Source organism: Cellulophaga sp. BC115SP (genome assembly GCF_009905545.1).
Classification (GTDB): Bacteria; Bacteroidota; Bacteroidia; order Cytophagales; family Spirosomataceae; genus Flectobacillus; species Flectobacillus rivi.
The window spans coordinates 173015-230685 of sequence record NZ_JAAALB010000005.1 but is presented as its reverse complement, the minus strand read 5'-3'; the positions used below and the strand labels follow the sequence as shown (position 1 = coordinate 230685).

Genomic DNA, 57671 nt, shown 5'->3' with positions numbered 1-57671 from the left:
TATTTTTGGAAACAGGAAACTTTCTTATAGGACAATCCTGCACTTTACAATAGTAACAGCAATCGTCTAAACATGGGTCGGCATGAATGAATATTTCTACATTACCTTGAAATTCAGCGCCTAAAATATCCTCAAATTCATGCACATTGGCATGTACAACTTCAAGATTATAGTAACGTGGCAAAGTGATATGGCAGTCAATATGAAGGTCGGCACCGTAGTGTTGGATTCTCAAATTATGAATATCTATCCATTCAGATTTTTTATTATTTTTCAAAATTTGGACTACTTTCTCCAATGTTTCTTGGTCGGTCTCGTCCATTAAGCCACCTATTGATTTTCGCATGATTTTTATCCCACTCCAACCCATATAAAGTGCAAATATTACAGAAGCTACACCATCCACCCAAGCAGATTTGGTGAATACGACTAACGCAACGGCTGTAATCAATATGACACCACTTTGGGCATCTAATTTGAGGTGCTTTCCGTCGGCTATTAAAGTTGGAGACTGATATTTAATACCTTCTTTTTCAATGTAATATCCTAAAAACCAATTGACAATAACGCCAGAAATAATAATGCCTAAGCCCAAGGGAAGGTCAGAAAGAGGCTGTGGGTTAAAGAAGTTTTGTACCGCATGAAATATGATAAAGATACTCGCCAAGACAATCAAAACACCTTCTAGTCCTGCCGAAAAAAATTCAATTTTTCCATGCCCATACGGGTGGTTAAGGTCTTTGGGCTGTGAAGCTAGGTAGATGGCATAAAAAGCAAATCCGCTAGCTACTACATTAATGATTGATTCAAGGGCATCTGTCAGAATAGCACTTGAATAGGTCATATAATAGGCCACAAATTTGACTATCATTAAAAAAGTACTAACTACAAACGAAGCTAGGATAATCCGATATTTAGGGGTCATGGTATTGTAAGAATTTCCACAAAGGTACTGAAAGGGAGTTGATTACTGGTTGAGGAAGCTTTATTTATCCTTTACCATTTTGAAAAAAACACGACTCCAATTTTCTTTTAAGCCTTCAGTTTGTCAAACGAAAAATATAGGGAATGATTTAGAAAACCGAATCGATTTCGGAATAGTTCAAATAAAACGTAATATTTCCTGTTTTGTATCTCAGCTTCTTACTCTACCTTTGTGATATGACAAAAGAAAAAAATCCTTGGACCAAAACCTCTTCTACCCAAGTATACGACAATCCATGGGTAAGTATTCGACACGAGGAAGTGATTAAACCTAACGGCGAACCCGGTATTTATGGGGTAGCGCATTTTAAAAACAAAGCCATTGCAATTGTTCCTGTCGACAGCGAACTAAATACTTGGCTGGTAGGACAATACCGTTATCCTTTAGAGGAATATTCATGGGAAATTCCAATGGGCGGTGGAGCGTTGAACGTAGAAAGTCTGGAGTCGGCTAAGCGTGAATTGAAAGAAGAAACAGGAATTTCTGCCGAAAGTTGGACTGAGTTGGGACGTATCCATACTTCAAATTCTGTAACTGACGAAGTGGGTTATATGTATTTAGCCGAAAATCTCACTTTTGGAGAATCAGAGCCAGATGACACTGAAATTTTGAAGATTCAAAAAGTAAGTTTGTCAAAAGCCATCGAAATGGTGATGAATTCAGAAATCACAGACTCGTTGAGTATTGCTGCCTTGTTAAAAGTAGCTAGGTTGAAAGGAATTTAATTAGGAAGAACATTTTGTTTGGGACAAAGGGCTACCTTTTAAACCCAACCAAATTTTAAGATATTTTGTATGATAACAGCAGCGTTTTTTGGCTTTTTGTATGGCTTTATTCTATGTTTTACATTTGGACCAGCCTTTTTTAGATTGATACAAACGAGTATTGATAATGGCTACAAAAGTGGTATGTTGATAGCCTTAGGAGTAACAGCCGCAGATGCTATATTAATGTTTTTGGCAGTTTTTGGAACCGCTTTTTTGCCTCAAATCGACAATTTTGATATGTATTTATCTGTTGGTGGAGCGGTGTTATTAATAGGTTTGGGATTAATCAGTATTTTCAAACAACAACCACAATTAGTGTATCCCAAAACAAAATTTGGTACCGTTTTGTATTATTTTACCTCAGGGCTATTTCTTAATCTGCTCAATCCTTCTAATTATATTGCAGTATTTGGTACATCTACCTACTTAAAAGGAGCACAACATTTCGACTTAGGACAAATTATTATTTTCTTTTGCTTGAGTCTGGTAGCCACTATGTTTGCAGAATCACTTATTTCTTATTATGCCAATAAAATGAAAAAAGTGCTTACGCCTAAAATCATTACGCGCATTAACCAAGTCGCTGGCTTGGTATTCATTGGTTCGGCTATGGCTATTTTGTACAAACAGTTTATGATTTAACCATGAAAATCTTCATCGCTTGTGATTCTTTCAAAGATGCTCTTTCTGCTACAGAGGTTTGTAAGGCGATTTCCGACGGCATCCTTTGTACTTTCCCTGAATCTCAAATACAACAGAAACCATTAGCAGATGGGGGAGAAGGTACGCTGGAGGCTCTGAAATTGGCGTTGAATGGAACTTATCAGTTTGTACAGACCTTTGATCCGCTACATCGTCCGATTGAGACTAGTTATTTGTGGATCGCTGAACAAAAAACAGCTGTTATCGAAATGGCAAAAGCTTCTGGGTTAGAGTTACTTTTACCAGAGGAGAGAAATGTCATGCAGACATCTACTTTTGGTACAGGTATACTGATTATAGATGCACTTACTCAAGGAGCTAAAAAGATATTTTTGACAGTAGGAGGAAGCGCTACAAACGATGTGGGAATGGGTATGGCGAAAGCGCTAGGGTATGATTTTTTAGATGAAAAAGAAAATAAATTAGAGGCATCAGGAGAAAATGTAGGGAAAATCGCCATCATTAATACTGAGCATATCGATAAAAGAATTTCTCAAACTGAATTTTATGTGGCAACGGATGTGACAAATCCTCTATTTGGGAAAAATGGTGCTGCTTACGTGTATGCTCCACAAAAAGGAGCAAGTCCCGAGCAGGTTGTTGCATTGAACCATGGTCTAGAACATATTCATCGGTTGTTGAAAGATACTTTTTCGATTGATACCCAAGAGATCGCTGGTGCGGGTGCAGGTGGGGGAATGGGTGCAGGTGGTGTGTGTTTTTTAGGGGGAAAAATTATTTCCGCTGCCCAATGGGTTTTCGAAACAATTGCTTTATCCTCTGCTATCGAACAAGCTGATATAGTCATTACTGGTGAAGGTCGTATTGATAGCCAATCTTTTCAAGGAAAGGTACTTTCGGAAGTTTTGAAATACGCTAAAATGTATCAAAAGCCTATTTTTGGAATAGCTGGACAGATTCAAGAGCTTGATAAGCTTTTGGAGATTCCTGAAATGGTATATGTGAGTGCCATACAAACGGGTCCAGAAACCTTGGAAAATTCTCTTAAAAACTGTAGCGAACTCCTTTTTCAAAAAGGAAAAGTTATCGGAAAAATGCTCAAAATGATTCAACATGGATAATCTTGATGAGTCATATTGCTTGTTCAAACGAACGGTTAATGCTTTTGAGATTCTTAATCAAGAAGAATTACAGAAATTCTATGCACTATTCAAGCCGGTTACCTTCAGTCGAAAATCGGTACTTACAGAGTCAGGTTCTACTGAAAAATATTTGTATTTTGTGGTAAAAGGTGTTCAAAGAATCGTTTTTCAAGACGATTTGGGTCATGAAGCTACCATTTTGTTTACCTATCAAGGGAATTTTGGTGGCGTTTTGGATTCAATGTTAACTGGTAGAGCTACCCAATATACCTATGAAACTCTCACCAAATCTATACTACTTCGTGCCAACATTAATGAGGTACGAGCCTTGGAGAAAATATATCCAGCTATTCATAACCTATTATTTGAAGGTTTGCTGTATGCCTTCAGTGGTCTGCTGGAAAGACTAGTGGAAATACAATGCTATTCGGCGGAAGAAAAATTTCGGATTTTATTGAAACGCAGTCCACATATCCTCCAGATTGTTCCGCATAAGTATTTAGCAAATTATATTGGTATCGATGCTACCAATTTCAGTAAGCTTATCAATACTGTTAAATTGTAAATCTTAGAAAATACCAAGATTTATCATTTGCTGAGAATATACCTTTGTCCAGAAATAAACTATTTTACTTTATGGCATTAACTTATTTTGATACAAAGGAAGAATTGCTCAATTTTTTGACTCAACTAGCAGAAAAACAATTAGATAAAACCGTTGAATGGCGACACTCTATCGATGTTACAATCCTACTACAGCCTAGCAATACAGGCGGTTGGAGTATGGCTCAATGCTTGGCGCATCTAAATGCCTATAGCGACTATTATTTGGCGAGTTTCCGACATGGAATTTCAAGTCATGAGAAATACTTACAGAATCATTCCATCAAATCGACATGGTTAGGAAGATTGGCGATTAAAAGCATGCATCCCGAAACAGGAAAAAGTAAGTTTAAAGCTATGAAAGGCTATATTCCAGACACCGAGCTTCCTGCTCTCGAGGTATTAGATACTTTTATATCACATCAGAAGAATTTACTGGAAATCCTTAAGAATGCCAGAAATTATCAGCTCAATCAGATTACCATTCCTATCTCAATTGCGAAATTTTTGACATTAAGATTAGCTGATGCACTTTATTTTTTAATAATCCATCAAGAGAGACATATCCTTCAAGCAGAGCGGAATTTAGAGGGAAAATAGCAATTCATCAAAAAAGGCGACCTAAAACCTAGGTTCGATCGCCTTTTTTGATGCTTAAAGAGTAATGAAAGAATTCATTCAATTTTTATATTTATTTCGATAAGAAATTTTCCCAATCTTCAATTTGCTCTTTTTTCTTAATTACCCTTGGAAATTTATTTTGACCACCCGTTTTTCCTTTCGATGCCATGAAATCATAGAAAGTTTTAGCAGGAAGTACTCGTACTTTCATTTCACGAAGTGCGTGCTTTCTTTCTACTGGATAATCATCGTTTATTTCACAAAGTGTTTTGTCAATAAATTGTTCTAAGGCTTCTGCTTCTATTTTATCATCAGTTCCGACGTACCAGTGATGCGCGAAGGTGGTTTCTACCTTTTTCCCAACAACCGTAAACTCTCTAATATCGATATTGAAATGTTTAGAAGCCAATTCTATCGCTTTGTTCATGTTATCGACAGAGAGGTGTTCGCCACAAAGACTTAAAAAGTGCTTGGTACGACCTGTAATGACGATTTCTGCGTTTTTCTTATTGGTAAATTTAATGGTGTCGCCAATCAAATATCGCCATGTTCCTGATACTGTAGAAATAAGCAAAGCATACTCTTTACCTTCTTCTACTTCGTCAATCATCAAAGTTTCAGGACGTTCGACCATTGCCCCATCCGAATCAAAGTTGTTTTCGTTGAAAGGCACAAATTCGAAGAAAATACCATTGTTGAGCACCAAGCGCATATCGCTATTTGGGTGCGTTTGATATGCCAGAAATCCTTCTGATGCCAAATAGGTTTCGATATAAGTAATCGGACGACCGAGGAGTTTTTCAAAACCTTGTTTGTAAGGTTCAAAACTTACGCCACCATGACAGAATATCTCCAAATTTGGCCAAATATCGTGGATATTATTGACACCATATTCCTTGATGATTTTTTCCATCAATAACTGAATCCATGCTGGAACGCCCACAATAAAGCCAATATCCCAATTTTTAGCTTGTTTGGTGATTTTATCTAATTTCTCGCTCCAATCACGAGTAGCAGCTATTTTTTTACCAGGCTTATAAAATCGTTCAAACCAAAAAGGAATCTTTCCTGCGGTAATACCACTTAAATCACCTTCATAGTGTGTACCCATTTGTTGTAATTCAGTGCTACCTCCAAGCATCAAATAACCCTTTTCGTAGAGCTGAGGAGGTAAGTTTTTATAGGCACCCAAGGACAGAATCTGACGAATAGACGTTCTATGAATAGCCTTTACCATATCCTTTGTCACAGGAATATGTTTGGAGGCGGCCTCTGAGGTACCCGAACTTAAAGCAAAATATTTTACACGCCCCGGCCACGCAACATTTTTCTCTCCTTCGTGCGCTTTATACCACCATTCACTATACATTTTATTGTAATCATAAACAGGTACTTGATTTTTAAATTTGGTATAATACTCTTTGTCATCCGAAAACAAAGCTGCATTCATGATGTCTTCAAAATTGTATTTATCACCAAATTGCGTAAATCGGGCTTTATTCAATAACTTAATAAGTGTCTTTTTCTGTAGTTTGGCATGATTCGTTTTTTTACGTTGAATCACAGTTGTCAAACCAATTCCTTTCTTAAGCAGATTACCGACTATTGCCATATTATGATTAATATTTTGATAGAGAAAAAGAACATAATGATCTTGGTACTGAATTACAAAGCAACATTGCTACTTAATCTCTGTATGATGAAAAATGATTTTCAAAGTTATTGTTAAATTTTGAGGTTAAAATAATGTAAATGTTAAATTCTTAACTGAGATTTAGCATTTACTCACCCAATTGAAGGGATTTTAATACATCAATCGCTTTATAATCAGTCAAATCGAATTTTACAGGTACAATGGCAATATAATTTTCTTTTAATGCGTCTTCATCGGTATTTCCGCCTTTATCATCATTCTGCAAATAACCATCCATCCAATAATAGGCTCTTCCGTAAGGGTCTTTTCTTTCTTCGAAGGATTCTCTGAAAAGCGCATCTGTTTGGCGGCATATCTTGATTCCTTTGATTGCCTCTTCAGACTTAGCTGGAATATTTACGTTCAAGGCTACGCCGTGTGGCAAACCATTTGCTAGAATAGTCTGAGCAATTTGCTTGATATATGGTTCGCCATGACCAAACTCAATATCAGCCCCAAATTCACATAATGAAAATCCAATGGCAGGAATACCCTCAATCGCTGCTTCGATAGCAGCCGACATAGTTCCGCTGTAAATGACAGCAATCGAAGAGTTAGAACCATGATTAATCCCACTCACAACCAAATCAATCTTACGACCTTTTAGAATAAAATGTTTTCCAAATTTAACACAATCCGCTGGGGTACCGCTACACTTATAGGCTTTGACATCTGGTAAAAAATTGGGCACTTCACTCACGCGCAAAGGGCGATCAAGCGTAATAGCGTGACCCATACCTGATTGATGAGAGTCGGGCGCAACCACCACAACTTCACCTAATTGTGACATAATGGCAGCGAGTGTTTTGATACCTTTAGAAGCGATTGAGTCGTCGTTTGAAATAAGAATTAATGGCTTTTGCATTGCAAAGTTGATTTTAGGGATTGTTTTAGTTTGTAGTTAATTTTATCAGCAATAGGCTCTATGCTTTATGCAGTAGGCTAAAAGTTAAAAGTATTTATTATGAAATAATAGAAGCTTTTTTGCTTACAGCCTAAAGCTGATTAACGCAATTTTATTTTGCACTAATACTTGAGTGAGAAGCCCTTATTCATAAAAAGTATAATTGTTATTTGTGGATGTCAACAAGCAAAAGGTTACAATCAAAGCGTGCCACGGATTTAATCTTTCCTACTTTTTAAAATAACAGAAAAGGTAAATAAATTCAACAGATGTGTTAAACTTTGACAGAATCTAAAATATTATGAGTGAAATCAAAAAACTGATATACGATTAACTCATAACTTATTTTTACTTACCGAAAGGCTAATCACAAATAACGTTTTCTCTCAAAGGAAAAATGATTACATTTGAAATACAATAAACAAAAACAACCTCAAATTTTGTCGTTATCTTGAAGCTTGTTCTCAATGTGTCTATTGATTTTGACCCAAAGATAATAGGCTTTTAGAGATTAAATTTAGTTTTGACCTCAATTATGCCATGTTGAAAATTATTGGTAAACTGATTTTACAGCTAAGTGGCTGGAAGATTGTAGATAAGACTCCCTTAGGAATTAAGAAATATCCCAAAGCTGTGATTATTGCCGTGCCACACACGTCCAATTGGGATTATCCGTATGCTATGGCAACCCTTTATGCCATGGGTTGTAAGATTCGCTATCTGGCAAAGGATTCACTTTTTAAATTTCCGTTGGGTATTTTGATTCGTGGCTTAGGAGGAATTCCAGTTAATCGTTCTCAGAAGAACAATTTGGTGCAGATGATGACAGATTTACTCATAAATGCTCCTGAAATGCAATTGCTTGTTCCAGCTGAAGGCACCCGATCTTACACAAGCGAATGGAAATCTGGTTTTTATCACATCGCCAAAAATGCTGGTGTCCCAATTGTGCTTGGCTTTTTAGATTTTGGAAAAAAAGAAGCTGGATTTTTAGGAGTATTTCAGCCTTCAGGGAATTATGAGGAGGATTTACCCAAGATTCAATCGTTTTATAAAAATATTACCCCAAAACACCCAGAATACTTTTCATTAAAGGATGCAAAACTCGATTAACTTAAAAAATGCTACCGTTGAGGATATTCCTCTAATTCAATCTATTGCCGAACAAACTTGGCGACCAACTTATGGACATATCTTGACTGAAGAGCAGACGCTGTTTATGTTAGACATGATGTATTCTTCAGAATCCTTAACCCGACAGTTTGAGACCAATACCTTTATTTTTGCTTATGAAGATGAAACTCCGCTCGGATTTGCTGGTTTCGAGCCCAAAGATGATGCGGTGATGAAACTTCATAAACTCTATATGCTCCCAGCTGCCCAAGGTAAAGGCATTGGAAAATTATTGATTCAGGAAGTGGCAAAATATGCTAAGCAACAAGGATTAAAATTTGTTCATTTAAACGTAAATCGCAATAATAAAGCGATTGGTTTTTATGAGAAACAGGGTTTTAAAATCATTAGAGAGGAGGACATTAATATCGGTAATGATTATTGGATGAATGATTATGTGATGCAGTTGGATGTTTAGGATTGATAACAAGAAATAAAGATTAAACTTTGGTAGGGTTAATATGGTCAAAAGGAAAATTTTCAAATCTTTAATTCTCAGTTAATCATGAAAAAAATCCTTGTTTTAAGTATATCACTATTAGTTACTGTGATTTCAGCAAAAGCACAAACCAGCCAAGAAACTCCAAAAGAAAGAAAACGAGAAAGAGTGGAGGCAAGACTTGCCAATTTGACACCTGAACAGAAAGCCAAGTTAGAAGAAAAAGCTGCAGCCCGTAAAGCAAAGATAGATTCTTTATCCCCAGAAGAAAAAGCGGCTTTAAAAGGTAAAAGAAAAGAACTGATAGAAAAATGGAGAAGCTTAAGTCCAGAAGAGCGAAAAGCACTCAAAGAGGAATGGAAGGCTAAAAAAGCAGGAAATTAACAAATATGATTCCTTCCGAATTTTTAGGATTGGAATTATTCTCCGATTTTTTGATGCTACTATGCTAGATATGACTAGGCTTAAGACGCAATCATTGCGTCTTAAGCTTAGAATACAAATTTTCACATAATCACTCACTCGCTAAATCACTAAATTCGGGATGACTCATGTTTTTGACGCTAAAACTCCTTTACTCAAATAGTATTCACTCAATTTATTTTATAGCATTGTAATTTTTTCAAGCACTTGCTGAATCAAACTTTCGGTATGTTTTTCTGGATTTTTTGAAAATTGATGCGTCATTCTTGACGCTACGATAGCGCTCATCGAAAGTACTTCATGACCCAATAACTCTCCAAATAAATAATACCCCGCCGTTTCCATCTCCAAATTCGTTAACACATTCCCTTGAAAGGAAAATTGATTAAATTTTTGAAGTAAATGTTCTTGTTTAGGACTATACCTTAAGACTCTTCCTTGCGGTGCATAAAACCCTGGACAAGTCACGGTATTTCCTTCAAAATACAAGGGATTCTTATTGTCAAAAAGTAGATCATAAAGTTTTTGAGAGCCAAATGATGTGTAAGATAGAAAATCCAAGTTCATTTGAGCTTGAACCGCTTTGGAAAAGGAAGAAGTTGTAGTTGGATAAAAATGCCCCAAAGCATCAAACCCAATGCCTCTTTTTGACACAACGTAGCTATCCACTGGAATACTTTCTTGTAGGCTTCCTGATGTGCCTATCCTTACGATATCGAGGCTAGTATGCTCTTGTTTAACAGTTCGAGTAGATAAATCGACATTCACGAGGGCATCCAGTTCATTCATCAAAATTTCGACATTATCGGTACCAATACCACTAGAAATCACAGATAGTCGAGTGTTGCCGATATATCCTGTGTGCGTCACAAACTCACGTTTCGATACCTTTTTTTCTATTTTGTCAAAATATTTAGAAACTACCTCCACACGGTCAGGGTCGCCTACCGTAATGATGGTATTAGCAATATCTTCAGGGCGTAAGTTCAAATGATATATGCTTCCATCAGGATTTATAATTAAGTCGGTTTCAGAAATTGATTTCATAGGTTGTTTTTTTAAGATTGTTGATTTACGTATTTCCTAAGTTAAAAATAAAAAACCTCTCATCGAAATGAGAGGTTTGTATTTTGTATCAAATTTTAATTATTCTGCGCTAAGCTGAAAGCTAGAATAATCTACATTTGTTTTCTGGCGACTTTTGAATCCAAATTCTGGCGAGTAATTGTCAGACTGTTTGCTATAATAGCCAGAAGGATTGTACGGGCGCTTGCGAGGGTGATTTTTACATTCTTCAGAACAAGCTCCTTCCATTTTTTCTAAACAACTAGGACAAATAGGTACGTGCTCATTACATTCAGGATTGGCACAATTGACCATGTGGTCGCTAATCGTTTCGCAAATATGACATTTTGAAATAACCTCTGGATTCACCGTATTTACAGAAGTTGTCACACGATTATCAAATACATAACATTTGCCTTCAAAATCCTCTCCACCTTCTTCTAAGCCGTATTTGATAATGCCTCCATGTAGTTGATATACATTTTCAAAACCTTGGTCAATCAAATAAGCAGAAGCTTTTTCGCATTTGATACCACCTGTGCAATAGGTAATGATTTTCTTGTCTTTTAAGTGTTCAATTTCATGAACATGGTCAGGCAGTTCGCGCAAGGTTTCCATATCAAACGTTACAGCACCTTTAAATTTTCCAACCGAATGTTCATAGTTTGAGCGCATATCTACCAAAACGACATCAGGATCATTTTTCAATAATTCCTTAAAATCTGCTGGTTCAAGGTGTTTACCTGTACGAACGCGCGGATTAACTGGTAAATCTGAATTAACGATTTCTTCTTTGACACGAACGTGCAATTTGGCAAAAGCATGTGTGTCATGCTCTTCAACTTTGAAGTCAAAGTCACTTCCTGCAAAAATAGGGTCGTTTTCCAACCAATTCATGTATTTCTCACAATCTTCAGCTAAGCCAGATACAGTTCCGTTTAAGCCTTCTGATGCTACGATAATACGACCTAAGAGGTTGTTCTCGATACAATATAAGTGGTGAATTTCTCTATATTCCTCAGGATTGGGAATAGGAGTATAGTTGTAATATAAAAGCACTCTGTATGGCTTCATCTTCAACATGAGTTACAGATTAAAAAAATGATTTAAGTTGCAAAGATAATTAAGTTATAGCAATGTCACAAAATGATTGAATCTTCCTTGATGAGTTGAGTTTGGATTTTGAGGTAAAAAAATAGACCTTTGCACCGTTTTAAAAAAGAAAAGCGTTATTTCTCGAGTGCGAAATAGATCTCGCACAAGAATTCATATCTCATCATCATTTTCATTTTATGCACATAGCAGTTACAGGAAATATCGGCGCAGGAAAAACTACATTAGCCAGCAAATTGGCAGAGCATTTTGGTTGGGAAGTGCTTTTTGAAGCGGTTGAAGGCAATCCTTATTTAGCCGAGTTTTATTCGGATATGCCTCGTTGGGCCTTTCATCTACAAATGTATTTTTTGAAAAGTCGTTACGAACAAGTAATGCAAATACAACGTTCTAACCGTCGTATTATTCAAGATCGAACTATTTACGAAGATGCTTTTATTTTTGCCATGAACCTTTACAAAACAGGTATTATGAGTGAAAATGACTACGGTACTTACCGTGGTATCTTCGATTTGATGATGCAAACCGTAAAAGCGCCAGATTTGACTATCTATTTGAAAGCTGATTTACCTAAATTAGTTCGTCAAATCGAGAAACGTGGACGTGATTTCGAAGCAAATATATCTCACCAATACTTGGCAGACTTAAACGACCATTATGAAGAGTTTGTCAATGGATACACCGAAGGAAAGCTATTGGTAATAGATGTCAATGATTTAGATTATGTCAACAATGCAGCGCATTTTGAGCATGTGATAAAAGAAGTTGATAAGGCGCTTTTGTATCAAAAATAAATTAACCAAGTTCCCGATAAATACTAAAATATAAACAAAGAGAAAAGAATATTACTCATTGTTTATGTTTTAAAAATATACTATATTTCAACAATATGCTATGAGAATGATGGTTGTTGATTCATTTATGCAATATATTGCCTAACTGATGATCAAATCAAGTGGTTGTGATTACAGACAAAAAGCTAAATTTTCAAATTATAGAATACCTTTAAAAACTAGGACAATAATCGTTAAGCCTAAACCCAATGTCAAGAGAAAACTTTTACGAACCCGAAGAAAACGAAAATGAGTCAAGCTCAGCGTATGAACAGTACAATTTTCCTGAATTGGCAGAAAAGCTTCGTAGCTCAACCTCTTATATGAATGTCTTAAAACAACAAGTTGCGGAGGAGCCACAAGACAACGAGGAACAAACAAAGGCAAAATTTAAACGCCTGAAAGCGATGTATTACAAAGCAATGTCTGAAGGTGAATTTAAAAATTAACAAACATGAGTTATCCCGAATTTTAAGATTGGGATTATCCTCCAAGTTTTCATCAAAAAAGCGGTCGGAAAATGTTTTCCGACCGCTTTTTTGATGCTACCATGCTAGATTTTTACTCAGCAAGAGACGCAATTATTTCATCTGAAGCTTATATTCTGTCTGAATCGTCATATAAAAATCTTTTGGGTTATGAGTTATGATAAGGCAACCAAAGATATTTGTTTGTCAAATATAACCCACTAAATTAAGATGAGAATGAAGTACTCAAGCGAGTTGATTTTTGAAATACTCAACGAAATGATTTCAGGCAAAAGTATGAATGCTATCTCACGTGAAAAAGGTATTCCGATTTCTACCATTTTTAGTTGGAAACAACAGCATATCGACTACTACACGAAGATAGAGGACCAAAAAGAAAAGTTTAGAAGACTAAAAGAAAATTATCAGAGAGCGGATGTGAAAAAGAGTAAAGTAAAATGATAGAATGGTGGTTGTCTAGCCTCTCAATTTTGAGAGGTTTTTTTGTACTTTAGACATAAAAAAAGCGTCCTGATTTCTCAGGACGCTTGTGACGATGGGGAGACTCGAACTCCCATACGGTTACCCGCACTACCACCTCAAAGTAGCGTGTCTACCAATTCCACCACATCGCCTTGTACTTTGATGATGCAAAAGTAGAGAGATAAATTGACAAAGCAAAATAGTACTAATCACTTTTTTTAAATAAAAAATGTAGGATTTTTTTAAGTATTTGAAAATCAGAAATTAAATTAGCATATTATTTTTAAACTTTTTTTTTGATGGCATTAGAATTAGAAGGTACTTTGATTAAAGTACAACCTGAACAGACAGGAAGCGGTAAAAATGGTCAGTGGGTAAAACAAGAATTTGTGGTTGAAACACAAGAGCAATATCCTAAGAAAGCTTGCTTCTCAGCTTGGGGTGACCGTACAGCTGATTTGAAACAATTTGCTTTGGGAGACAAACTTAAAGTGACTTTCAGTGTAGAATCAAGAGAATACAACGACCGTTGGTACACAGACTTGAGAGCTTATCGCATCGATCTAGCATCAGAATCGTCAGCGGCTGCTCCAGCATCAAATTCTTACCAAGCGCCAGCGCAACGTCCTGCTACGCCACAAGCGTCATCAGTGGATTTGCCTTCATTTAGCGAAGACGAAGATTTACCGTTCTAATTAAGGACAAAAAAATAGCGTTGAGAAATCAACGCTATTTTTTTTTATACAAATGCTCCTTTAAGTTTTTGAGATTTGAGCCAATCAGGCTTCGTAATGCTTACTTCTGCTCGTAGTTCATTCAAAAGAGAATATAAGCCAAAATACGTTCGGTTGATATACAGCCCGTGTTGTGAACCTCTGGCGACTTTGGAATTTCGTAACTCGTCCAGTTTTTGAAGCTTTTCTGCATACAAATACACCTGCTCGAAATAACTATCATCTGCAAAATCGAATGTCTCTTCTCCAAAAGGACGACCCAATAAGTAAATCATTTCTTTAAATAACTTAGAAAAGAATGCTGATTCTTCTGGAGAGTCTGAGGAAACTATAAACTCTAAAGTTTTGAAGATTTCATTCATCTTTGACTCATCCTCCAACGTATCGAAATTGATTAGGGCAAAATAATTGTCGTAAAACAAATCTGGAATTACCTTAATACAACCAAAATCAATAATACCCATGGTGCCATCTCCACGCATCAAGAAATTACCTGGATGAGGATCTGCGTGGACTTGGCGTAAGTTATGAATTTGATAATCATAAAAATCCCATAACGCTTGTCCAATTTGATTCCTGATTTCTTGCGAAGGATTTGTTGCCAAAAACTCCTTCATGTGTAAGCCCTCAAGCCAATCCATCGTCAAAATTTTATCACATGAAAGTTCTGGATAATACTTTGGAAAAAAGACATTCGGGATATGTGCACACGCTTTTGAAATTTCTACAGAGCGTTGTAACTCTAAGACATAATTAGTTTCTTCAAGCAATCGGTCATGAACCTCACCCATGTATCTATCTACATCCTTTTCATTGAGTCCAAACATCGCCACTGCAATGGGTTTGACCATTTTTAAGTCTGCCCCAATACTTTCGGATACCCCTGGATACTGGATTTTAACGGCTAACTGTTTTCCATGAAGTTCGGCTTTATGAACCTGACCTATAGAGGCGGCATTGGATGCACTTAATTCAAAGTTATCATAAAGCTCACTTGGGGACTTTTTGAAGTGTTTTTTAAAAGTTTTTACCACCAATGGTCCAGACAGCGGAGGTGCCGAGTATTGTGACATGGCAAATTTCTCACGATAGGCTCTTGGTAACATCCCTTTATCCATACTCAACATTTGCGTTACCTTAAGCGCAGACCCTTTCAGTTCGCTCAATGATTCATAAATGTCTTCAGCATTATCTTGGTGTAACTCTTCTCTTGAGGTAGCAGGGTCAATGATTTTTTTGACATTATGCTTGAGATAATTTCCCCCAATTTTTACTCCCGTTTTTACAAATTGTGTTGCGCGGGCTACTTTGGAGGTAGGTATCGAATTTTGTTCTTTCATAAATAAAGCACTAATTCTAAGGGCGAACTAGCATTAACGATTTTGATACAAAAATTTGGCAAAGTCTAACACCGAATCCAATGCAGAGCTAGCCATCAAGTCAAAGGAAGTATTAACAGCTTTTTCGATCATGGCATCGGTTTGCTCAAAACCCTTTGAGCGGTCTTTAACCCAAAAATCCAAAATCATCAATAGCTGAAGCCACAAAGCATCTGGATAGCGTTCATCCAAGTATTTTCTAGGTTGAACCTCCTTACTTTCTTTTCCTTCCAAAATCAAATCTCGTGTGTAATCTTTAAAAGCGATTTTGAGATCTGTTAAAAAAGTAGGCGTTTTTAACTTACGCTTGTCAATTAACCTCCAAGTTTGAGAGGCATAACTTCTATTTTCTTTCAAAACCTCAATCCAAGTGTAGTAGAAGGCCAATAGTTTTTCTCTGACAGAATAGCCTGCATAGATAGAATCGCTTTCGATTCGTGTAACAGTATCCTTGAAAAAGTCCAACCAAATGCTGCTTTCTAATAACTCAAATGAATTGTAGTATTCATAAAATTCTACTTCTTTCATTTTAAGCTTTTTGGTAAAAGCATAAACTGAAGCTGGATGTGCGCCATTTTCCAAAAAATACTCAATAAAGGCCTGTTTGATTTTTTCTGATTTTTCCATACTCTTTCCGTTTGTGTAGATAACATGATGTAAAAAAACTTTGTTTAATTAAATTAAGAAAATTTTCAATAAAAGTATAAAAGCCCTCTATGAAAGCTTTATCATAGAGGGCTTTTATTATTTCAATATAAACATTCTCAAAACTTTGGTTTCCTTAGAAGTATTTACTCTTAGAAAATACATGCCATTTGCATAGCTGGAGGTATTAATTAAGAAATAGTTGGAGGTCACATTTTGATAGCTGTACTCGTTTAAGGTATTGCCGTTTTCAGAAATGAGTTGGATCGTGATATTTTCCGTTCCGCTAAATTGAATCTTGATATTTGCACTACTTTTGACAGGATTCGGGTCAACGCTTACTTGTAAAGCGTTACTTTCAGAAACAATGGTCGAATTATTCACTAAAGATTTTCTGCGATAACTTAATTCTAGTGCTGCTCTGGTCCGTATCTTTTGATCATTCGTAAAAAGATTCATACAAGCATCAGGAGAATAATCCATATAATTCTCAATCTGATTGGTTACTGTAATACCATCACAAGTAGAGGTCATTTTGTTGCAAGTAAAGCCAGCGTTTAGGCTCTCAATCGTTGGGGTATCATCACAATAGTCTGTACCACAACGAACATCTCCTGTAGGATGTAATAAGCCTAACCAGTGACCGACTTCATGGGTGGTTGTTCTGCCCATGTTATAGGTTGTGCTAATAGTCCCACAACATTTACCAAAATATCTGTAGTCTATTACAACACCATCAAATAGTTTTTGCTCTGCTGTTTCGTCAGAATTAGGAATAAGCCCAGGCAAATAGGCATCGAAAGGAAATCCAGAATATCCGATAGTGACTGGTGTGGAAGTGATTCCACTTTTTACCACATAGATATTCAGATATTTGTATGGATTCCATTTTGAAAAAGCAGTAATCGCGCTTAACTCCTTGATAATATCAAAGCCAGTTTTGGAAGTATAATGTCTTGTAATTCCTTTGGTTGTTTCGCCTGTGGCCGTTGAGTCTGCCAAAAAGAATTCAATTTGCATATCTGCACCAACTGGATTAGTGTTATAGCCTGTTGTTCCTTCTTTCTTTCTGTAGTCTTCGTTGAGGGTTTGAATTTGAGACAAAATTTGCTCATCACTGATATTGATGTTGTTGGTTCCACCGATGATTTTGCTAGCTGTATTATGAATCACGTGAACCACTACAGGGATACGTATGGTCTGATATGCCGTAGTTCTTGAGGCTTTCAGTGCACTGGTATACTGCTGAACCTGATACTCAAAACTACTTTTTTGCTGTAACCATCTTTGGTTGATGGTTTGATTCAGGGAGTCCTGAAATACAACACCACATTTGCTTTGAGCAAATGTGGTGTATGAAAAGATAACAGCTAGTGCGCTTAAAATACTTTTTTTCATTTCTGGAAAGATGAATAAGATTTTTGTGCTTCTTTTTCCGCATCCGCTTTATCGTAAGCCATAATAATGTCTCTTACTAATCGGTGACGTACAACATCTTTACCATCTAGTTCAATAAAAGAAATTCCTTTGATACCCTGTAGAATCTTAGTTGCTTCCACTAAGCCTGACTTTACTTTAGTGGGTAGGTCTATCTGTGATTTATCTCCTGTGATAATCACTTTGGAATTAACCCCCATACGAGTCAAGAACATTTTCATTTGCATTGGAGTAGTGTTTTGGGCTTCATCCAATAAAACAAAAGCATTGTTCAGGGTACGACCACGCATATATGCCAATGGTGCGATTTCTATGACACGGTTTTCGATAAAGAACTTCAACTTTTCTGGCTGGATCATATCGTCTAAGGCATCATAGATAGGACGCAAATACGGGTCAATTTTTTCTTTTAAATCACCTGGTAAAAAACCTAAGTTTTCACCTGCTTCAACCGCTGGACGCGTAATGATAATTTTTTTGACTTCCTTATTTTTAAGCGCTTTTACCGCAAGGGCAACCGCTGTATAGGTTTTTCCTGTACCAGCAGGACCAATTGCGAATACGATATCATTTTCTGCGGCGGCATCTATGAGCTTTTTTTGGTTAGGCGATTTCACGCGAATAACCACCCCTTTGGTGCCGTACAATAAGACATCATCGTCCTCTTTTATGATAACAGGTGTCTCTTCTTCATTATTCTTATCCCTAGAAAGATACGTTTTTACTTGTTCTGTTGTAATTTTGCCGTACTTCTGAAAATGCACAACCATCGACTCAATAATTTCGGTAATCTTGACAATGTCAGAAATAGATCCTCTGATGGTGATTTCGTTACCTCTGGAGATAAGTTTACTTTGTGGAAAAGCTTCAGCTACTACTTTGATATTGCTGTTTTCAACGCCAAGGAAACCAACTAACTCAACGTCTTCGAGTGTAATTATTTTTTCTGTCAAATCTAAAAATGAATAAATGTTAATCGATGATTTAGTCTTATAAGTTACTAAACTAACAAAAATAACGCTTGTTTGTGTTCGCTTCTTGTAAGATTAATTCGAAGTTTTTTTTTGACTCTGTAAATCAAACCCTTAGGTTTTTTTTGCAAAATGGGATTGTGGTAATATGAGAAAATATTTGTAAAATTGTATTAATGGAACAGTCAAACAGAAATAATACCTTTAAAAAGCCCTCCAATTTTGCTGGAGGTCGAATATCTGCGACCAATCGTTGGCTGGATACAGGTTTGGGTAAAATCCCACCTCAAGCTGTCGATTTGGAAGAAGCTGTGCTTGGGGCTTTGATGATAGAGAAGGATGCTCTTACCGCAGTGGTAGACATTTTAAAACCTGACTCATTTTATAAAGAAGCACACCAAAGAATATATGGAGCCATTACTCAGCTTTTTGCTGCGTCTGAGCCAATAGATTTGCTTACAGTAACCAATCAATTACGTACCAATGGTGAACTCGAAATGGCTGGTGGGGTATCGTACCTTGCTGAATTAACGCAAAGAGTTAACTCAGCGGCTAATATCGAATTTCACGCACGTATTGTTGTAGAACATTCTTTAAAGAGACAATTGATTACGGTATCTTCTGAAATCCAAAAAATGGCTTATGAAGATACAACCGATGTATTTCAATTGTTGGATAGGGTAGAACAAGAACTTTTTAGAATTTCAGAGGCCAATATTCGTAAAAATTATTCGGATATGTCGCAAATTATGCGAGCAGCCTTGTTGGAGTTAGAAATGAAGAAAAATCAGAAGGATGGTCTTACGGGAGTTCCTTCAGGATTTAGTGCATTGGATAGAATTACTTCTGGATTCCAAAAAACAGAATTAATTATTATCGCTGCTCGCCCTGGTATGGGTAAAACAGCCTTGATTCTTTCTGCTTGTCGTAATGCGGCTGTGGATTTTGGTCAAGCGGTAGCGGTATTCTCTTTGGAGATGTCCTCTGTTCAGCTTGTCAATCGTTTGATTTCATCAGAAGCTGAATTAGAATCTGAAAAATTAAGAAAAGGTAATTTGGCTCCACATGAATGGGCTCAATTACACGCAAAAATTGGTCGTTTAACCAATGCTCCAATTTTCATTGATGATACGCCAGCTTTGTCACTTCTCGAACTCCGTGCTAAGGCGCGTCGTTTGAAAGCACAGCACGATATTCAGATGATTGTGATTGACTACTTACAACTTATGTCGGGTGATACAGGCGGAAAAGGAGGAGGAAACCGAGAGCAAGAAATTGCCACAATTTCTCGTTCCTTGAAACAACTGGCCAAAGAGTTGGATGTACCTGTTATTGCGCTTTCGCAGTTGAGCCGTGCGGTAGAAACTCGTGGAGGCGACAAAAAACCTCAATTATCCGATTTACGTGAGTCTGGGTCAATCGAGCAAGATGCCGATATGGTAATGTTTATTTATCGTCCAGAATACTATGGTATTACTCAGGATGAGAATGGTCAGTCCATTGCAGGAATGGGTGAGTTGATTATCGCTAAAAACCGTGCTGGTTCTCTGGATACTGTACAGTTGAGATTTATTGGTAAGTACACCAAATATTGCGATTTGGATGCTACGGACTATTCAAGCTTCACTGGTGGTGATTCACTACAATCTTTTGCCGCTGTTCCAGATACGATGGCAACCTTTGAAGGCGGAGCAAGAACGGTAGGAAGTAAAATGAATAATTTCCAATCTGGAGGAGGCGAAATGCCATCTTTTGGTACTACTCCACCAAATCAAGATGTTCCTTTTTAAAATTCGTGGGTTTGGATTGAGTGAATGAGTGATTTTTTTTTATCTGACAATACTTGAGATTGAACATATTCATTTGCTATTAAATACATAAAAAAGGGGTCGAAAATTGTTTTCGACCCCTTTTTTATGTATTTCAGAATGACATCTCCTCAAATAATCACTCATTCACTAAATCACTCAATTAAACCTCTATCTCTTCACCAATTTCACAACGTTCTCTACATGGTGAGTCTGTGGGAACATATCTACAGGTTGTACTGCTTCAACACGATATTTTAAATCTAGTAAAGCCAAATCACGTGCTTGTGTCGCTGGATTACAACTTACATATACAATCGTGTGTGGTTCGGCATTTAAGAGTGTCTGAACCACTGGCTCATCCATACCTGCACGTGGAGGGTCAGTAATTACAACGTCTGGTCGTCCCTTAGCATCAATAAATGAATCATCTAAAAGCTTACGCATATCACCTGCATAAAACTCCGTATTGTTGATGCCATTGATTTGTGAGTTTACCTTCGCATCTTCAACAGCCATTTCTACATATTCCAATCCAATTACTTTCTTGGCTTGTCTAGCGACAAAGTTGGCAATTGTTCCTGTACCTGTATACAGGTCATATACAAACTCAGAACCCGTTAGACCTGCATAGTCACGTGTAATTTTGTATAATTCATAAGCTTGTTTTGAGTTGGTTTGGTAAAAAGATTTTGGCCCAACTCTGTATTTCAAGCCTTCCATTTCTTCTACAATGTACGGCAATCCTTTGTAGTTAACTACCTCTAAATCAAAGAACGTATCATTTCCTTTGGTATTGATAATGTAGTTTAACGATGTAATTTGAGGGAAGTTGGCATCCAAAAACTCCATTACCAAACTAATCTGCTCCTCGGTTGCGTAAGCAAACTGAACGATTACCATCAAGTCACCCGTCGTTGCTGTACGAATGATCAAGTTACGCAAAGCGCCTTTTTCCTGCTTGATTTGCTCGTAATAATCAATTTGATGTTTTTGAGCTAATTCATGCAATGCATTACGTATTTGATTCGAAGGATCTGGCTGTAGATAACAGTGGTCTACATGTAAAATTTTGTCGTAGCGTTTTGGTACGTGAAAGCCCAAGGCATTACGAGAAAACTCTTCACCAGATTGGATTTGCTCAATGGTCAACCAACGGTTTTGAGAGAAAGTATATTCTAATTTATTTCTATAATAGAATGTTTCTCCAGAACCTAAGATAGGATTGATGTTAGGAAGATCTACTTTGGCGATTCTTTCCAAAGCGTCTGTCACTTGTTTGGTTTTAAATGACAATTGCGTTGTATAATCAATATGTTGCCATTTACAGCCTCCACAAGTCCCAAAATGACCACAGACTGTTTGAGTTCTATAAGGCGAACTTGGCTTTATATTTTGAGCAGTAGCTTCATAATAGCTTTTTTTCGATTTCGTAATGCGTAAATCAGCATAATCGCCAGGAGCCACAGGACCGTCGATAAAAATAACTTTATCCTCGACACGACTGATACATTTTGCCTCAGCTGCAAAATCTTCTACCAAGACATTTTCAAAAATGATATTTTCTTTGTGCTTTTTTCTCATAAGGATGCAAAATTACAAAAAAGAGCCACATAAATCGAAATCTTTGGACTACATCTAAACTAAAAAATGTATTTTGCTAATTAATACCTAATTTTGAAAATCTTAAACACAAGTATAGATATAGTATTATGAAAGATAAAGTAGTCATTATTACTGGGGCATCGTCGGGTATTGGTAAAGCAATGGCTTTTGCTTTTGGCAATGAAGGTGCAAAAGTTGTAATCACTGGACGTAAGCAAGCTCCTTTGGATGAAACTAGCAAAGAGCTCAGTCAAGCAGGGATAGATAACCTTGCTATTGTTTCTGATGTAAGCCTTGAGGAGGATAATATAAAGGTGGTGGAACAAACTGTCGCCAAATATGGCAGAATAGATGTGCTCATCAATAACGCAGGTATTTCGATGCGTGCCATGTTTGAGGATTGCGAGGTAGACGTTATCAAAAAAGTTATGGATATTAATTTCTATGGAACCGTTTACGCAACTAAATATGCTTTACCGTATATCAAAAAAGCAAAAGGTTCTATTGTAGGAATTTCGTCGATAGCTGGATACCGTGGCTTACCTGTCAGAATTGGTTATTCGGCCTCAAAATTTGCGATGAATGGCTTTTTGGAGGCACTTCGTACAGAGTTACTTCACGAAGGTGTTCATGTATTGACAGCTTGTCCTGGTTTTACGGCTTCTAACATCCGATTTGCTTCTCTAGGAGCTGATGGTCAAACAAAAGGAGAAAGTATGCGAGATGAAGGAAATATGATGTCTGCGGAGGAGGTTGCTGGTCTTATCCTCAAAGCCGTTAAAAATCGTAAGAGAGAACTCATTTTAACCACTCAGGGTAAACTTACGGTATTCCTTAACAAGTTTTTACCTTCCCTGACAGATAAGCTTGTATTTAATACACTTGCGAAAGAGAAAGATTCTCCTTTGAAGAAAAAAAATTAGCATTGAGTGAGTTGGTGAATGATTTATTTATTCTACATTTTAAGGTAATCACTCGTTCACTAACTCACTATTAATTACTTATTCGACCTGCCAAAGGTCAGTTTGCTTCACATACAAAAGTTGATCTTCCCAAAAGACTCTTTTCCAAATATCACTTCCTCCAATAATATTTAGGCGATGCCCTTTGTTAATGACATATTCGACTGGTGCGCCTGCCGATGGGCTTTTTCTTAAGATGACATGGTCTGCATTGATGATGCCTTGATGATATTTGTCGGGAAGGTTTAATAAAGTCCAAACTCCTATTAAGTAAACTCCCAAAATAATTTTTTGCGAAGTGGGAATATATTCATTTCTATATTTTTTGCCAATCAATACGACAAAAACATATAATCCTATTACAAGCATCAACGCCACCAAAAAGCCAGAATAGGTTTTGTAGACCAATATTAAGAAATTAAAATCATTTAATTCGTATCCTTTTAGTTCGTGTTCTTGGGCAATTGTATAGAGTTTTGAAAGAATTTTGTCATTTGGACTTGTCTCAAAAGACTTATTGAGGTAGTAAAGTGTCCTCAAATAGTCTCCTTTTTGCTCGTTAATTTTCGCAAGCTTCAAAAAAATAATATGCGACGGATGTTCCAATTTTGTCAATTCTCGTTCAAAAATCCGCTCAGCCGCACCATAATTTTGAATTTTGTATAAAGAATCTGCATTTTTTAGTGATACTGTATTGTCCAGACACCTAGAAAGTTGCGGAATCGTAACGAAGAAAAATAAAAAAAATATAACTTTTTTTAGATGGATGGCTTGCATTATGTTTCTAGAAGTAGTAGTTTTGCACCGCAATTAAGGAAAACGAAACAGAACAACAAAAATACTGAAAACGCTTCTTATATGCAACGATTCCGTAGCTCAGTTGGTAGAGCAATACACTTTTAATGTATGGGTCCTGGGTTCGAGTCCCAGCGGGATCACCGAGATGTCTAGCACGATAGATGTTTTTAGAGTAAAATTTTTGACTTAGTTTTTACGATGTAAATTGTAGAAAATGAGTACCGATTCCGTAGCTCAGTTGGTAGAGCAATACACTTTTAATGTATGGGTCCTGGGTTCGAGTCCCAGCGGGATCACCGAGATGTCTAGCACGATAGATGTTTTAGAATAAATTTTTTGACTTAGCTTTTGCGATGTAAATCGTAGTAAATAAGTACCGATTCCGTAGCTCAGTTGGTAGAGCAATACACTTTTAATGTATGGGTCCTGGGTTCGAGTCCCAGCGGGATCACCGAGATGTCTAGCAAGATAGATATTTTTAGAGTAAAAATTTTGACTTAGTTTTTACGATGTAAATTGTAAGAAACGAGTACCGATTCCGTAGCTCAGTTGGTAGAGCAATACACTTTTAATGTATGGGTCCTGGGTTCGAGTCCCAGCGGGATCACCGAGATGTCTAGCACGATAGACGTTTTAGAATAAATTTTTTGACTTAGCTTTTGCGATGTAAATCGTAGGAAATAAGTACCGATTCCGTAGCTCAGTTGGTAGAGCAATACACTTTTAATGTATGGGTCCTGGGTTCGAGTCCCAGCGGGATCACCGAGATGTCTAGCAAGATAGACGTTTTAAAGTAAATTTTTTAACTTAGTTTTTACGATTTAAATTGTAGAAAATGAGTACCGATTCCGTAGCTCAGTTGGTAGAGCAATACACTTTTAATGTATGGGTCCTGGGTTCGAGTCCCAGCGGGATCACGAAGATTGTCAGTGACAAATCTTACCTTCGCCTCCAGAGTGGGGCACTTTTATATATAGTGAAGCGGCTACGTGCCAAATCACACGATTCCGTAGCTCAGTTGGTAGAGCAATACACTTTTAATGTATGGGTCCTGGGTTCGAGTCCCAGCGGGATCACCAAAAGGTTCAGAGATTTCTCTGAACCTTTTTTGTTTTAGGGCTCAAAGCTATTTTCTAGTCAATTTTTTTAATCTTTATCAAATGATTTAAAAAATGCGCAATAATGAAGAGATTCTACAGTCTCGTAATGTTATTCTATTTCTTAAGCTTTTTTGAGAACAAAGCCTGCGAATGTCCACAGCCTGTGATGGATGCAAAAAAGGCTATTCAGAACTACGCTTATGTGTTTGAAGCTGTTTGTGAAAGTTCAAATCACGATTATCCTTGGAATTACACTTTAAGCATTTTGAGATGGTACAAAGGGAGAAGTTGGAAGTTGAAACTTAATGGTGAAGCAGATGGATGTGGCAAAATACCAAAATCTGGTAAACGCTGGTTGGTTTTTACCAATAACCTTGAGGATACATCTATCATTAATATGTGTTCGCCGTCTATTGGTTATCTTGATGATATGCCACCGCCATTGCCACTGGGTACTACCGCACCAATGAAAATATTTTATGTCAAAAAACACGTCAGCCGAAACATACTAATATATAACAAAATGAGAGCCGATTTGGATCGGCTCTCATGGAATGTTTTAATGCAAAATACGAAACGTTAGTTCTTTTAATTTATCGCCATCAGAGCTTGAGCTAGATTCTATTCCTTTGGCTTGTAGCTCTATTTGTTTGATGTCGTGAATGATTTGTATGACTTTGGGTAAATTGTAATTCCTGATGGTTTGAACGTAGTCTTTAGCAAAGAATGGATTAATCCCTAAGAAGCTTGCCAAGCCCTTATCTGACTTATCGGTATGTGTGTGGGCAAGAAGTACCTTACTAAAGAAATTGTACATCAAAAGTATCATTGGAGGCAAAGGATTGTCTTTTGGATTGGAAGCGAAAAACTGTACAATTTGATTCGCTTTCAACACATCTCTTTGTATGAGTGCTTTTTGAAATTCGAAATAGTTGTACTCCTTACTAATTCCTACAAAGCGTTCTACTACGGATGCATTGATTTCTTCATCTATTTTGAGATTAATGACAATCTTATCGATTTCTGAAGCCAATCGCTTTAAATCATTCCCAACATTCTCTACAAGCATTTGTACTGCCTTAGGACTGATTTTTACACCAGATTCATGACAATATTCAATTACCCAATCAGGTATTTTGTTGTCATACATCTTTTTGGAGGTCATTACCAATCCCGATTGATCTATTGCTTTTACCCAAGCCTTTCGCTCGTCTACTAAATCCTTACTCGCTAAAACCAGAATAGTGGAAGCCAACGGGTTTTTGGCATAGCTTTCAAGTACGGATTGCATATCTTTCTGCTCTATTCCTTGAATGCTTTGCGCTTCTTTTACGATGACTACTTGTTTGTCAGACATCATCGGAAATCGCTTGGCATAGGACATAATGCTGGGCACTGTATGGTCCTTGCCATAAATAATATATTGATTGAAACCCTTATCGGCTGCCGATAAAGCGTTTTCTTCAATGAAGTCTACTACTTTGTCAATAAAATACGGTTCGTCACCGTGGAGTAAATAAATAGGTTGAAAGTGCTTTTTCTTTACTTCTTTAAATACCTCTGCAAATAATTTGGGCATACTATTTTGGGGCTTGGACTCTTATTTCACAAAGATACAACATCAAATGTTTGATTTCTATCAGGTGGCTTGTTGAACAAATTAATTTTCCAGAGATTTTAGAAAACGGGGTTTTCTATGAATTTTTGACAATGTGCTTGTATTTCTGGAAAAAATTGAAAGAAATCATCTTCAAATTCCTGATACTGTGCAGTTAATATTTCGGTAGCATTCTCAATGTCAGATTCATATTTTAATCTAGAGGAAATACCTTTTAATGACCATTTCAAACCCTCTAAATTGGCATAATTGGTCAGCCAATCTCTCGAGGTCATCGAGATGATCATTCTATCAAGTGCCGCAGGAAGGTCGTCTTCTCTCTTTTGGAGTATTTGATAAAAATTAGCACTGAAGTTTTCCAATTCGATAGCTGAAAAATGATGGAAATTTTTGGCAAAAATATGATCATAGAACATGTCAATCACAATACCTGAAAATTTATGGTATCGATGTCTGATTCTACTCATGCTCTGTTTTACGATAGGGTGCTGGTCGGTAAAAGCATCAATTTGACGATGCAGGGCTATACCCAAAATGATATCCTTATTATAAGATGTATCATGCAGTTTACTTAGGTGACCTTTCACATAATCTCCCAAGAAATTCCCAAGAATAATGTCCTCATTATCCCCAGATAAATATATATGTGATAAGTAATTCAACTTTTTACAGAATTTTGATGTTGATACCTTATAAAGTTAAGGAAAAAAGATTACGTTTGTAAAATAAACGAAGACTCTTCCAGATTCTTTCAAATAGGTTATAACTCTTGCCGATGACAGGAATAACTTGTTTTAGTATATATTCGCATCGGTACCAAACACTTAGATATAATGCAAATTTCAAACGCTAAAGTTGTGTCATTGACTTATCAATTAACAGTGACAGACAAAAATGGTGACCGTGAGTTAGTAGAAACAGTAGAGCAGGAGCACCCAATGGTATTTATCCACGGTATGAGTGGTTTGCCAGAAGCTTTCGAAGATAAAATTGCTGGTCTTTCAGCTGGAGATACTTTTGAATTCTCAATTCCTGCTGAGGAAGGATATGGCGAGTATGATGCTTCGGCGGTAGTAGATTTACCAAAAGATATTTTCAAAGTAGATGGCGAGTTAGTTGATGAAATGTTAGAAGTGGGTAACTTCCTTCCAATGACCGACGATCGTGGAAACCGTCTTCAAGGTCAAATCATCGAAGTAGGTGAAGATTTTGTGAGAATGGACTTCAATCATCCTTTGGCTGATAAAGAAATGTTTTTCAGTGGCGCTATCTTGAGCGTAAGAGAAGCGACAGAATCAGAACTAGACCATGGTCACGTACACGGTGAAGGTGGTGTTCATCATTAATTCTGATGATAATAAAAAAGTCGCATAGTGTGAGCTATGCGACTTTTTTGTTTATTTAAACAAATGAGACAGTCGATTTTTATCATATTGGATTACCTCTACACCAAACTTCCTCAAGAATTCGACGCCCTCGTCAGCTACTAATCCTTTATACTGCGCATAAGAGTCCAAAAATACTACCTTGCTTATTTTCATAGAGAAAATAATTCTGGCACATGCAATACAAGGAGACAATGTTACATATAAAGTGGCTCCATCTACCTGTGAACCATTTTTGGCAGCAAACAAAATTGCATTTTGTTCAGCATGTAGTGCCAACGAACAGCTTCCTTTCGAATCGCGTGCGCAGCCATGTTCGGGAAATTCTTCATCGCAGTTGTGCGTGCCTGATGGTGGACCGTTATATCCGATAGAGATAATGCGAGTATCTCTTGCCAAAACAGCACCTACTTGGGCTTTAATACAATGTGAACGTTTGGCGATATTTACAGCCAACTCCATATAAATATCATCAAATTCGGGTTTTGCCATGATGTGCTATAAGATTTGGGAAACAGATAGGAGATAAATCATTCGTAAATACGACACTATTTTGAAGCGAATTTACAAGTTTTTATAAAAAAAAAGCCTTTCTGCAAGAGAAAGGCTTTTTTAGTAGCGGGGAGCAGAATCGAACTGCCGACCTTTGGGTTATGAATCCAACGCTCTAACCATCTGAGCTACCCCGCCTTGTTTTTCGTGATGCAAAATTAGACAATTATTCTATCGAAGGCAAGTGATTTAGAGCATTTTTCTGAAAATAATTCGTAACGTATATGGTTACTTATTGGTATTCAGTGTCTTATGAAAGGCAAAAAAAGTGAAAATATTTTTTTTAGTATAAATTATAGTTTAATATTTTAAGTCGCTGAAATACAGTGGCTTGTGTATTATTTTGAGGCTTAATTGAGTAAAGATGTGATAAATACTTGCATATTATCTAGATAATTATACCTTTGCCAAAAAGGTAAATTTAAATTCTTGCGTATGAGTAAGCACAAGTTTGTTATTGAGTTCGAATTAAGAGCATCTCCTAAAGTTTTGTTCCCGTATGTTAGTTCTGCTTCGGGTTTACAGCAGTGGTTTGCGGAGAAAGTAACATTGAAGGATAGCTCTACTTTCGACTTTGTTTGGGATGGTGAAAGTCACATTGCCAAATTGTCTCAATTACGATTAAATAAATCCGCAAAGTTTGATTTTGTCCCTTCTAACCCCGACGACCGTGATCATAATTATCTCGAGTTCAAAATGGATGTTAGTGATTTGACTGGCTCAACCTATTTAAAAATCATTGACTATTCTGCAAATTCGGATGAAGAGGAGTTGAATGAACTATGGGAAGATTTAATTTTTAAATTGAAAGAAATCGTAGGTAACTAATGTTAAACTCAAATGCTAGTTGATGGGATATAATCTAATCCTGCCAACTAGCATTTTAATTTTAGCATATATGATTTCTTTTTAGGAAGATAATAATGCTCAAATAACCTAGTGTGTAGGCTATGATATCTAGCCAAGAAAATGCACTTCCGATGAGCATTGACATAATCTTGTATTTTATCAATCCTGTTTTTTCTAGAAAATGAATTTTTTGTAAAAATTCTAGGAAATAAGCCACTCCTAATGCTACTGCTGCCAGTTTCGTATCATATTGATTTGTGTGATAAAAGAAGCTTTTAAAAAATGTGTAGGCAAATATCACTGCAATAAAGTCCCCAAAAAATGGTCGAAAGAATGCGTCATGAGCATAAAGCGCCAAATACGCTTCATAACAGAATAATACTACACTAATGAATGGATACAGCATACATCGATACGTTGCTGTTTGAAAGAACGAAGTTTTCATGATGAGTTATTAAAGGTGTTTTACGTATTTACAATGAAACTGAATGGCATTTTTTCTAGTTAAGAAAATATAACATGCGTTTCGCACTTCAAAGATATGAGAAATATTAAACAAATTCATCAGCCTCATTATGCACCCATTCGTGATTTGGTAACTTATGGCGTAATTCCAACACGAACTTTAGATTATCTTGACCCATTTCTTTTCTTAAATCATCATGGGTATCAGGTCTATCCCAAAAACAATCAAGGTTTACCTTTTGGTCCTCATCCACACAGAGGAATGGAAACGGTGACATTTATTTTGGATGGCGACATCAAACACCAAGATAGCACTGGACATACGAGTGTGATGAAAGCAGGAGGGGTTCAATGGATGACTGCTGGAAAGGGACTAATTCATGCAGAGACGTCTTCAGAAGAGTTTATGAAGGAAGGAGGGCCTCTTGAAATACTTCAATTATGGATAAATCTTCCTGCTTCTCATAAAATGATGGAGCCTCAGTACAAAGGATTGGACAAAGATGATATTCCTACTATTTCGAAAGAAGGTGTTGTTGTCCAAGTATTGTCTGGCAGCGTTGAAGGAACTCAAGGACCATTTGAATCCGTGACTGGAGTAACTTTTACTACGGTAAGCTGTGCTGCGGGCTACTCATGGAGTATGGATATTCCTGCTGAGGATACCATCTTCTTCTATATTGTAAGAGGAAATATCAGATTGAATAATCGTTCGATTTCGTATCGAAATTTAGTAGAGTTTGATTATCAGGAAGGTAAGTTGTCATTTGATGCTATTGAAGATTCTTACATCCTTTTAGGGCATTGTAAGCCATTAGATGAACCGGTAGTTTCACAAGGTCCTTTTGTGATGAACACTGAAGAAGAGATTTATCAAGCATATTCAGATTATCAAAGAGGATTATTTGGTAGATGGAACTTTTGATAAAATATTCTTTCAGTATTACGTATAATAAAAAGGGTATCTAAGAAATTAATTTAGATACCCTTTTTGCTTATTTCTCAAAAACAGTAAAATCTAAGAAATGTCCAATTTGTATTCTAAACTTCTTTATTGTCACGGAGTTAGCTGAGTCGAATTTCTTAAAGTTTCTTAAAACTTATTTCATCTATAAAATTCTTCGAAAAGGATTTCGTTAATTTGACTGAAAAGAAATAGGGTAGATAGAAAAAGTTAGCACGAAATTCATCTTAGGATAATTTTGCCTCCTGACGTAATTGATTAAAATATTGCTCAAGAAATGGTAACTTTGCATTGCAAATTATTGTGGATTTATGAAAAAACTAGATAAGCTTATCCTCAAGGCTTTTTGGGGACCATTTTTACTGACCCTTACTGTTGTAATATTTATATTTTTAATGCGCCTAATTGTGGTCTATTTTGCCGATTTATTCGGGAAAGACCTAGGTGTGGAGTTATATTTTGAATTATTCTTCTACTTTAGCCTAATTACCATTCCGATAGCATTGCCACTGGCGATGTTGATTTCTATGCTAATGACTTTTGGAAAGCTTGGAGAGTTTTTTGAACTAACTGCGATCAAAAGTGCAGGTATTTCTATTAGCCGAGCTTTGCGACCTATGTTCGTGGTAGCGGTATTAGTAGCAGGATTTTCGTTTTGGTTCAATAACGTACTTTGGCCGTGGGCGAATCTTAAAGGATATCGTTTGTTATATGACATAAAAACTACTAAGACAACTCTGAATATTAAGGAAGGAATTTTTTATAATGAGTTACCTGGCTATAGTATTAAGGTTAACAAAAAGTTTCCTAATGGTAAATCCTTGAAAGGCGTCATAATTTATGATCATTCCAAAAATGATGGTAATAAACATGTCACCATTGCAGATTCGGCTTTGATGTATACGATTATGGACAAGCAGTATCTGGTGTTTGAATTATATAATGGTCATGATTATGTAGATGATGCAGATAGGTCGACTGGTGCAGATGCAACCGATTTTGTATCGCATTCATTTTCTAAAAGTAAAGTGGTGATGAGTATGTCGGCATTTGATATGCATAAGACCGAAGAAGATCAATTTAAGCACCATCAAATTATGAGAAATGTGCTTCAATTAGGAAAGGATGCGGATTCTTTGTCGAGACTGACCACTGATTACCGTAAAAACTTTTTTGAAGCTTCGAAGTCGTATTATATATACAGTTTGAAAACCTTACCAGCTACTATTACTCCTGAGCAAAAAGCGATTATGAAAAATCAAGGAGATTGGGTAGGGAAAATAATTAAGAAAAAAATTAAGCCTAATCCTTATGAACATTTAGATTTTGCTGTTTCACAAGCCAAAAACATGATTTCATTTGCAGAAAGTAATGTTTTTACCATCACAGCTAAAAATGAGGATTTACGCAAAACCAATTGGTTTTGGCATCAAAAATTTACTGATTCAGTAGCTATTTTTGTTATGTTCTTAATCGGAGCACCTTTAGGAGCTATTATTAAAAAGGGTGGATTTGGAATGCCAGTTGTTGTAGCCATATTTTTCTTCATTCTTTCTTATGTCATGACACAACAAGGGAAGAAGCTTTCAGAAGAAGGAAAGGTGATGGTACAAGTAGGAGCTTGGACTTCAAATTTGATACTATTCTCTATAGGCTTGTATTTCTTTAATAAGGCTCGCCATGACTCACGATTGTTTGAATCTGACGTTTATGTGATGGCAATGGCAAGATTGAAGGAAAAAATAGGCTCACAAGCAACTTTAAGAAAAATATTTTCTAAAATCGGGATGAAATTTGCAAATAACTAAGAAAATTCCTATTTTTGCACGTTTACAAAAATTCATTAATTTAAACTGGTTGAAGATGTATTTAACTTCAGAAAAAAAGCAAGAGATCTTTGAATCTAAAGGTCACTCGAAGTCTAAAATCGATACTGGTTCTGCTGAGTCACAAATTGCATTGTTTACTTTCAGAATCAATCATTTGACAGAACACTTGAAAATCAATAAGAAAGACCACTCTACTCGTTTAGGTCTTTTGAAATTGGTAGGTAAGCGTAGAAGCTTACTTGATTATCTTATCAAGAAAGATATTACACGTTACAGAGCTATCATTGCTCAGCTTGGCATTAGAAAGTAATTTACTTTCAGCAAACAGGGAATTCTATCTAATAGGGTTCCCTGATTGCATAGACGGAGATCGTCTTCCCCCTCTTCTATTTGGGTCTTCGTTAATAGTTGATAGTTATGTTAATCGTGAAGCAGCCATTCATCATCAAACTACACTATTGGCAATTGACGATTCACTATTAATGACTGCAAATCCAACAAAATCCTTTTACATTTCGTTGATATCAAGTAGCGTAAAAGGTAATAAGCAAACAATTTATGGCGTTTAACGTAATTACGAAAAAAATCACAATGCCTGATGGTAAGGAAATTACCATCGAAACAGGCAAACTCGCGAAACAAGCCGATGGGGCTGTTGTAGTGAGAAGCGGAAATATGATGCTTTTAGCAACGGTTGTTGCTAACCAAACACCAAAAGACGGTGTTGACTTTTTGCCTCTTTCAGTAGATTACCAAGAAAAATTTGCTTCAGCAGGTAAAATTCCTGGAGGTTTCTTAAGAAGAGAATCAAAGTTGTCAGATTATGAAGTATTGGTAAGTAGATTGGTAGATAGAGCTTTGCGCCCTACTTTCCCTTCTGATTTTCATGCAGATACGCAAGTAATGATTAACTTGATTTCTGCTGATGCTGAAGTTTTACCAGATGCGTATGTAGGTCTTGCTGCAGCAGCTGCTTTGGCAGTTTCAGATATTCCTTTCAACGGTCCTATCTCTGAAGTTCGTGTCGCTAAAATTAACGGTGAATATATCGTTAACCCAGAAACATCGATTCTGAAAGATGCAGAATTAGAACTTATTGTAGCAGCAAATGCCAACGATATTTTGATGGTTGAGGGTGAAGCTAACGAAGTTTCTGAACAAGAAATGTTAGAAGCACTTCGTTTGGCTCATGCAGCTATTAAGCACCAATGTGTTGCTTTAAAAGAACTTGAAGCTGAAGTTGGAAAAACTCAAAAACGTGAATACAAACACGAAAATCACGATGAAGAGTTAAGAACATATTTGTGGGATACCTATTTCGATCGCTATTATGAGGTTGCTAAATTAGCAAATCCGAGTAAAAAAGCACGTCGTGAGTCTTTCAAAGCTATTGAAGATGAATATTTCGCTTCATTGCCAGAGGATTCTACTGTCAACAAAAGCTTGGCAAAATGGTATTTCCATGATATCGAAAAAGAAGCGGCTCGTCAATTGGTATTAATCGAACGTTATCGTTTGGACGGTCGTAAACTTGACGAAATCCGTACTATTACTTGTGAGGTTGACTATTTGCCAACACCACATGGTTCGGCTGTTTTTACAAGAGGAGAAACTCAATCGTTAACTACAGTAACTCTTGGAACAAAATTAGACGAGCAAATTGTAGATCAGGCAATGGTGTCAGGATACAATCGTTTCTTGTTACACTATAACTTCCCAGGATATTCGACAGGTGAGGTAAAACCAAACCGTGCTCCTGGTCGTCGTGAAGTTGGTCATGGAAACTTGGCAATGCGTGCTTTGAAAAAAGTATTGCCTCCTGATGCAAAAAATCCATATACTGTACGTATCGTTTCAGATATTTTAGAATCAAATGGTTCATCATCAATGGCTACTGTATGTGCAGGAACGCTTGCGTTGATGGATGCAGGTGTACCTATTAAAGCTCCAGTATCTGGTATTGCAATGGGACTTATCTCTGATCCTAAAACTGGAAAATATGCAGTACTTTCAGATATCTTAGGTGACGAAGACCACCTTGGTGATATGGACTTCAAAGTAACTGGTACAACTGAAGGTATTACTGCTTGTCAGATGGATATCAAAGTAGACGGTTTGTCTTATGAAGTATTGACAGAAGCTTTGGAACAAGCAAAACAAGGTCGTTTGCATATTTTGGGTAAAATGCAAGAAACTATTGCTGAGCCTCGTAGCGACTACAAACCACAAACTCCTAGAGCAACTGTAATCAGAATCTTGAAAGAGCAAATTGGTGCGGTAATCGGACCAGGTGGTAAAGTTGTTCAAGATATCCAAAAACAATCTGGCGCAACAGTAACTATCGAAGAGAAAGAAGATGGCGGTTATGTATCTATCTTCTCTGCTAATAAAGCTGCGATGGATATTGCTGTTAAAATGGTAAAAGGAATTGTAACAATTCCTGAAGAAGGCGAAATCTATGATGGTGTTGTTAAATCAATCATGCCATTTGGAGCATTCGTTGAATTCTTACCAGGTAAAGACGGACTTTTACACATCTCTGAAATCAAATGGGAGCGTCTTGAAACAATGGACGGTGTACTAGAAATTGGCGAACAGGTAAAAGTGAAGTTGATTGAGGTGGATAAGAAAACTGGTAAATATCGTTTGTCAAGAAAAGTTTTGTTGCCAAAGCCTGAGAAGAAATAGAACAAACTTAAGGTTATTTACGTTATTTCTATAACGGATTAAACTATATTGTTAAATTTGTTTCCTACCAAACAGTTATATTCTTCACTTATATAACTGTTTGGTATATAGTTTTCAGGAAGTGCTATTTGAGTAAGAAATATTGTGACTACCTATTACAGTATTTTCCCCTCAAAAAACTCTTTATTCCTAATTGTTAACCTACTAAGAACTTTAAGAGGTAGTAACTAATATGAGACAGCTAAAAATTAGTAAGCAGATTACCAACCGAGAATCACAATCACTCGATAAGTATTTGCAAGAAATTGGCAAGGTAGATTTGCTAACGCCAGAGGAGGAGGTTATTTTAGCTCAGAAGATTCGTGAAGGAGATCAACTTTCATTAGAAAGATTGACCAAAGCGAACCTTCGTTTTGTGGTGTCTGTTGCTAAGCAATATCAAAACCAAGGCTTAAGCTTAGGTGACCTTATCAATGAAGGTAACCTTGGTTTGATTAAAGCAGCTCAAAGATTTGATGAGACTCGTGGATTTAAGTTTATTTCGTATGCGGTATGGTGGATTCGTCAGTCAATTCTTCAAGCTTTGGCAGAGCAATCACGTATCGTGCGTTTGCCACTCAACCGTGTGGGCTCTTTGAACAAAATTTCAAAGACGTTCTCTGAGTTGGAGCAAAAGTTTGAACGTGAGCCAACACCAGAAGAACTAGCTGAAGTACTCGAAATCACAACTGGAGAAGTGGTAGACACTTTGAAAATCTCTGGTCGCCATGTGTCTATGGACGCACCATTCGTTCAAGGAGAAGAAAACTCTTTGTTGGATGTTTTGGAAAATGATGGCGAAGACAAACCAGATAGCGGCTTGATTAACGACTCACTTCGTCGTGAAGTACAACGTGCATTATCAACATTGACTCAGCGTGAGGCTGACGTAGTAACGCTTTACTTCGGTTTGAATGGTGAGCACGCGATGACTTTAGAAGAAATCGGTGAGAAGTTCAACTTGACTCGCGAACGTGTACGTCAAATCAAAGAGAAAGCAATTCGTAGATTAAGACATACATCGAGAAGCAAAGCGCTCAAAACTTATTTGGGCTAATATGCTTACAATGCCTTTTCAGAGCCTCATTTATGAGGCTCTTTTTGTTTGTGGGAAATACAAGAAAAAGTACATAGCTGGATAGTAATGTAAGAGTGTTAACAAGAGAAAATCATTGATATAATTATGAAAATAGCTGTAGCACAATTACGACCAATTAAGGGTGATACATATTCAAATATTGTAAAGCACCAACAATTTACTCATCTAGCTATTTCTCATAAAGCTGACGCCATATTTTTTTCTGAACTTTCTATCTCAAGTTATGAGCCTGAGCTCGCTAAAGCATTAGCATCTGATTTAGGGGATAACCAATTTGATGTCTTTCAAGAAATTAGTGATCACAGTAATATTACGATTGGTATTGGAATGCCTGAGAAGACTATTGCTGGGATTAAAATCAGTATGTTTATTTTTCAACCTAGCCAACCCAGAAAAGCGTATTCAAAGCAACAGTTACATTCAGATGAATTAGCCTATTTTGTAAAAGGAGAAAAACAAATTATCATAACAATTGATCATGTAAAAATAGCACCAGCCATTTGTTATGAAAGTTTACAACCATCACATATAGAGTCAGCAGTTGCCCTTGGTGCTGAAATTTATATGGCAAGTGTTGCAAAATCTCAAGAAGGCATACGTAAAGCAATAGAATATTACACTGTAATAGCAAAGAAATATTCAATGCCAATATTAGTTTCAAATTGTACAGGGTTTTGCGATAATTTTGAAAGTGCTGGACAAAGTTGTGTATTGTCGAAACAGGGTAATGTAATAGGACAATTAAATAGTACTGATGAAGGAATATTGATTTTTGATACAAAAACATCAGAGGTATTAGTACAAATGATATAGTCCTGTCTTTTTCTCCTCATAACAACCAAGATGCATGCTTTGAGTATAAAAGTTAAGAAGATATAAAATGATAAGATTTGAAACTTCTGATTTAACGATTGAACTTCTTAATGAGTCAATTTATAGGGTTGATTCAGTCGATAATATGTTTTCTTATACAAAACAATATAGTAGCAGTGATGGAAGTCAAGTATCATCAAGTAAAATCGGAATTAAAATTTATCAACATAAAGAGCTTGTTGATAGTTGTATTATTATAGGGATAGGTGGTGTATCAGCAATCACTCAATATTCGTATATAATTGCATCGGAAAATATATTGATTTGCTGCGGAGACTCTGTATTTTGTCTGTCTCTACCGAGTTTAGAATTAGTATGGAATATGAAGTTAGATGACATAACGTGCTTCCAAATTTTTAAGTGTGAGGATGATTTTCTCATTCATGGAGAAATAGAAATAACAAGAATAGATACAGAAGGGAAAATAAAATGGAAATTTAGTGGAAAAGATATTTTTGTATCTCTTACCCAAGAAAAAGCAATATCTATTTTACCTGATGGGGTTTTACTTACAGATTTCGAGCAAACAAAATATAAAATAGATTTTGATGGAAAGCTTACATGGACTAATAATTCTAATATGTAACGCATCAAAATAGAAAAAACAAAACAAGAGAACCAAAACCATTTATGGCAATATTACAACCCATTATTAATATAGCGGAAATACTGGTTACCAAAAATGTGACTGATGCGGTAATTTCCCCAGGTTCCCGCAATGCACCCTTGACGATTGCGTTGGCAAGACATCCGCAGATAAATGCTTTGTCGGTATCAGATGAACGTTCGGCTGCCTTTATCGCTATGGGAATGGCACAAGTGAAAAATAAGCCTGTTGCCATTTGTTGTACCTCTGGGTCGGCGGCCTATAATTATGCACCTGCCGTGGCTGAAGCCTTTTTTCAAGAGATACCTTTAATTGTTCTTACAGCGGACCGACCAATCGAATGGATACATCAGCATGATGGACAGACGATTTATCAGGAAAATATTTATGGAAAACATGTAAAAGCTTCGTATCAGGTAGGGGCAGATTATTCGCACCCTGATGCTCGCTGGCATATCGAACGTGTGATGAATGAGGCTATCAACACAGCCAATACTTTTCCCAAGGGACCGGTTCATATCAATATTCCTTTGCGTGAGCCATTTTATCCTTCAGCTGAAGAACAGGTTGTATTCGAACGTCCAAGAAATATTCGCCAGCATTCCTCAAAAGCTAGTTTGAGCCAAGAGACTTGGGAGGAATTACTCACTCAAATAGAAGATTATTCAAAAGTTATGGTCATTGCTGGACAGGATGCGACTAACTCTGAAGTTAATCAAGCGTTAAAAGGATTACAAGAAGAGTTTGGATTTGTAGTGGTTGGAGATTTGATTGCAAATACAAAAGGCGAGTTCATAGCAAATCATGATTTGTATCTAGGTCAGTTAGACGATAGCTATGCTCCAGAAGTTTTGATAACTTTTGGTAAATCGGTGATTTCAAAATCATTGAAGCAGTATATCAGAAAACACAAACCTGAAGCTCACTGGCATGTGCAAAGCACAACGCATTTGATTGATACTTATCAAAGCCTTACAGATATTGTTTCGATAGCCCCTGAAGACTTCTTTAAAGAATTATTGGAGAGCTTAGATTTAAGAGCTTACAAAATGGGTGATGAGGAAAAGTCTTTCGAATACCAAGAACAATGGTTTAACCTCGAAAGAAAATCTTCAAGATATATTCATCAGGCTTTGAGTAGTACCGACACTTGGAATGAATTCACGACCTATTATAAAGTGATAGAAAATATTCCTGCTGGCTCACAGTTGCATTTGGCAAATTCGATGGCTGTAAGATATGCCAACTATCTTCACCTATCCAATATCAATGAGGTAGAGATTTTTGCCAATCGAGGAACGAGTGGAATCGATGGCTGTGTAAGTACTGCTGTGGGCGCGGCTTTGGCGACGGAAGCTCAAGTATATCTTTTGGTGGGAGATGTAGCTTTTTTCTATGACCGTAATGCACTTTGGAATAATTTCTTACCATCGAATCTCACGATCATTTTAGAGAACAATAGTGGGGGAGGAATTTTTCGGATGATTGACGGACCAAGTCAGCAACCAGAGCTTGAACCATTTTTTGAAACTGCTCAAAAAATGACGGCAAAGCTAACTGCCGAAGAATCCAATATGGAATATATATCAGCTACGAATTTTGAGCAGTTGGAAAATATCCTGACTACAATTCCACAAAAGTCTACTCGTGCTCGACTTTTTGAAATCCACACCAACTCAGTAGAGAATACAGCTTTCTTTAAGAAATTTAAAACTAATTTTTTAGTTTAAAATCTTCTGAAGCCTAAAATACATAAGCCCTGAGAATCAAACGAGCTGTAATTATACCTAGAACAAGCTCAAATAAGCGATTCTCAGGGCTTTTATTTAGGCATAAAAATGGCAAAAAGGCTGTTTTTTGAGTAATATAATGCCGAATATTAAAGGGTATCAAACTTTCATGAAAGATAAAATTTGTATTATTTTAATGCTTGGTAAAGAAAATGCCGAAATAACACTTTTTATTTTTGTACTATTCTAATATTACTTAAAAATGCCTATAAAATAGACTCGAGAAAACAAATTAGTAAGTAAAGTAAGAAAATGGTCTATTGCTGAAGCCTTCTCCTAAATTTTATTAAATCAAAAAATCCCTAGCAACATTTTTGTGTCTAGGGATTTTTTGATTATTGAATCGAAATATTAGGGTTAAGTTTTTTAGCCTTATCAAAATACTCTTTGGCTTTTTGTATATCTCCTTTTTTCTGGAAATATAAACCTAAGTTACGAATGGCGAATGCATTTTCAGATTCTATTCTTAAGGAGTGTTCGATAGTTTCCTTTGCTTCATCCAACTTCCCTAATTGTAGTAAGATGTATCCTTTATTGTTGAGATAGTAGGCTTGAGCAGGTTTGAGAAATATCGCTTTTTCTACCAAAGGTAAAGCCTCTTTATATTTACCTTCTTCGCTCAAAATAAAGGCTAGATTGTTTAGCGCAAAGTGTTGTTTAGGGTTAATACTCAAGGCTTTTTCAAAATCCTTTTTTGCTAGAGGATAATTGTTTTGTTCAAAGTACAAATACCCATGATTGGTATAGGCCTCAGCATTATTGGGATCAAGTACGAGTGCTCGCTCATAAGCTGCGGTTGCTCCTGAATAATCTTGCGTTTGAGTTTTGACGTTGCCTAGGGTAACATAGTAAAAACTAGAATCTTTATAAACCTTTCCAATCTTGTTAAGGTCTTGTATGGCTTCCTGATAATTACCAAGGTTAAATAACAATTCGGCGCGATTATAGTAAGCCTCCCAGAATTTAGTATCTACCTCTATGGCCTTATTAAAATCCTCTAGCGCTTTCTCAGGCTTATCACTTTTCTGGTAGGCTAAGCCTCTATTATTATAAATATCGGCAAAATCTGGTTTCTTGTTCAGCGCTTCACCATACCAATGAATGGCCTCGTTATATTCTTGTTCTTTTAGTTTGAAATTACCTCGCTTGAAGAACTTGATGGCTTCTTCATTTTTATCAGTTCCACAAGACCCAAGACTCAACATAGCTGCTGCCATGATGATAGGGAATAGCTTTCTTCCTTTCATTGAATTTGAGATTTATTCATTAATATACATTTACTCAAAATTACGCTATTTTGCTTGAAAGACCGTCGAATGTACAGAAATCGTATAAGAAGAAACAAATGAGTAAAATGTTTAAAGAAATGGAAGAGATGCCTTAACTTTGTAAAAAACAATTGCTGTTTTCTCATCCATTAACAATTGATTATAGTATGTTAAAAGCTGAAATGTTGACCGAAAAAGGTCTAATGGTTATAACGTTTTTCGAGGAGGATGCTCCAATTCACGTAAAGAACTTTGTTGATTTATCGAAAAAAGGATTTTATGATGGCGTAACTTTCCACCGTGTTCTTCCAGATTTTGTAATCCAAGGAGGTGACCCAACAGGAACTGGTGCTGGTGGTCCTGGTTACACAATTCCTTGTGAGTTGACTGGAAATAACCAATACCATGATCGTGGTGTTTTGTCGATGGCACACCGTGGTCCAAACACAGGTGGTTCTCAGTTCTTTATTTGTCATAGCCGTAACAATACTGCACACCTTGACCGTAGACATACATGTTTTGGTAAAGTTGTAGAAGGTTTGGACGTAATTGATCAAATCCGTCAGGGAGATAAAATCATCAGTATCACTATCGTTGAAGAAGAAGCTTAGTTATGTACTTTATCGGAGAAATCCCAAATCCCAAATGTAAGGTATCCCTATACAAATGGAATAACAAGTATTTTGCAAAATTTGAAACGGCTGATTTAGAACAAACTTTCAAAATTTCAGAAACGGAAGTTTCAGGTGAATCAGAAGTAAGAGAATTGATTACAGAAGAATTTGTAGATAAAGTGATCAAACGCTTTGAAGATATGTATGGCGATTTGCATAATGCCTTGAATCCCTACTAACAAAAAAGCCCTGAATACTCAGGGCTTTTTTTATAAATGACTTATTGGATAAACATCCATTTTTTGTAAAGTGCTTTTTGCTGTTCGGTTTGATCTGCTATTGGCTCGAGCTTATAAGATTTGATTGGGTTTTTAGCAAGTGTTACCGAGTACGTTTTTTCTAAACCGTCTCTTTTTACTTTTACCTCAATTACATCACCAATTTTTTTCGAAGCTAATAATTTTGTTAAGTCTTCTACTTTCTGGCCATCGATGCTCAAAATTTCATCGTTGACATTCAGACCATAATTGTAGGCAGGAGAGTCTCTTCTTACAGATGAAATTTTTCCAGCTCTTAAATCAGCACCAAGGAAAGCATTGGTATTATCAGCATTCGTATCTACGATTTTCAAACCTACTGGGGCTAAGTATACATTATAAGGAATAGACTCAGTACCGAAGATATAATTCTTGAAGAATGATGACATATCTTTGCCTGCTACGATATCGGTAGCTTTCATGAATTCTTCATCTGTAAAACCACGACCTAGTTTTTTGTAGTAATTCTGATAAAGGTAACGCATTAAATCGTCTAGGTTCTTTTCGCCTTTCGTTGAAGACAAAATGGCTAAGTTTAAAATTCCTCCTAACACAGCACCTTTGTCATAATAAGATACCGTGCTATTACGAGAGTTTTCGTTTGGACGATAATATTTAATCCACGCATCCCAGCTAGACTCAGCTGCTGATTGAATAGCATTACCCGGTTGGTTTTCGATGGTATTCACATCGTCCATATACGATTTGATATATTCTTCAGGAGAGAAGATACCTGCACGGCGGAGGATATAATTTTCATAAAAACTTGTACCTCCTTCAGAATACCACAACATGTGCGTGTAGTTTTCGTTTTCATAGTCGAAAGGTCCTAAAGCTTTTGGACGGATACGCTTTACATTCCAAAGGTGGAAATATTCGTGAGCAATAAGACTTAGAAAACCTTTGTATGATTTTTCATTTTCGTACACACCACGTGAAGTTTGGCAAGTAGTAGAATTAAGGTGTTCTAAACCACCACCTCCAGCAGCAAGGTTATGAATCAAAAAAGTATAGTCTTTACAAGGGTGTTCAGTCACCACGCTTTTGGCAGCTTCGCAAACACGTTTAATGTCGTTAGTTACTTTTTCGGCATCATACTTTGCCTCGCCATACATGGCAATTTTGTGAGGAACACCTGCTAAATCAAAGTTTAAAACTTTTTGATTACCTATCTCGATAGGAGAGTCTATCAAAATGTCTAGGTTATCTGCCAAGAAGGTATTTTTAGAAATTTCTTTCATGCCTGTCGAAATCGTTGACCAGTCTTTGTAAGGCGTAATTTCTAAAGTAGAAGGCAAAGCTTTCCATTCATTCACATACATGAATACACTTGCTGGATTAAGATAGCCATGAGAATCATCCAAAAACGAGGTACGAACGGACAGTTCATAAGCATAAACTTTGTATTTTAGCGTTACTTCCTGAGTGGAGGCATTCACTTTTATGCGCCAAGTATTTTTGTTGATTTTGTCAAGAGACAATGGAGTGTTTGCCGAGGAGGCAGTTACTGATTCCACATTTTTAGCGTATTCACGAACAAGGTAAGACCCCGGAGTCCAGACAGCCATTTTTACATCGACGAAACCTTGCTGTTTCATTTTGGCATCTAGCGTCTTCAATTTCATGACTACGTCAAAGTAGTGAGACTGAGGTTTTTCCATAGAAAGCGCATAAGCAATCTTGGATTGGAGCTTATTAGTTTGAGCTGATGAAATTACGCTAAACAGTAAACAGATAGCGAAAATTGAGATTTTTTTCATAATTTAACGTATGAATTTTGCGTTTTTAAAACGTGAAACTAACAAAGCCTCGCCTTTGAAACAAGTAAAATTTGGCTAATCTATTATCCCAACAAAACATAGATACCCAATAAAAAACATATCTAATGAAAAAATTACCTTCGATTGTATTTTTATCCGTTGCGGCTACATGTACTATTTCTGGTTATGAAATTTTTGCACAAAGTACGCTCAACTATAATGAAGCCAATATTCATTTTAGAAACGGACAAGAGTATTATGAATCCAAAAGCTTTGAAGCGGCTCGTGCCGAATTTGAACTCTATCTCTCTGAACATCGAAACTTCTTAGACAAAAATGACCCTAATCAGGCTTGGGCGAAGTATTTCATCGTGATGTGTAGCTTATACCTAGATCGTGCTGATACCGAACTCCTTGCCGACCGATTTGTTCGTGAATATCCCGAACATCCTGTGGCGAGTAACCTTTTCCGAGAAATTGGAAATTACTTCTTTGATAATGGAGAATATGGTAAGGCCATAGACTATTTGAGTAAAACTGGCAAAACTGATGAAGAATCCCAGTATCATTTGGGTATTGCCTATTACCAAACGCAGTCGTATGCGCAAGCGCTTACCGTATTTACACGTCTTCGTGAAAGTCCTAACCAAGCTTATGGACCTCCATCTGCGTATTATGCAGGAGCTATTCAGTTTCAAAATAAAAATTATGAGGAGGCAATCAGCAATTTTAATCTTGCTGAAAAATCTTCGCAGTATAAAGCTGAAATTCCCGGATGGATTGCTAATGCCTATTATCGTCAAGGTAAGTATAACGAAATGCTTGATTATACAGAAAGAGTACTTCGTGAAAAAGGACGTAAACTCGATGATATTGCTTTGCTAACGGCGGAGGTATATTTTAATAAAGGGAATTACGAAAAAGCAGCAACTTATTATGGTGTTTATAAAAACTATAAATCACAAGGGATGATGCCAGTTGTGGCGTACCGTTATGGATATAGTCTTTATAAAACGAACCAATTCTCTGCTGCAACCGATCAACTGAAAAATGTAGCCTTGCCTAAAGACACTTTAGGACAGAATGCTTCTTTTGTGCTAGGAATTTGTTACCAAAGAGTCAATAATTTAACAGGTGCACTTGGTGCTTTTGATCAAGCTAGTAAATTATCATTCAATAAGCCTGTACAAGAGGAGGCAACCTTTAATGTTGGTAAAGTACTCTTAGATCTAGGTCGCTCTAATGAATCTGTAAAAGCATTAGAAGGTTTTATTGCTCAATATCCTGGTTCAAGATTTGAAGATGAAGCCAATGAACTACTTTGCGAGGCATATCTTTCATCTAATAACTTGTTGGCAGCGCTTAATTTTGTAGAGAAACTTCGTAGAAGAACTCCGAGAGTAAATGCTGTTTATCAGCGAATTGCTTTCAACCAAGCTGTAAAAAAATATAACGAAGATGGATATGCGGAGGCAGTTACCTTTTTCGATAAATCTTTGAGTGCACCAGAATCTCGTGATTTAAAATACAGTGCGATGTATTGGAAAGGCGAATCTTTGGTTGGTCTGAATCAAAATGCTGCCGCGATTGATTTGTATAAAAAAGTAATTGCTGCGACAGACAAAGATGTTCCTTCTTTACCTGAATTTCAACAGAAAAGCCGTTATAGCCTAGGTTATATTTATTTGTCTACCAACCCAGCGGAGGCGAATGCTTATTTTAATGAATACTATCAACGCGGAGGTACAGATGGCAATGTAGATGATGCACTTTTGCGAATAGCGGATTCTTATGTAGCTCAGGGTCAATATGCTCAGGCACTAAAAGCTTATGACAAAGCCTATCAAACCGTAAAAACGAATAAAGATTACGCTCTCTATCAGAAAGGTACAATTCAAAATATTTTGAATGACCCTAATGGTAAAGCAACACTAGAGGAAGTTGTTCGTACATTCCCGCAGTCAAAATATGTGGAAACAGCTTTACGTGATTTGGGTGATAATGAAATGTCTGCTGAGCGTAGTGAAAAAGCAATTGCCTATTATTCAAGATTAATTTTAGAACGTCCTCAAAGTGCCTTGGTGCCTTATGCGATTATGCGTAGAGGAACGGCTTTCCAAAATATTGGAAGAACGCAAAGTGCTATTTCAGATTATAAGTATTTGTTAAGAAATTATATCAACGATTCTGATTTTGCCTCACAAGCGATGGCGGGTTTGAATGAGTTGATGGACCCAAGTTCTCCAGAGTATATCGAGATAAAAGCTTTGTATGCCAAAGCAAACCCGAACGATACCAGTTTGCGAGAAAAAGAATTTGAAAAAGCGAAAGGGTTATATTACGATGATGCACACGACAAAGCTTTAGTTGCTTTTGGAGAATATGTTCGTAACTATCCAGATTCACCTGATACCCCAGAAGCTAAATTCTTAATTGCAGAAACGTATTTCAAGCAAAAAAATAAAATGGATGCTTTACGCAATTACTATATTGTGATTGCAGACAATAAGTATAAAGCACTTTCGAAAGCTTACGCCAAGGCAGCACAAATTGAACTTGAAAACAATAATTATTCAAGAGCTATTACTAACTATCGTGGGGTGTTGAGAGTTTCATCGGATCGCAAAGATAATCAAACGGCGATTCAGGGTTTGATGGATTCGTATTTCAATACACCGAAAAATGACTCTACTATCTATTACTCAAAACAAATGGTATTATTACCTGAAGCTACAGTTGCACAAAAAACGAAGGCTTACTATTATATGGGTAAAGGATACTTGCAAATTGGGGATAATATTTCAGCAACGAGCTCATTTAATCAAGGGGTGGCTCTTGCAAAAGATGACTACGCAGGGGAGTGCCAAATTATGTTAGCAAGAATGCTTTATAGTCAGAAAAAATATAAAGAGTCAAGTGAAATGATTATGAATAAGTTTAACAATGAGTTCTCGGGTGTGTCGTTACCAGTGATGGGGAAAGCCTTTTTATTGTTAGCGGATGACTTTATTGGAATGGAGAATTATTTCCAAGCAAAAGCAACCCTGAATTCTATCATTGATAAACTACCAGATGAGAATTCGGTTGAACAAGCGCGTGTAAAACTACGCTCTATTAGTAACAAGTAATCTAAATTTATTCTTAATCAAAGACTTTTATTTATTATGCATCATACATCATTAAAGCTTTCTCTCGCCAGCATTATGCTACTTGGATTATCCACACAAGGATTTTCTCAAGTAAATAAGAAAGAAGGGAAAATAGATAATTCAGAGGTAAGTGTAACGAAGGAACAAAAAAAGATTGTTGTACCACCACCCGTGAGAAAACTCGAGAAAATGGTAACACCACCCAATACTGTTCCAAGACCACCTTTGAGATTTTTATTTTCTGAAGTACCCAATAATGGAAGAATTACAGAAATTTCGAATCAAGTTCAAATGCCTGTAAATCCAGTGACGCCTGTTCAGTTATCTAAATATAACAATGTGATTAGAGCAGGATTCGGGAATTTTGGACATACTTATCTCGAAGGGCATGCAGGTATTGCTGTTGGTCAAGAAAACTATCACGGCATTTATGTCAAACACAATGCTTATCGATTAGGTCCTGTTGGAGCTAACTACTCTGGGGAATCAGATAACCAAATCAAAGTACACAGTCGCACGCAATTTAACTCTGTAAAATTGGAAGGTTCTTTGGGCTGGAAACGTAAAGGTTTTTATTATTATGGATATCAACCTAAGGTATATTCATTTGATAAAGAAACCATTTTTAACTCATGGAATAAATTCAATTTTGACGGGACTATTTCTAATACGAGTAAAACATCTCCTATTGATTATATCTTCCGTTCAAAATTATCTTACCTATTTACGAAAGTAGGGGCAAACGAGTTACTTTGGGATGCAGGTATGTCGGCGTCATTTCCTTTAACGGATAAACTTTCAGCCAATTTTGATGGACAGATGGTCTTGGCACAATCCCAAGATTCATTGACTACTTATCGTAATTTGTACAAACTGGTTCCTAACTTTAAATACAAGGACGAATTATTTAGTGTGACATTGGGGGTAATGCTTGCTAATAGTAAGGAAAAAACTACCGAAAATGAAACCTATGTACTTCCTGTCCTAAAAGCTGATTATCAGTTGATGGATGGAATCAAGCTTTACGCAGGTTATGAAGGAGATGTTATGGCGAATAACCTCACAACAATTCTTCAAGAAAATCAATGGTTAGGTCGTTTTCAATCTTTAAAACCAACCAGAAAACTGTCTGATATATACGCAGGTGTCAAAGCTAACTTATATGGCGGACTTTCAGGTGAGTTGAAAGGGAGTTTTGCCACATACAAGAATTTCTATGTCCTGAATAATTCTCGCTCAGATTCTACCAAGTTTGAAATTTTGTATTCTAACGATACCACAAAAGTTCATGTAACAAGTCTTTCAGGACAAATCAATTATGAAATTCCACAATTGTTTCGTTCATCCTTGTTAATGGATTATTATATTTATAGTAATCTGGGTAACTTAAAAGAGGCTTGGCATCGTCCTGCTTTCAAGGCTACATGGTCAAATCAGTATCTGATTAGAGAAAAAATGCTAGTAACATCCGATTTTTATGTGCTTACAGGATTAAAAGGACTCAATGGACAGACCAATCAGCAGGTGACGCTCAACCCAATCTTTGATTTAAACTTGAAATTCACCTTCTTTATCAGCGAAAGATTTGATGTATTCCTTTCAGCGAATAATATTTTAAATAAAAATTACCAAAGATACTTATATTATCCTGTTCAGGGTGCCAACTTCCTTGCAGGATTGTCATTTTCTTTTTAAATTGTAACACAATTTCTTAAGATCGTGTAATTATTTTTCTCAATAATTCAGGTTATTGATTTTAAGATAATTACACGATTTTTTATTTTCTGACAATTCTATGGCAACAATTCAACACTATATTCAAGAGCTTTTATTCGAGCGCGATTGTGTGGTCGTTCCTGACTTTGGGGGTTTTATTACTAACTTTCAAAGTGCCAAGTTAGACCGCTCGTTGAATTTTATCTCACCTGCCAAGCGCTGGGTGGCATTCAACAGCCTTTTGAAAAATGACGATGGTTTATTGTCTCATTTCATCGCCAAGTCAGAAGGAATTTCACTGGAAGAATCAACGATTAAGATAAGAGCATTTGTCGATGCACTTAAGTTTAGACTGAGAAATGCTGAACAAGTATATTTAGAGCAAATAGGCTTCTTTGAACTTAATAAGGAGAATAAATTGGTATTTACGCCATTGTCAGAACAAAACTATTGCTCTGATAGCTTTGGACTAGGTACTATCAATATTTATCCAAAAAGAAATCTAGAAATAGAATCTCCACAGAAAGAGTCCAAATCTAAACTTTCAGTATTCAGAGGCGCTGACCGTGCAGCAGAAAGAGTTGTCAAAACTTCTAAGAAAACGGCTGCAACCGTTAAAACGCTCGTTCCCTTTATGACAGGAGTGGCTACGGCTGTCTTGTTAGGCATCGGAATACTTTCTTATGAGGAGCAAAATAGTCTTAGCACAATGAATCCTTTCGTGGGTATCACAGCAAGAAAGCCAGTGCCAGCCCCCATCATTGAGACGAAATCGAGGTTTGTTGATACCCTCACTAGAGAAGTTCAACCGATAAAAGATTCAATACCTGCATCACAAGGAAATACGCTTTCCTATAACAATAATGGTGATTATTTCGTTATTGTAGGGAGTTTTGGCAATGAGGCCAATGCCCAAAAGTTTGTAAAAGAACTTCAATCAAAGGGTTTTTCAAACGCTACTGTGATTGAGCCAGAAAGAAAAGGAAAGTTGATAAAAGTATCTGCCAACTCATATCGCAATGAAAATGAAGCCTATACTGAATCAGCAACAATCAAGTCGAAACTAAGAGCTTCTGCTTGGATATTTAAGTCTTCAAAAAAACAATAGCTCTAACGAATGTCTACCTACAATCTAGAACAAGAAGAAAAACAAAATCGGCAATTTGCCTTTATTGTGACCAGTGCCGTTAACATACTCTTATTTATCATGCTTTGGTATGTGACAGTTTGGAATTCAGAGGAAAATAAAAAAGTCGAAAAAATTGGAGGTGGCGGATTTGTAGTCAACTTTGGAACAGACAAAGATGGTAGTGGTTCCATTTATACCAAAAATCATGGAAATAAAGCAAAAAATGAATTTGATTCAAAACCTGCTGAAGTTAAGCCCTTACCTAAGAAAGAGCCTACCCCAATTGTAGAAAAAGTAAAACCCGTTAAAGCCAAACCAAGCCCAGAACCAGAAATCATTAAAAGTACCCGACCTAGTCCAGTGAAGGTGCCAGAAGTAACCAAAAAGGTAGAAAAGGCCAAAGAAAATCCTAAAGCCAATGTACCCGTTACTAAACCAACTCCTGCCAAACCAGTTGAACAACAAGTGATTAAAGGAGCAACAATCCCAGTAAGAACTGGTGGTAATGGTACTTCAGGTACAGACCCGAGAACAGGAGGCGGTTCTGATGGAGATGGAAAAGGTGTTGGAAACAAAGGTCAGCCTAATGGAAATTCAGTTAAAAATGGGACTTATGACCCTAAGCCTCCAGGAAGTGGTAACGGAGGAAATGGAGGTAACGGTTCAGGTACTGCCATTAGCTTAGCTGGTTGGACTTGGAATAGCCGACCAGAAGTAAACGATGATTCGGATGAAACAGGAATAGTGAAATTTAGACTAAAGGTAGATTCAGACGGAGTTGTTCAGGTAGTTGAAACCATCGAATCCAGTTTGAGTCCAGCCGTAACACAGAAATATAAAAGAGCCGTACAAAAATTAACTTTCCGTCCGACTTCCGCAGGGGAGAGACCAGAAATTTCGGTAGGAACCATAACATTTAGAATTTCATCAAAGTAGTGCGGTAACGCACTACTTTATTTTTTTGTATTATGAATTATCAAGAAACAATCGAGTATCTCTATCAATTACTCCCTGTCTTTCACAGGGAAGGTAAGAAGGCCTATAAAGCCGATTTAAAAAATACCTTGGCAATTTGTGAGCATTTAGGAAATCCACAGCATCAATTCAAAAGTATCCATGTTGGAGGCACAAATGGGAAAGGAAGTTCATCCCATTTTTTAGCATCAATTTTACAAGAGGCTGGATACAAAACAGGGCTTTATACCTCCCCACATCTCAAATCATTTACTGAACGAATCAAAATCAATGGACAGCCTATTCCAGAACAGGAAGTAGTAGACTATGTAGAGCGAAATAAAGCCTTTATCTTGGATTTAAGGCCTTCATTCTTTGAATGCACTGTTGGGTTGGCTTTTGAGTATTTCGCCTCTCAAAACGTAGATATAGCTATAATTGAAGTAGGTTTAGGAGGGCGTTTGGACTCCACGAATGTAATCACACCAGAGCTTTCATTGATTACAAATATCAGCTTTGATCATACAGACATATTGGGGAATACCATTGAACAAATTTCTACCGAAAAAGCAGGGATTATTAAGCCAGAAATACCAGTGGTTATCTCTCAAAGACAGCCTGAAGCCGATGTAGTGTTTCAAAATAAAGCAGTTGAGACATCATCTGTAATTTCCTTTGCTTCAGATAGATACATGCTGAATGAATATTCAGTTGATGAGAATTTTGCAAAAGTAGAGTACTCTGACACTCAAAATAAGGAAATAATCAATCTTGAATCTCAACTTATTGGTAGGTATCAAATTGATAACCTACGAGGAATTCTTAACGCTGTAGAAATTCTCAATAAGAGAGGTTTCGCCATTGATAAAATGGACTTGGAAAGGGGGGTAGCTAAAGTTGTTACAAATACAGGACTAAAAGGCAGATGGCAAACTTTACGAGAGACCCCTAAAGTGATTTGTGATACTGGCCATAATATTGCTGGGATTACTGAAAATTTGATGACGCTTGATAAGTATAAGTATCATCAGTTATGGATGATCTTAGGATTCGTAAGTGATAAGGATATTCGTGCGATTTTAGAAGTTTTACCAAAGACCGCTAAATTTGTATTTTGTCAAGCAGATGTACCAAGAGCTCTCGAGGCAGACGATCTTCAACAGTTGGCCAAAGACTATCAACTCGAAGGCACTGTCATTAAGGATGTCAATGAGGCCATAGATTGGGTGGTGCAACAAGCCAGCGAAGATGATTTTGTATATGTAGGAGGAAGTACCTTTGTCGTAGCAGGAATTCATCAATTATAGGTCAAAATGAAGGTTCTGAGAATTAATCGTACTGAAGTTAGGTACGGTTGTGTAATTTCATTTGATTCTCAAGCAACTCAATTTTAGTCATTTTAAGGGTAAATTCTTATTTATCAGCTAGTTTTAATCAATTTATTATAACAAATTTTTACCGTGTCAAGAAAGAAATCAGACAGGTTTGCGCTAAGTAGAGCGCTTTCTAACGTTTTAGAGTCAGGAAAACCACTTTATGAAACTATTAAGGGTAAGTGGAATGAAATTATGTTCGAGAAACAACAGCCAATCGTTTTAGAGCTCGGTTGTGGGAAAGGTGAGTACACCGTTGGCCTAGCACAAGTTTTTCCAGAAAAGAATTTTATCGGGATAGATATTAAAGGGGATAGGATTGCGGTCGGTGCTAAATTTGCTAATGAAAATAGTCTTTCGAATGTTGCCTTTCTAAGAACTAAAATTCATCAGTTATTAGATTTCTTTGAAAAAGATGAGATTTCAGAAATATGGATTACCTTTCCTGATCCTCAACCTTTGAAAAGTGGGATAAAGCGTCGGTTAACTAATCCAAGGTTTCTGGAACTGTACAAAGAAATCCTTCAAAATGACGGTTTATTACATTTGAAAACAGATAGTGAGCTTTTGTTTGACTATACTTTGGAAGTTTTACCATCATTTGGCGTAGAAGAATTGGTATACACGAAAGATTTATACAATTCTGAACTAAATGTTCGTCACTATGGAATTAAGACCAGATTTGAGCAAATATTCACGGAAAAAGGATACAATATCAACTATTTGTCAGCGAAGTTTAAGCATATATCATAAATAACGATAATAATAGTCAAAAGTCCCTGCATTCGTGGGGGCTTTTTTATGTTCTTAGGTTTGACTATACCTTGTATCTAGAAGTTACAAAATTTTTATGCTATTCTCAGAAGGCATTTTTGTCTATAAAAAGGTTATATATCGAGTTGATATTACCTAAAAAGCAAAAAAAAAGGAGACCGAAGCCTCCTTTTTTCAATATGTTGAATTATTTGCTGATCAATTCAGCGAAATATTTAACAGTTCTAACCAATTGGCTTACATAACTCATTTCGTTGTCATACCAGCTAACTGTTTTCACTAATTGTTGGTCACCAACAGTGATAACTTTAGTTTGAGTAGCATCGAATAAGCTACCAAAGCTAATTCCGATGATATCGCTAGAAACGATTTCATCCTCAGTATAGCCAAATGATTCGTTTGCAGCAGCTTTAGCAGCAGCATTAACTTCTTCAACAGTTACTTTTTTATCTAAGATAGTAACCAATTCAGTTAAACTACCTGTGATTGTAGGAACACGTTGAGCACCACCATCTAATTTACCTTTCAATTCTGGTAATACTAAACCGATTGCTTTTGCAGCACCTGTGCTATTTGGGATAATGTTAGCAGCAGCAGCTCTTGCACGACGTAAATCTCCTTTTGGATGTGGAGCATCTAAAGTATTTTGGTCGTTAGTATAAGCGTGAACTGTAGTCATTGTACCCATTGAGATACCGAAGTTATCGTTTAATGCTTTTGCCATTGGAGCAAGACAGTTGGTTGTACAACTTGCAGCACTAATAACATCTTCCGTTCCATCTAATGTTAAATGGTTAACATTGAATACGATTGTTTTCAAGTCTCCAGTAGCTGGCGCAGAGATGATAACTCTTTTTGCACCTGCTTGTAAGTGAGCAGCAGCTTTTTCTTTGTCTGTAAAGAAACCAGTACATTCTAAAACCACATCTACGTCGTGCTCTCCCCAAGGAATATCAGATGGACTACGTTGAGCATAGATTTTTACTTCCTCACCATTAACGATAATGCTATTTTCTGTAGAAGTAACTTCTTGGTTGAATCTACCTTGAGCACTGTCGTATTTCAACAAGTGAGCTAGGGTAGAAGGACTAGTTAAGTCGTTGATAGCAACAACGTCAATGCCAGGCATGTTGTAGATTTGACGGTACGCTAGACGACCAATACGACCAAAGCCATTAATTGCAACTTTAATTTTAGCCATTTTTATATAAGGGATAATAGTTTAAACACTCTACAAAAATACTGGATTTAGAACCTTTTTCCAAAGAAAGAGGAATAAAACATCATGAAAAACTGTAAAATAAGTAGGTTATATGTTTAGTAAATAGGATACAATTGTTAGTAATTAGTTAGTTAAATTAGTAAAATACTAATAAAATTGACAATATTTTTAGCAAATGGTTAAATATTGCTAAAAATAATAGTGTTTAACTTACGGCTAATAACTATACTTTAATGAGGCGATTATAATCGAATAGGAGCAGAGGCTATTCTGGGAGTTTATGTCATCTATGGGCTACAAGTAAAGAATTCCTTTCTAGTTATAAAAAGAATTTTCTCCGCCAAGTCCTGTGATTTTCCTCTAGAAATTATTTTCTAAAGACCATTATACCTTAGTACGCTTTATGCTCCTGGCAAAAGAGAAACGCTTTCAGTATTTCTCTTTAGAAACTTTAGCATACGGTATAGCTTGCTTAAAACAGGTTTTTATATTCACTAACATTATTCTCTTACTTCTTCAAACTCAAAATACGAGTAGGGGTTTGATAGAAAAACCTCTTGAAGTTTGCATACATTTGGTCAAAAATTCAGTTGGTATTGGGAGGAACTTTCTCCTAGGTGATTCAGTCGGATTATTAAAGAATAGGATAGAGACTGTTTAAACTTTTGTAAAATTGTTTGCGTGAACCATGAATCTCTACTGTTTGTGCGAAGCAAGGTAGAACGCCACTCCGATTATAAATTCTTGAACTTTTCGCAGCCTCCACTGTGGTTACATTTTGTTTCAAGACGGAAACGCCTAGCTAAAAAGTAAGATGAAGAAAAAATCGATAAAATATTTTTTGAAAAATTTAAACAGTATCATAGTGTTTCTTGTACTGATCCTTCCTAAACTCATCGAATTTGAATGTTGGTTTAACCTAAAATACCCATTTGACAGCCTGGAATATGGGCTATTTATACACAGTAATCTAGCCTCCACTTATAAGTCTGACTATTTTTTTAACATTTTTTAAGGCATAAAATCCTTTCTTTTCGCTCAAATATTATAGAAAAAGCTAGGATTTTTCATTTATTTTTCCTTTCTTTGTTTAAGAATAATTACTTATTCTTTTGCTCATCCTTACATAAAAAATCTTCTTTTATTAATCATTTCTTTTGTGCCTCCTCATGGCACACTATTGTTTGTTTTTTCTATATTATTTCACCAAACAATATTCTGTTTTCGTTATTTGTTCACTTTTTCCAATATTGTAACTTCAACTAAATCAGTCAATTAAATACTCTTACCTCAAGTTGAAAATTAAGCCTACTGATACGAGTTGTTTCTCACAAAATCCAGTTTTTTTATTCAAATAACCTCATTTAGTCATCTAGAGAATACCCTCCAAAATTGGATTTTCCTCCACGTATATAGTGTCTGTATCGGTTAAATATGTTTTCTTTGTGCTTGAATTAAAAATGTATTTATTCACAGTATTCAATGGAAAACGTAAAAGAAATTATCGAGAAGGCTTGGGAAGACACTAGCCTCCGCTCAACTCCTGAAACAATACAAGCAATCGAATACGTTGTAGAGCAAGTAGACAAAGGCCTACTTCGTACAGCTCAACCAAACGAAGACGGTTCATGGACTGTTAACGACTGGGTGAAAAAAGCTATCGTAATGTATTTCCCAATTCGTAAGATGGAAGTACAAGAAGTAGGAATCTTTGAATTCCACGATAAAATGAAATTGAAAACAGACTACGCTGGTCTTGGCGTACGTGTGGTTCCTCCAGCTGTAGCTCGTTATGGAGCATATCTTGCTAAAGGTGTCATTATGATGCCTTCTTACGTAAACATCGGTGCTTTTGTAGACTCTGGTACTATGGTTGACACTTGGGCTACAGTAGGAAGTTGTGCACAAATCGGTAAAGATGTTCACTTAAGTGGTGGTGTCGGTATTGGTGGTGTACTAGAACCACCTCAAGCAGCTCCAGTAATTATTGAAGATGGTGCATTCATCGGATCAAGATGTATCGTGGTTGAAGGCGCTCATATCGGTAAAAGAGCCGTTTTAGGTGCTGGCGTAACTATCACAGGTTCTTCTAAGATCATTGATGTGACTGGACCAGAACCTGTAGAATACATTGGATATGTTCCAGAAAACTGTGTTGTAATTCCGGGTGGATACACAAAAAGATTCCCAGCAGGTGATTACAACGTGCCATGTGCTTTAATTATCGGAAAACGCAAAGAAAGTACAGATTTGAAAACATCCTTAAATGCTGCATTACGTGAAAATAACGTAGCGGTATAGAAATAGGAGAGAAGTATAAATATAAAAGGGCTTGCTACTGATAGCAAGCCCTTTTTTGTGCCCTTTAATGAGATTTAACGCCATTTTGTTTCTTACCTAAAGCGTTGGGATACTTCAGCCTCTTTTAATCCCTTAGCGTACGAATAAAAGCCTTCGCCACTTTTTACCCCTAATTTCCCAGCCTGAACCATATTCACCAATAGGGTACAAGGAGCATATTTAGAATTCTTGAATCCATCATACAATACTTTCATTATCGAAAGACACGTATCTAGTCCAATAAAATCAGCTAATTGTAAAGGTCCCATTGGATGTGCCATACCTAATTTCATAATCGAATCTATTTCATTAACACCTGCAACTCCTTCAAATACACTTATAATTGCTTCATTAATCATTGGCATCAAAACTCTATTTGCGATAAACCCTGGGTAATCGTTCACAACAACAGGAATCTTGTCTAACGCTTTTGTATAGTTATACACCAACTGATAGGTTTCTTCGCTAGTTGAGTAGCCTTTAATGATCTCAACCAATTTCATGACAGGTACTGGATTCATAAAGTGCATTCCTATAACCTTATCGGGTCTTTGGGTATAAGAGGCTATTTGTGTAATAGAGATAGAAGAGGTATTGGTGGCAAGTATACAGGCTTCAGGGCAATGTTTATCTAATTCCTGAAATATAGCTTGTTTCAAAGTGGGGGCTTCAGAGACTGCTTCTACCACTAAATCTGCCTTCTGAACGGCTTTCTCGATAGAAGTAAAGGGTTGAATCAGTTCAATGGTTTTTGATTGAATTTCGGCAGTTATTAAGCCTTTCTTGGCTTGTCTCTCAAGGTTTAGTTGAATAGTCTTCAGTACATTTCCTAATACCTCTTCTTTTGTATCTACAATAGCTACGTTAAAACCATTTTGAGCAAAAGAATGGGCTATACCATTTCCCATAGTACCAGCACCTATTACAGCAATGTTTTTCATATTTAATATCAGTCTGAGTGATTGTAATTAGTTTGTTTGTAAAGTCTAGAAGTAGGAGCAAGAGCAACTGAATAATTGTTCTTGTCTACTTGATGATCTAAAAGTATTGTGACTGGAATTTACAGAAGAATTACTTATACACAAGCTCATTTCAAGACAGTTTTCTTAATTGCCTGAAAATCAACAAAATGTAACTTGTATATACATGAATGAAAAACAAGAAACAATCTTGTATATACAAGATAAAATATTGAGAAAGAATAGGTTAGGAGAGTGTGTAATTTATTCCATCATTAGGGATTCTAACAGAGATATTGCATTTTTGTAAATAGAAATGAATTCAACAAATCAATTAACAAAATGGAAAAACAGAGAGTAGAAATCGCCTTGGGAAAATACAATAACCTGGAGGTGATCAAGGAGCTAGAATTTGGTATGTATTTGGATGGTGGCGATGAAGAAATTCTAATCCCTCGTTCTTATATTCCTGAGGGTACAAAAATAGGAGATTTCATAGATGTGTTTCTTTATAGAGATTCAGAG

54 protein-coding genes and 9 tRNA genes (2 of these 63 running past the window's edge) are annotated in these 57671 nt (G+C 36.5%); 42 read left to right on the top strand and 21 right to left on the bottom strand.

Annotated features, from left to right (window positions below; genetic code table 11):
• Nucleotides 1–925 carry the 5' portion of a cation diffusion facilitator family transporter gene (locus GVN22_RS06450; RefSeq protein ID WP_166550212.1) on the bottom strand. 59 nt of this gene lie to the left of the window's left edge, so 925 of the gene's 984 nt are visible here — the first part of the coding sequence; it begins with the start codon at nt 923–925; the stop codon falls past the left edge of the window.
• Nucleotides 926–1161: 236 nt separating this feature from the next.
• Between GVN22_RS06450 and GVN22_RS06445 the strand changes: the two genes are divergently transcribed.
• The 5 genes from GVN22_RS06445 to GVN22_RS06425 all read left to right on the top strand — a co-directional run bounded on the left by GVN22_RS06445 (nt 1162) and on the right by GVN22_RS06425 (nt 4760).
• Entirely contained in the window at nt 1162–1710 is a 549-nt protein-coding gene (locus tag GVN22_RS06445) for an NUDIX hydrolase (RefSeq protein ID WP_166550211.1), read from the top strand.
• A 69-nt stretch (nt 1711–1779) separates the two neighbouring features.
• Nucleotides 1780–2394 carry a LysE family translocator gene (locus tag GVN22_RS06440; protein WP_166550210.1) on the top strand — a complete coding sequence of 205 codons (615 nt, stop codon included), beginning with the start codon at nt 1780–1782 and terminating at the stop codon, nt 2392–2394.
• Between the two features lie 2 nt (nt 2395–2396).
• Nucleotides 2397–3536 (top strand): glycerate kinase, encoded by a 1140-nt coding sequence (locus tag GVN22_RS06435; protein WP_166550209.1) that lies wholly within the window; start codon nt 2397–2399, stop codon nt 3534–3536.
• On the top strand, nt 3529–4122 hold the full coding sequence (locus GVN22_RS06430) for a Crp/Fnr family transcriptional regulator (RefSeq protein WP_166550208.1): 594 nt from the start codon (nt 3529–3531) through the stop codon (nt 4120–4122). The genes GVN22_RS06435 and GVN22_RS06430 overlap by 8 nt, the downstream gene beginning before the upstream one ends.
• Before the next feature lie 71 nt (nt 4123–4193).
• Nucleotides 4194–4760 (top strand): DinB family protein, encoded by a 567-nt coding sequence (locus tag GVN22_RS06425; protein ID WP_166550207.1) that lies wholly within the window; start codon nt 4194–4196, stop codon nt 4758–4760.
• A 91-nt stretch (nt 4761–4851) separates the two neighbouring features.
• Here the strand turns inward: GVN22_RS06425 and GVN22_RS06420 are convergent, their stop codons facing one another.
• Both GVN22_RS06420 and surE read right to left on the bottom strand, forming a co-directional pair.
• The gene (locus GVN22_RS06420; protein WP_166550206.1) at nt 4852–6393 is read right to left on the bottom strand and encodes a GH3 auxin-responsive promoter family protein; all 1542 of its coding nucleotides are present in this window, start codon (nt 6391–6393) and stop codon (nt 4852–4854) included.
• A 169-nt stretch (nt 6394–6562) separates the two neighbouring features.
• Nucleotides 6563–7339, bottom strand: a complete 777-nt coding sequence (gene surE / locus GVN22_RS06415; RefSeq protein ID WP_166550205.1) for a 5'/3'-nucleotidase SurE — start codon at nt 7337–7339, stop codon at nt 6563–6565.
• A 579-nt stretch (nt 7340–7918) separates the two neighbouring features.
• Between surE and GVN22_RS06410 the strand changes: the two genes are divergently transcribed.
• The 3 genes from GVN22_RS06410 to GVN22_RS06400 all read left to right on the top strand — a co-directional run bounded on the left by GVN22_RS06410 (nt 7919) and on the right by GVN22_RS06400 (nt 9374).
• Nucleotides 7919–8491, top strand: a complete 573-nt coding sequence (locus GVN22_RS06410; RefSeq protein WP_166550204.1) for a lysophospholipid acyltransferase family protein — start codon at nt 7919–7921, stop codon at nt 8489–8491.
• Nucleotides 8475–8969, top strand: coding sequence for a GNAT family N-acetyltransferase (locus GVN22_RS06405; protein ID WP_166550203.1), 495 nt, complete (start codon nt 8475–8477; stop codon nt 8967–8969). Before GVN22_RS06410 ends, GVN22_RS06405 begins: the two co-directional genes overlap by 17 nt.
• Nucleotides 8970–9056: 87 nt before the next feature.
• Nucleotides 9057–9374, top strand: a complete 318-nt coding sequence (locus GVN22_RS06400; protein WP_166550202.1) for a hypothetical protein — start codon at nt 9057–9059, stop codon at nt 9372–9374.
• A 219-nt stretch (nt 9375–9593) separates the two neighbouring features.
• Here GVN22_RS06400 and GVN22_RS06395 read toward each other — a convergent pair whose 3' ends face one another.
• Nucleotides 9594–10460, bottom strand: coding sequence for a nucleoside phosphorylase (locus GVN22_RS06395; RefSeq protein ID WP_166550201.1), 867 nt, complete (start codon nt 10458–10460; stop codon nt 9594–9596).
• Nucleotides 10461–10559: 99 nt separating this feature from the next.
• Entirely contained in the window at nt 10560–11552 is a 993-nt protein-coding gene (locus GVN22_RS06390) for a rhodanese-related sulfurtransferase (protein WP_166550200.1), read from the bottom strand.
• 218 nt (nt 11553–11770) lie between these two features.
• On the opposite strand from GVN22_RS06390, the gene GVN22_RS06385 reads away from it, so the two are divergent.
• The 3 genes from GVN22_RS06385 (at nt 11771) to GVN22_RS06375 (ending at nt 13353) form a co-directional block, all read left to right on the top strand.
• Nucleotides 11771–12385 (top strand): deoxynucleoside kinase, encoded by a 615-nt coding sequence (locus GVN22_RS06385; RefSeq protein ID WP_166550199.1) that lies wholly within the window; start codon nt 11771–11773, stop codon nt 12383–12385.
• Between the two features lie 248 nt (nt 12386–12633).
• Nucleotides 12634–12873: a hypothetical protein gene (locus GVN22_RS06380; RefSeq protein WP_166550198.1), complete on the top strand. Its 240-nt coding sequence runs from the start codon at nt 12634–12636 to the stop codon at nt 12871–12873.
• Nucleotides 12874–13128: 255 nt separating this feature from the next.
• Nucleotides 13129–13353, top strand: coding sequence for a hypothetical protein (locus GVN22_RS06375; RefSeq protein ID WP_166550197.1), 225 nt, complete (start codon nt 13129–13131; stop codon nt 13351–13353).
• Between the two features lie 89 nt (nt 13354–13442).
• Here GVN22_RS06375 and GVN22_RS06370 read toward each other — a convergent pair.
• Nucleotides 13443–13526, bottom strand: a tRNA-Leu gene (locus GVN22_RS06370).
• Nucleotides 13527–13673: 147 nt separating this feature from the next.
• Here GVN22_RS06370 and GVN22_RS06365 point away from each other — a divergent pair.
• Nucleotides 13674–14069, top strand: a complete 396-nt coding sequence (locus GVN22_RS06365) for a DUF3127 domain-containing protein (protein ID WP_166550196.1) — start codon at nt 13674–13676, stop codon at nt 14067–14069.
• A 44-nt stretch (nt 14070–14113) separates the two neighbouring features.
• Here GVN22_RS06365 and GVN22_RS06360 read toward each other — a convergent pair whose 3' ends face one another.
• From GVN22_RS06360 to GVN22_RS06345, 4 genes are all read right to left on the bottom strand, one after another.
• Nucleotides 14114–15448 carry an AarF/ABC1/UbiB kinase family protein gene (locus tag GVN22_RS06360; protein WP_166550195.1) on the bottom strand — a complete coding sequence of 445 codons (1335 nt, stop codon included), beginning with the start codon at nt 15446–15448 and terminating at the stop codon, nt 14114–14116.
• Between the two features lie 33 nt (nt 15449–15481).
• A complete protein-coding gene (locus tag GVN22_RS06355; RefSeq protein WP_166550194.1) occupies nt 15482–16114 on the bottom strand; it encodes a TetR family transcriptional regulator C-terminal domain-containing protein in 633 nt (210 codons plus the stop codon).
• Between the two features lie 117 nt (nt 16115–16231).
• The gene (locus GVN22_RS06350) at nt 16232–17530 is read right to left on the bottom strand and encodes a M43 family zinc metalloprotease (protein ID WP_166550193.1); all 1299 of its coding nucleotides are present in this window, start codon (nt 17528–17530) and stop codon (nt 16232–16234) included.
• Complete coding sequence (locus GVN22_RS06345) at nt 17527–18522, bottom strand: PhoH family protein (protein WP_095166071.1); 996 nt, start codon at nt 18520–18522, stop codon at nt 17527–17529. The genes GVN22_RS06350 and GVN22_RS06345 overlap by 4 nt, the downstream gene beginning before the upstream one ends.
• 194 nt (nt 18523–18716) lie before the next feature.
• Between GVN22_RS06345 and dnaB the strand changes: the two genes are divergently transcribed.
• Nucleotides 18717–20330: a replicative DNA helicase gene (gene dnaB, locus GVN22_RS06340; protein ID WP_095166073.1), complete on the top strand. Its 1614-nt coding sequence runs from the start codon at nt 18717–18719 to the stop codon at nt 20328–20330.
• 189 nt (nt 20331–20519) lie between these two features.
• Here dnaB and rlmD read toward each other — a convergent pair whose 3' ends face one another.
• Nucleotides 20520–21932 (bottom strand): 23S rRNA (uracil(1939)-C(5))-methyltransferase RlmD, encoded by a 1413-nt coding sequence (gene rlmD, locus GVN22_RS06335; protein ID WP_166550192.1) that lies wholly within the window; start codon nt 21930–21932, stop codon nt 20520–20522.
• Between the two features lie 128 nt (nt 21933–22060).
• Between rlmD and GVN22_RS06330 the strand changes: the two genes are divergently transcribed.
• A complete protein-coding gene (locus GVN22_RS06330) occupies nt 22061–22876 on the top strand; it encodes an SDR family oxidoreductase (protein ID WP_166550191.1) in 816 nt (271 codons plus the stop codon).
• A gap of 78 nt (nt 22877–22954) precedes the next feature.
• Here the strand turns inward: GVN22_RS06330 and GVN22_RS06325 are convergent, their stop codons facing one another.
• Nucleotides 22955–23455, bottom strand: a complete 501-nt coding sequence (locus tag GVN22_RS06325) for a hypothetical protein (RefSeq protein ID WP_166550190.1) — start codon at nt 23453–23455, stop codon at nt 22955–22957.
• 325 nt (nt 23456–23780) lie between these two features.
• On the opposite strand from GVN22_RS06325, the gene GVN22_RS06320 reads away from it, so the two are divergent.
• The 8 genes from GVN22_RS06320 (at nt 23781) to GVN22_RS06285 (ending at nt 25396) form a co-directional block, all read left to right on the top strand.
• Nucleotides 23781–23853 (top strand) — tRNA-Lys (locus tag GVN22_RS06320).
• Nucleotides 23854–23936: 83 nt separating this feature from the next.
• Nucleotides 23937–24009: transfer RNA gene (locus GVN22_RS06315), tRNA-Lys, on the top strand.
• Between the two features lie 82 nt (nt 24010–24091).
• A tRNA-Lys gene (locus GVN22_RS06310) sits at nt 24092–24164 on the top strand.
• Between the two features lie 83 nt (nt 24165–24247).
• Nucleotides 24248–24320 (top strand) — tRNA-Lys (locus tag GVN22_RS06305).
• Between the two features lie 82 nt (nt 24321–24402).
• A tRNA-Lys gene (locus tag GVN22_RS06300) sits at nt 24403–24475 on the top strand.
• 82 nt (nt 24476–24557) lie between these two features.
• Nucleotides 24558–24630, top strand: a tRNA-Lys gene (locus GVN22_RS06295).
• Between the two features lie 86 nt (nt 24631–24716).
• Nucleotides 24717–24792: transfer RNA gene (locus GVN22_RS06290), tRNA-Lys, on the top strand.
• 103 nt (nt 24793–24895) lie between these two features.
• Entirely contained in the window at nt 24896–25396 is a 501-nt protein-coding gene (locus GVN22_RS06285) for a hypothetical protein (RefSeq protein WP_166550189.1), read from the top strand.
• Here the strand turns inward: GVN22_RS06285 and holA are convergent.
• Nucleotides 25373–26392 carry a DNA polymerase III subunit delta gene (gene holA, locus GVN22_RS06280; RefSeq protein ID WP_166550188.1) on the bottom strand — a complete coding sequence of 340 codons (1020 nt, stop codon included), beginning with the start codon at nt 26390–26392 and terminating at the stop codon, nt 25373–25375. The genes GVN22_RS06285 and holA overlap by 24 nt on opposite strands.
• Before the next feature lie 98 nt (nt 26393–26490).
• Nucleotides 26491–27093 (bottom strand): ACP phosphodiesterase, encoded by a 603-nt coding sequence (locus GVN22_RS06275; protein WP_166550187.1) that lies wholly within the window; start codon nt 27091–27093, stop codon nt 26491–26493.
• A 171-nt stretch (nt 27094–27264) separates the two neighbouring features.
• Between GVN22_RS06275 and GVN22_RS06270 the strand changes: the two genes are divergently transcribed.
• Nucleotides 27265–27777 (top strand): peptidylprolyl isomerase, encoded by a 513-nt coding sequence (locus GVN22_RS06270; protein ID WP_166550186.1) that lies wholly within the window; start codon nt 27265–27267, stop codon nt 27775–27777.
• Between the two features lie 51 nt (nt 27778–27828).
• On the opposite strand, the gene GVN22_RS06265 is transcribed toward GVN22_RS06270, so the two are convergent.
• The gene (locus GVN22_RS06265) at nt 27829–28308 is read right to left on the bottom strand and encodes a dCMP deaminase family protein (protein ID WP_166550185.1); all 480 of its coding nucleotides are present in this window, start codon (nt 28306–28308) and stop codon (nt 27829–27831) included.
• A 124-nt stretch (nt 28309–28432) separates the two neighbouring features.
• A tRNA-Met gene (locus GVN22_RS06260) sits at nt 28433–28506 on the bottom strand.
• Between the two features lie 297 nt (nt 28507–28803).
• On the opposite strand from GVN22_RS06260, the gene GVN22_RS06255 reads away from it, so the two are divergent.
• Nucleotides 28804–29196, top strand: coding sequence for an START-like domain-containing protein (locus GVN22_RS06255; RefSeq protein WP_166550184.1), 393 nt, complete (start codon nt 28804–28806; stop codon nt 29194–29196).
• 61 nt (nt 29197–29257) lie between these two features.
• Here the strand turns inward: GVN22_RS06255 and GVN22_RS06250 are convergent, their stop codons facing one another.
• Nucleotides 29258–29662 carry a DUF2809 domain-containing protein gene (locus GVN22_RS06250; RefSeq protein WP_166550183.1) on the bottom strand — a complete coding sequence of 135 codons (405 nt, stop codon included), beginning with the start codon at nt 29660–29662 and terminating at the stop codon, nt 29258–29260.
• A gap of 96 nt (nt 29663–29758) precedes the next feature.
• Between GVN22_RS06250 and GVN22_RS06245 the strand changes: the two genes are divergently transcribed.
• The 8 genes from GVN22_RS06245 (at nt 29759) to menD (ending at nt 39511) form a co-directional block, all read left to right on the top strand.
• Nucleotides 29759–30607 (top strand): pirin family protein, encoded by an 849-nt coding sequence (locus tag GVN22_RS06245; protein WP_166550182.1) that lies wholly within the window; start codon nt 29759–29761, stop codon nt 30605–30607.
• A 350-nt stretch (nt 30608–30957) separates the two neighbouring features.
• Complete coding sequence (locus GVN22_RS06240) at nt 30958–32454, top strand: LptF/LptG family permease (RefSeq protein ID WP_166550181.1); 1497 nt, start codon at nt 30958–30960, stop codon at nt 32452–32454.
• 55 nt (nt 32455–32509) lie between these two features.
• The gene (gene rpsO / locus GVN22_RS06235; protein WP_095165896.1) at nt 32510–32785 is read left to right on the top strand and encodes a 30S ribosomal protein S15; all 276 of its coding nucleotides are present in this window, start codon (nt 32510–32512) and stop codon (nt 32783–32785) included.
• Between the two features lie 248 nt (nt 32786–33033).
• Nucleotides 33034–35163, top strand: coding sequence for a polyribonucleotide nucleotidyltransferase (gene pnp, locus GVN22_RS06230; protein WP_166550180.1), 2130 nt, complete (start codon nt 33034–33036; stop codon nt 35161–35163).
• A gap of 232 nt (nt 35164–35395) precedes the next feature.
• Nucleotides 35396–36259 (top strand): RNA polymerase sigma factor RpoD/SigA, encoded by an 864-nt coding sequence (locus GVN22_RS06225; protein WP_026995355.1) that lies wholly within the window; start codon nt 35396–35398, stop codon nt 36257–36259.
• Nucleotides 36260–36385: 126 nt separating this feature from the next.
• Nucleotides 36386–37114: a carbon-nitrogen hydrolase family protein gene (locus tag GVN22_RS06220; protein WP_166550179.1), complete on the top strand. Its 729-nt coding sequence runs from the start codon at nt 36386–36388 to the stop codon at nt 37112–37114.
• A gap of 67 nt (nt 37115–37181) precedes the next feature.
• Nucleotides 37182–37760, top strand: coding sequence for a hypothetical protein (locus GVN22_RS06215; RefSeq protein ID WP_166550178.1), 579 nt, complete (start codon nt 37182–37184; stop codon nt 37758–37760).
• Nucleotides 37761–37804: 44 nt separating this feature from the next.
• Nucleotides 37805–39511 carry a 2-succinyl-5-enolpyruvyl-6-hydroxy-3-cyclohexene-1-carboxylic-acid synthase gene (menD, locus tag GVN22_RS06210; RefSeq protein WP_166550177.1) on the top strand — a complete coding sequence of 569 codons (1707 nt, stop codon included), beginning with the start codon at nt 37805–37807 and terminating at the stop codon, nt 39509–39511.
• A gap of 395 nt (nt 39512–39906) precedes the next feature.
• Here menD and GVN22_RS06205 read toward each other — a convergent pair whose 3' ends face one another.
• Nucleotides 39907–40818, bottom strand: coding sequence for a tetratricopeptide repeat protein (locus tag GVN22_RS06205; protein WP_166550176.1), 912 nt, complete (start codon nt 40816–40818; stop codon nt 39907–39909).
• Nucleotides 40819–41006: 188 nt separating this feature from the next.
• Here GVN22_RS06205 and GVN22_RS06200 point away from each other — a divergent pair, with 188 nt between their 5' ends.
• Nucleotides 41007–41450: a peptidylprolyl isomerase gene (locus tag GVN22_RS06200; RefSeq protein ID WP_095165328.1), complete on the top strand. Its 444-nt coding sequence runs from the start codon at nt 41007–41009 to the stop codon at nt 41448–41450.
• 2 nt (nt 41451–41452) lie between these two features.
• Nucleotides 41453–41692 (top strand): hypothetical protein, encoded by a 240-nt coding sequence (locus tag GVN22_RS06195; RefSeq protein ID WP_166550175.1) that lies wholly within the window; start codon nt 41453–41455, stop codon nt 41690–41692.
• Between the two features lie 41 nt (nt 41693–41733).
• Here GVN22_RS06195 and GVN22_RS06190 read toward each other — a convergent pair whose 3' ends face one another.
• On the bottom strand, nt 41734–43530 hold the full coding sequence (locus tag GVN22_RS06190) for a M61 family metallopeptidase (protein ID WP_205690803.1): 1797 nt from the start codon (nt 43528–43530) through the stop codon (nt 41734–41736).
• Between the two features lie 125 nt (nt 43531–43655).
• Between GVN22_RS06190 and GVN22_RS06185 the strand changes: the two genes are divergently transcribed.
• The 6 genes from GVN22_RS06185 (at nt 43656) to trmB (ending at nt 52604) form a co-directional block, all read left to right on the top strand.
• Nucleotides 43656–46658 carry a tetratricopeptide repeat protein gene (locus tag GVN22_RS06185; protein WP_166550174.1) on the top strand — a complete coding sequence of 1001 codons (3003 nt, stop codon included), beginning with the start codon at nt 43656–43658 and terminating at the stop codon, nt 46656–46658.
• Between the two features lie 36 nt (nt 46659–46694).
• Nucleotides 46695–48374, top strand: coding sequence for a TonB-dependent receptor (locus GVN22_RS06180; protein ID WP_166550173.1), 1680 nt, complete (start codon nt 46695–46697; stop codon nt 48372–48374).
• A gap of 100 nt (nt 48375–48474) precedes the next feature.
• Nucleotides 48475–49503, top strand: coding sequence for an SPOR domain-containing protein (locus GVN22_RS06175; RefSeq protein WP_166550172.1), 1029 nt, complete (start codon nt 48475–48477; stop codon nt 49501–49503).
• Nucleotides 49504–49512: 9 nt separating this feature from the next.
• Nucleotides 49513–50460, top strand: coding sequence for a hypothetical protein (locus GVN22_RS06170; protein ID WP_166550171.1), 948 nt, complete (start codon nt 49513–49515; stop codon nt 50458–50460).
• Between the two features lie 32 nt (nt 50461–50492).
• Entirely contained in the window at nt 50493–51785 is a 1293-nt protein-coding gene (locus GVN22_RS06165) for a folylpolyglutamate synthase/dihydrofolate synthase family protein (protein ID WP_166550170.1), read from the top strand.
• 153 nt (nt 51786–51938) lie between these two features.
• Nucleotides 51939–52604, top strand: a complete 666-nt coding sequence (gene trmB, locus GVN22_RS06160; RefSeq protein ID WP_166550169.1) for a tRNA (guanosine(46)-N7)-methyltransferase TrmB — start codon at nt 51939–51941, stop codon at nt 52602–52604.
• Nucleotides 52605–52812: 208 nt separating this feature from the next.
• On the opposite strand, the gene gap is transcribed toward trmB, so the two are convergent.
• Nucleotides 52813–53826, bottom strand: a complete 1014-nt coding sequence (gap, locus tag GVN22_RS06155; RefSeq protein ID WP_166550168.1) for a type I glyceraldehyde-3-phosphate dehydrogenase — start codon at nt 53824–53826, stop codon at nt 52813–52815.
• 1503 nt (nt 53827–55329) lie between these two features.
• On the opposite strand from gap, the gene GVN22_RS06150 reads away from it, so the two are divergent.
• A complete protein-coding gene (locus tag GVN22_RS06150) occupies nt 55330–56148 on the top strand; it encodes a 2,3,4,5-tetrahydropyridine-2,6-dicarboxylate N-succinyltransferase (RefSeq protein WP_166550167.1) in 819 nt (272 codons plus the stop codon).
• A gap of 92 nt (nt 56149–56240) precedes the next feature.
• Here the strand turns inward: GVN22_RS06150 and GVN22_RS06145 are convergent, their stop codons facing one another.
• On the bottom strand, nt 56241–57128 hold the full coding sequence (locus GVN22_RS06145) for a 3-hydroxyacyl-CoA dehydrogenase family protein (RefSeq protein WP_166550166.1): 888 nt from the start codon (nt 57126–57128) through the stop codon (nt 56241–56243).
• A gap of 360 nt (nt 57129–57488) precedes the next feature.
• On the opposite strand from GVN22_RS06145, the gene GVN22_RS06140 reads away from it, so the two are divergent.
• A protein-coding gene (locus GVN22_RS06140; RefSeq protein ID WP_166550165.1) for a S1 RNA-binding domain-containing protein crosses the window boundary here: on the top strand, nt 57489–57671 show its 5' end (the start). Its footprint extends 663 nt past the window's final position; 183 of the gene's 846 nt are visible here — the first part of the coding sequence; its start codon is at nt 57489–57491; its stop codon lies beyond the right edge, outside the window.

What these genes read in the sequence shown, in the direction of transcription:
- dnaB (WP_095166073.1), top strand. Translation starts at nt 18,717, where the DNA reads ATGGAACAGTCAAACAGAAATAATACCTTTAAAAAGCCCTCCAATTTT.
- gap (WP_166550168.1), bottom strand. Translation starts at nt 53,826, where the DNA reads ATGGCTAAAATTAAAGTTGCAATTAATGGCTTTGGTCGTATTGGTCGT.
- GVN22_RS06375 (WP_166550197.1), top strand. Translation starts at nt 13,129, where the DNA reads ATGAAGTACTCAAGCGAGTTGATTTTTGAAATACTCAACGAAATGATT.
- holA (WP_166550188.1), bottom strand. Translation starts at nt 26,392, where the DNA reads ATGCCCAAATTATTTGCAGAGGTATTTAAAGAAGTAAAGAAAAAGCAC.
- GVN22_RS06390 (WP_166550200.1), bottom strand. Translation starts at nt 11,552, where the DNA reads ATGAAGCCATACAGAGTGCTTTTATATTACAACTATACTCCTATTCCC.
- GVN22_RS06245 (WP_166550182.1), top strand. Translation starts at nt 29,759, where the DNA reads ATGAGAAATATTAAACAAATTCATCAGCCTCATTATGCACCCATTCGT.
- GVN22_RS06225 (WP_026995355.1), top strand. Translation starts at nt 35,396, where the DNA reads ATGAGACAGCTAAAAATTAGTAAGCAGATTACCAACCGAGAATCACAA.
- GVN22_RS06195 (WP_166550175.1), top strand. Translation starts at nt 41,453, where the DNA reads ATGTACTTTATCGGAGAAATCCCAAATCCCAAATGTAAGGTATCCCTA.
- GVN22_RS06205 (WP_166550176.1), bottom strand. Translation starts at nt 40,818, where the DNA reads ATGAAAGGAAGAAAGCTATTCCCTATCATCATGGCAGCAGCTATGTTG.
- GVN22_RS06330 (WP_166550191.1), top strand. Translation starts at nt 22,061, where the DNA reads ATGAAAGATAAAGTAGTCATTATTACTGGGGCATCGTCGGGTATTGGT.
- GVN22_RS06265 (WP_166550185.1), bottom strand. Translation starts at nt 28,308, where the DNA reads ATGGCAAAACCCGAATTTGATGATATTTATATGGAGTTGGCTGTAAAT.
- GVN22_RS06420 (WP_166550206.1), bottom strand. Translation starts at nt 6,393, where the DNA reads ATGGCAATAGTCGGTAATCTGCTTAAGAAAGGAATTGGTTTGACAACT.
- GVN22_RS06145 (WP_166550166.1), bottom strand. Translation starts at nt 57,128, where the DNA reads ATGAAAAACATTGCTGTAATAGGTGCTGGTACTATGGGAAATGGTATA.
- GVN22_RS06385 (WP_166550199.1), top strand. Translation starts at nt 11,771, where the DNA reads ATGCACATAGCAGTTACAGGAAATATCGGCGCAGGAAAAACTACATTA.
- GVN22_RS06190 (WP_205690803.1), bottom strand. Translation starts at nt 43,530, where the DNA reads ATGAAAAAAATCTCAATTTTCGCTATCTGTTTACTGTTTAGCGTAATT.
- GVN22_RS06435 (WP_166550209.1), top strand. Translation starts at nt 2,397, where the DNA reads ATGAAAATCTTCATCGCTTGTGATTCTTTCAAAGATGCTCTTTCTGCT.
- GVN22_RS06395 (WP_166550201.1), bottom strand. Translation starts at nt 10,460, where the DNA reads ATGAAATCAATTTCTGAAACCGACTTAATTATAAATCCTGATGGAAGC.
- GVN22_RS06185 (WP_166550174.1), top strand. Translation starts at nt 43,656, where the DNA reads ATGAAAAAATTACCTTCGATTGTATTTTTATCCGTTGCGGCTACATGT.
- GVN22_RS06440 (WP_166550210.1), top strand. Translation starts at nt 1,780, where the DNA reads ATGATAACAGCAGCGTTTTTTGGCTTTTTGTATGGCTTTATTCTATGT.
- GVN22_RS06165 (WP_166550170.1), top strand. Translation starts at nt 50,493, where the DNA reads ATGAATTATCAAGAAACAATCGAGTATCTCTATCAATTACTCCCTGTC.
- GVN22_RS06360 (WP_166550195.1), bottom strand. Translation starts at nt 15,448, where the DNA reads ATGAAAGAACAAAATTCGATACCTACCTCCAAAGTAGCCCGCGCAACA.
- GVN22_RS06405 (WP_166550203.1), top strand. Translation starts at nt 8,475, where the DNA reads ATGCAAAACTCGATTAACTTAAAAAATGCTACCGTTGAGGATATTCCT.
- surE (WP_166550205.1), bottom strand. Translation starts at nt 7,339, where the DNA reads ATGCAAAAGCCATTAATTCTTATTTCAAACGACGACTCAATCGCTTCT.
- GVN22_RS06350 (WP_166550193.1), bottom strand. Translation starts at nt 17,530, where the DNA reads ATGAAAAAAAGTATTTTAAGCGCACTAGCTGTTATCTTTTCATACACC.
- GVN22_RS06255 (WP_166550184.1), top strand. Translation starts at nt 28,804, where the DNA reads ATGAGTAAGCACAAGTTTGTTATTGAGTTCGAATTAAGAGCATCTCCT.
- GVN22_RS06410 (WP_166550204.1), top strand. Translation starts at nt 7,919, where the DNA reads ATGTTGAAAATTATTGGTAAACTGATTTTACAGCTAAGTGGCTGGAAG.
- GVN22_RS06150 (WP_166550167.1), top strand. Translation starts at nt 55,330, where the DNA reads ATGGAAAACGTAAAAGAAATTATCGAGAAGGCTTGGGAAGACACTAGC.
- GVN22_RS06250 (WP_166550183.1), bottom strand. Translation starts at nt 29,662, where the DNA reads ATGAAAACTTCGTTCTTTCAAACAGCAACGTATCGATGTATGCTGTAT.
- GVN22_RS06445 (WP_166550211.1), top strand. Translation starts at nt 1,162, where the DNA reads ATGACAAAAGAAAAAAATCCTTGGACCAAAACCTCTTCTACCCAAGTA.
- GVN22_RS06240 (WP_166550181.1), top strand. Translation starts at nt 30,958, where the DNA reads ATGAAAAAACTAGATAAGCTTATCCTCAAGGCTTTTTGGGGACCATTT.
- GVN22_RS06170 (WP_166550171.1), top strand. Translation starts at nt 49,513, where the DNA reads ATGTCTACCTACAATCTAGAACAAGAAGAAAAACAAAATCGGCAATTT.
- pnp (WP_166550180.1), top strand. Translation starts at nt 33,034, where the DNA reads ATGGCGTTTAACGTAATTACGAAAAAAATCACAATGCCTGATGGTAAG.
- GVN22_RS06270 (WP_166550186.1), top strand. Translation starts at nt 27,265, where the DNA reads ATGCAAATTTCAAACGCTAAAGTTGTGTCATTGACTTATCAATTAACA.
- GVN22_RS06220 (WP_166550179.1), top strand. Translation starts at nt 36,386, where the DNA reads ATGAAAATAGCTGTAGCACAATTACGACCAATTAAGGGTGATACATAT.
- GVN22_RS06215 (WP_166550178.1), top strand. Translation starts at nt 37,182, where the DNA reads ATGATAAGATTTGAAACTTCTGATTTAACGATTGAACTTCTTAATGAG.
- GVN22_RS06365 (WP_166550196.1), top strand. Translation starts at nt 13,674, where the DNA reads ATGGCATTAGAATTAGAAGGTACTTTGATTAAAGTACAACCTGAACAG.
- GVN22_RS06180 (WP_166550173.1), top strand. Translation starts at nt 46,695, where the DNA reads ATGCATCATACATCATTAAAGCTTTCTCTCGCCAGCATTATGCTACTT.
- GVN22_RS06400 (WP_166550202.1), top strand. Translation starts at nt 9,057, where the DNA reads ATGAAAAAAATCCTTGTTTTAAGTATATCACTATTAGTTACTGTGATT.
- GVN22_RS06175 (WP_166550172.1), top strand. Translation starts at nt 48,475, where the DNA reads ATGGCAACAATTCAACACTATATTCAAGAGCTTTTATTCGAGCGCGAT.
- GVN22_RS06285 (WP_166550189.1), top strand. Translation starts at nt 24,896, where the DNA reads ATGAAGAGATTCTACAGTCTCGTAATGTTATTCTATTTCTTAAGCTTT.
- GVN22_RS06430 (WP_166550208.1), top strand. Translation starts at nt 3,529, where the DNA reads ATGGATAATCTTGATGAGTCATATTGCTTGTTCAAACGAACGGTTAAT.
- GVN22_RS06200 (WP_095165328.1), top strand. Translation starts at nt 41,007, where the DNA reads ATGTTAAAAGCTGAAATGTTGACCGAAAAAGGTCTAATGGTTATAACG.
- GVN22_RS06355 (WP_166550194.1), bottom strand. Translation starts at nt 16,114, where the DNA reads ATGGAAAAATCAGAAAAAATCAAACAGGCCTTTATTGAGTATTTTTTG.
- rlmD (WP_166550192.1), bottom strand. Translation starts at nt 21,932, where the DNA reads ATGAGAAAAAAGCACAAAGAAAATATCATTTTTGAAAATGTCTTGGTA.
- GVN22_RS06380 (WP_166550198.1), top strand. Translation starts at nt 12,634, where the DNA reads ATGTCAAGAGAAAACTTTTACGAACCCGAAGAAAACGAAAATGAGTCA.
- rpsO (WP_095165896.1), top strand. Translation starts at nt 32,510, where the DNA reads ATGTATTTAACTTCAGAAAAAAAGCAAGAGATCTTTGAATCTAAAGGT.
- menD (WP_166550177.1), top strand. Translation starts at nt 37,805, where the DNA reads ATGGCAATATTACAACCCATTATTAATATAGCGGAAATACTGGTTACC.
- GVN22_RS06425 (WP_166550207.1), top strand. Translation starts at nt 4,194, where the DNA reads ATGGCATTAACTTATTTTGATACAAAGGAAGAATTGCTCAATTTTTTG.